Raw genomic sequence first — 57,671 nt, 5'->3', positions numbered from 1 at the left:
GGCGGTTCTTTTGGCCTATTTCAAGAACAACTTTCTGTTCAGCGAAAAGTCAATGACAAATACTCTTTTTCAGTTGATCAATCATTTATGCGTTCCGATGGTTATCGCGATCAATCGGCATTGAATAAATTCACTTTTCAAACAGCTCATAAATGGCAATATTCCAAAAAGAATGAACTACGTGTTTTGGCTTTATTTTCTGATTTAAATTATGAAACGCCAGGCGGATTAACCGAATTTCAATTTATAGAAAACCCGACTATGTCTCGTCCAGCGGGAGGACCAAATCCATCAGCTTCCGAACAACAAGCAGGAATTTACAATCAAACATTTTTTGGTGGAATTGCACACGATGCCCAAATCACTCAGAATTTATCGCATACCATTAGCATTTTTGGTTCCCACACCGATTTCGAAAACCCCTTCATTACCAATTATGAATTTAGAAAAGAACAAAATATCGGATTGCGGACTTTTCTTTCTTACAAAGACACCATCAATTCAAATATAAAATGGCAAATGCAATTAGGATTTGAAGGTCAAAAAGGATGGAATGAAATTGATAATTTCGACAACAATCAAGGAACGCCAGGGGATCCACAAGCGAAAGATGAATTGGATAATCTGCAAGGCAGTTACTTTTATCGGACAAATGCGAATCTATTTAATCGTTGGACTATCGAAGCTTCTATTGGATTGAATCAAGCGAAAATCTATTATCAATCGATTTATCCAATCGTTCAAAATCCAACAGGTGAAATCAATTTCGGGAATATTTTAATACCAAGAGTGGCGACTTCTTATTTGATCACCAAAACTTTAGCCCTACGAGGAAGTATTTCCAAAGGTTATTCTCCACCTACCATAGCCGAAGTGCGTTCTTCCGATAACACGATTAACATTGAATTAAAACCAGAGACAGGAATCAATTATGAAGGTGGTTTGCGTTGGGAGTCAAAAAATAGAAGATTCATTACTGATCTTGGCTATTATTTCTACGACATGAACAACGGAATCGTAAGACAATTGAACCAAGACGGTGCAGAATATTTCGTCAATGCTGGAGAAATGAATCAACAAGGAATTGAAGCTTCGTTTTTGGGTCATATACTTGTCCCCAACAAAAAACGATTCATCAGCAATCTAAATTTTCAAACGGCATTTACCTACAATCATTATCGTTTTGGAGATTATCAAGTGAAATACAATGATTATTCACAAAACAAAGTCACCGCAGTTCCCGATTATACTTGGTCGAATACCTTGACGTTTAAATTTCCTAAAAACTTCGGTTTAAACATTTCGCATTATTACACTTCATCAATGCCCTTGAATGATGCTAACACTGTTTATTCAGATGAATTTCATTTGGTGCAACTCAAAGCCACATGGAAATGGCAACTTTCAACAGCTTTCCAATTGGAATTTTTCGCAGGAATTGATAATCTACTCAATGAAAAATACAGTTTAGGAAATGATATTAATGCTTATGGAAGTCGGTATTTTAATCCTGCAGCGAAACGGAATTATTATGGTGGGGTGAAGGTTGAGTTTTAAATCAATTACGAATGGTCAATTACGAATGGTTCAATTACGAATGGTTCAATTACGAATGGTTCAATTACGAATGGTTCAATTACGAATTACGAATTAAACACACATTTTCTAACTTTACTCAAAGAATTATTTGCATGTTTTCATTTCTTTTTCAAATTCTTCTTGTCCGATCCGCTTTTCATGTGCATTACAATTAATTTTATTTCGTAGTTCAACAGCAAACTCTTTATCTACTCCTTCGGCAATCAATATATTCCCTTGATACAATGAGTTTTGTATAAATTTTGAGACAACCACCTTATTATATGAAACACCAGTGATGAATTGTCTGTAATTATGTAATGAGAATACTTTTAACTCATGTATACCAAGACTATTTGTTATTCCAATCACATTGTTTTTTTTACTAATAGAATCATTTGTTACTATTGCAGCATCAATATTTTTACTTGACAAATATTTTTTTGGTTCTTTAGTTCTATTTACGGCATATAGTTTATAAAACTTTTTATCCCCAAAACCAATAAGACTGTACCATTGTTTACTCCAAATAAGGCGAACATCTTTGATTAACGTATCATTACTGTCAAATTCCTTTTGATATAGGCTGGCAATCGCTGCGGTATCTTTTTCTTGAGCAAAACCAATACCAGGTAGAGGGTCAAAGCGTATAACATCAGAAAGTTGAACAATATAAAGGATCCGTGAGTAATCAGCTTTATGTTTCGACTGAGTGACATTTGGTGTTTCCAATACAGATAACGTAACTTCTTTCAATTCATCCGCTAAAATAGCACGATAAAATTCCAATAAGGAAGAAGTTTTCAACCTTGATTGTTTATAGTAATCTAAACAAGGACATTTTATTTCGGATTGACTATAAATTTGAAAGTGAAACAAAAGCAAGAATAAAAATAAGTAGATTTTCATAAAAATTCTATGAGGGACAAAATTAACCCGGATTATTCATGCATTTAATTTTAAATCTATTCTAGGCACAAGACCTAAAGTAATATATGTATATTTCGCGGGGCTTGTAACGACGAATAGATCAAAATTAAATCAAAATCTTACAAATACACAAATACCCAAAAATGGGTTTCTCAAATTTTACAGGAAATACAGTTAAAATACTGACTTACAGATGTTAACATTCTTAAACTTTAAGATTGGTGAATAATTCGGGTTAAGAAATAAAACCTTACCATTTCTATACCTGAAAATTCAAGTAAATAACCTACAGGTGATACTGAAGTATATTGGACTGATTAAAATACATTTTTCAATTGTCCATTATCAATTATCCTCTATCTTTACCTTTTCCAAATATTTTTTACAATATGTCCAGACAATCCATTTTCCTAAACATAAAAATCATCGATTTATCCACTGTTCTAGCAGGACCATCTGTGGGTTCTTTTTTTGCTGAACTCGGTGCGGAAGTCATTAAAATTGAACATCCTGAACATCCTGATGTGACGCGCTTGTGGAAAATGCCGAATGAAGACAAAGACAGTTCCGTTTCGGCTTATTTTTCGAGTATTAATTATAAAAAAGTGTATCGTCAGTTAAATCTTAGAATGGAGAATCACCGTGAACAGTTATTTGAAGAATTAAAGTCGGCAGATATCATTTTGATGAACTTTAAATTAGGCGATCAAGAGAAATTGCAGATAACAGATGAAAAACTTCATGAGATTAATCCACAAATCATCATCGGGAAAATCAATGGATTTGGAGCAAAAAGTGACCGCGTAGCTTATGATTTGATATTGCAAGCAGAAACGGGAATAATGTCCATGAATGGAACGCCTAAAAGCGGCCCCGTTAAAATGCCAATCGCTTTTATTGATGTCTTGGCTGCGCATCATTTAAAGGAAGGATTACTCATTGAATTGTTTGCCAAAAAAGGAAATGAGCACTATCAAGGGAAAAGCTTAAGCGTTTCATTGTACGACGCTGCGGTAAGTTCTTTGGTGAATCAAGCTTCCAATTACTTGATGAATAATCATGTTCCACAGCGCATTGGCTCTTTACACCCGAATATTGCTCCTTATGGTGAGTTATTTGAAACAACAGACCATAAAACCATTACTTTTGCCATTGGTAGCAATCGCCATTTTAAGCAACTTTGTTCATTTTTAGATATAGAAAACCTTGCCAAGGACGAACGATTTAAAAATGTGCAACAACGCGTAAAAAACAGAACACTTCTTTTTGAATTATTGAATGAAAAGATAAAACAATTTTCAGCGGATGAAATACTGACTTACATGCACCAAAACTTTGTGCCTTGTGGTGAAGTGAAAGATTTAGAAGCCGTATTTGAAACTAAAGCCGCTAAAGATTTGGTAAGGACAGAAGTGATAGACGGAAAAGAAACAAAGCGGGTAAGTGGAATTGCTTTTCAGATAAAAGATCTATAATTAGAAATCATAAAAAAAAAGCCGAATTAAATTCGACTCTTTTTAATCTAAAAATAAATTATTTGGAATGCTATGATTTTATTTTACAAAATCTTTTACTTCCGTTAGTAATTGTGTATCTCTAACTGCACCCAAAATTCTTTTTTCAACTTTTCCATCTCCATTAATTAACATCATTGTTGGATATGCACGGACTTGGTATCTTCTAGCCAAAGCAGGTCCTTCACCTTTTTCCATATCAATTTTCACATTAATAAAGTTTTCATTAAAAACCTTTCCCACTTCTTCGTCTTTAAAAGTAGTTCTATCCATCATTTTACAGGGACCACACCAAACGGCGTAAGCATCCAAAAAGATTAACTTATCTTCTTTTTTTGCCTTTTCTATGGCTTCTTTAAAACTTATAGATTCAAACTGAATCCCTTTTTCATTATCACTTGCTGGTGACCAAATAAAAGCAGTCGTTACGAAAGCAATTAAAACTGTGGCGATACTTAAATATTTCATGTTCTTTAATTTATTATGCTAAAGTTACAAAACTCAATTTAAATTCAGCATATTTGATTTAATATTACCAAGGCACAAATCAAAATTCATGCCTTTAAAATTAATTAGATGGATGTAATAAGTTTAGACGCTTCGAAAGAAACATTAGAGCCTGTTTTTTCTTTTATAGACCTCTGGAACAGTGACAATGAAGTAATTTCTCAATTGACTTCAGGTTCAACAGGAAATCCAAAAGAGATTAAGATTGAAAAATGGAAAATGGAAGTTTCTGCGAAAATGACAGGAAAATTTCTCAACCTAAATAATTGCAAATCAGCTCTTTTATGCATGTCAACGCAATATATCGGAGGAAAAATGATGGTTGTTCGTGCACTTCAATTTAACCTCCAGCTCTACGTAACAAATGTTACACGAAATCCCTTAGAGAAAATAACGAAACCAATTGATTTTGCTGCGATGGTTCCATTGCAAGTTGAGCATATTTTAAGAGAAAATCCAGAAAAGTTAAATTTAATTAAATATTTAATTATCGGTGGCGCTCCTGTTTCAAACCAATTAATAGAACAACTAAAACAATTCAATTGTAATGCGTATTCAACATTTGGTATGACAGAAACAGTATCACACATTGCTTTAAAAGAATTAAAACACACCAGCGCACCATTTCGTGCAATAGGACACACAAAACTAACTACAAAAGAAGGTAGATTGGTAATTACAAACGATGAATTAGGTCTCAATAATTTGGAAACAAATGATATTGTGGAGTTAATAAATGAAACTTCATTTCATTGGCTTGGAAGGTCTGATTTTGTTATAAATTCTGGTGGTGTAAAGATACATCCAGAAAAAATTGAAGAGAAAATTGCAGAAACAATCTGTTCTAGCAACTTTATTATCAGCTCTATTCCTGATGACAAATTAGGTAACAAGGTAGTTTTTATTGGAGGAGATGAATTAAAAAGCGCTGATCTTAAAGAAAAAATAAACAACTTAATAACGCCTTATGCGCGTCCGAAGGAATATTTCTTTTTATCTTCGCTACATAAAACCCCATCAGGAAAAATAGATAGAATTAAAACTACTGCAGCAATTCAATGAGTACCCGCCGATATTTTCAAATCTTAGGAATAACACCCACAAAAAACTTAAAGGTGATTAAAAGAGCTTATCGAAAGATGGCTATGAAATATCATCCAGATAGAAACCCATCGGCGGCTGCCAAAGATAAATTCATTGCGGTAAATGAGGCTTATGAGCGTATTTTACTTGCGATCGAACGCGGAGAGCAACCACAAAGAAGAACTAAACAATCAACCCGAAGTCGAACAACACAACAACAAACAACACAAAGAAGACATACACAAAGAACTACGACAAAATCCTCACGAACTGCCGAGGAGGTACGAGAGGAAAAAATGAAACAAGCTCGTAAACGTTACGAACAACGAAAGCGTTATGAAGCAGCCGAAAATGAGCGATATTATAAAAGCCTAACAACAGGAAAATTATGGAGACGTTTCAAAATAATCATGTTTACCTGCACATTTCTTTCGTTACTTATTTCTATGGATTTATATCTTTTCCCTTCACATTTAATGATGAATCAGATCTCAAAGCAAAATACACAAATTGGGTATTCTGGTGCTGGAAATTTACCTACTTCACCTGTTCAGTTTGAAAATGGGCAGAAAGCATGGATAACAATAGATTTTATTGATTTGAGTCAGAAAAATTATTTGTACTTAGAACGTTCTTTGTTTTTTAAAGAAATAAAATCTGTCAAAATTTGGCGAAACTTTGAATGGCGAAGTTACGTTCCTGACTATAGTTTAGTGAGTACCTACCCATTAATTCCAGCCATCCTGATGTTTCCTTTAATAACTTTTTTAATCAAGGGAAGAACTTTTACTTTTAGTATCTTTTTTCAAATTAGTTATAAATTCATGCCTTTCTTCTTGTTGGGTTTTCTTATATCCAATGACAGATGGGCACATGTAATCAGTTTAGGAATACTGTAGGTTTATGTAGAACACATTTTTCACATTACACTTATGAGGAAAATTCATTATTTAAAACCTCCCATAACTTTTGCATAGGCAGTCCCATAACATTATAAAAACAACCTTCAATTTTTGTTACACCAATCATCCCTATCCACTCCTGGATGCCGTATGCACCAGCTTTATCATACGGTTGATACTTTTTAATATAATAATCTATCTCTGCTTCCGTCAACCGATTAAAAAAGACTTTTGTTTTGACAGAAAATGATGATTGATGATTTTGACTCTGCAAACAAACACCTGTAATGACCTCATTCACACTATTTGACAATTCTTTCAACATAGCTTTCGCCTCATGTTCATTCTTTGGTTTTTCCAATATATGTCCTTCATGAATAACAACAGTATCGGAGGTAAGTAAAACTTCATCCATACCAATATTAGACTTCAATGGCTCTGCTTTTAATTGTGATAAAAACACAGGAACCTCTTCAATAGGAAGCGTCTCAGGATAAACCTCTTCAACTTCTTTTTTACGAATTTCACATTGAACACCTAGATCTTCTATGAGTTGTTTCCTTCTTGGTGATGATGAACCTAAAATAATTTTTTTGAAAACATAGAACCAAAATGTTATATGATGAGTAAAAGCCAATAGATAGGGAGAAACATTCCAAAAACCATTGTTAATTTTAGGCTATAATTAATTTTCCTTAATCGATTTGGAGTTACTTTCTGCAATAAAAGCACTAAAGAAATTGTAGCAGAAACTGCACTAAAAAGTAATGGAAGTAGCGCTACTCCATCGATGAAACCATTTTGCCAAAATAATAATATAGGAATTGATAAAGCCATGGATATTATGACAAAAATAATCGCTACAAGGCGCGCTTTACTTAATCCGTAAACAATAGGAATTGTTCGTGCTTTCAATACTAAATCTCCCTTCACATCTTCCATGTCTTTAACAATTTCTCGTACCCAATTAAGAACAAACGCAAAGACTCCTAGACCAAAACCTAAATAAATGGGGAAGAGAGTATATGCGTCTAAATGAAATGGAAATACCTGATCTAACAAGATTGTTCGAAAAATATCTTGGTAATATATCCCAACTAAAATTGGCACCAAAGCTGTTAAAAGTGCAATAACAACATTTCCAATTACAAGTGTTCTTTTAAGCTGCATTGAGTAAAACCAAAGAAAATTAATTGACAAAAGATGGATAAAAACATACCAAAATGTATCATTAATTAATCCTAGGTAAATTGCGATTCCAAAGGCAATAAAGTTAAGAATCCAATGAAACACAATAGCCCAACGACGTTTTATAAATTTTGAAATAATTGTTTTATCCGGACGGTTTATGCGATCCGCTCGTACGTCAAAATAATCATTAATGATATTTCCTGCTGCAGCAATCATAACTGTTGAAATGACCAATAAGAAAAAGTCAAAGGTTTTAACTAGGAGTTTATCTTCGTGAAAAGGAGCATAAACTACATCTAAATACCCACCGATACTATACATTGTTGCTGCAATAATCAGCAAATTAACAGGACGAATTAATTTAAAAAAATGGATCATTTTATAATTCTATATTCGGTACGTCTATTTTCTTGATGTGCTTTTTCTTTTGCTTCAACAGATTCCATTTCATTAATTTCCTCATCACTATTTATAGGACGCTCCTCACCATATCCTTTGTATGTTAGTCTTTCTTGAGCTATTCCTTTGTTAACGATATAATCAAATACAGCTTTTGCCCTATCTTCAGAAAGCTTTTGATTGGCTTTATCGTCTCCACGTGTATCAGTGTGACCACCAATTTCAATTTTTATTTCGGTATTTTCTGTTAAGAAATTGTAGAGTTTATTCAATTCCACATGAGAAGTTGGACGTAAAGTAGACTTCCCTAAATCAAAAAATACATTTGCCAACAAAACAGGTTGTTCATCAGTTAGAGGGATCATAGGAACATCCATTTGAATAGCTTCGTCACTTTCTTTCATATTAAAGTTTTTTGAAAAGAACGTGTAGCCAGGAAAAGTTACATTCAACGCATATTCCTTTTGCGTAGGCAATGCAACTAAAAACTCACCCGTTAATGGATCTGCTTCTGAAGCAATTACAGTTTCCCCATTAGATAAATCAATTAACTCAAATTTTCCTTTTAACGGTTTGCTCGTAATGGCATCATACACTAAACCTTCAAAATATGTGGTCTTTATTGGACGTAATTCTTCTGGTAGCTCAAAGTAGTAAATATCTAACTTCCCTTCACCCCCTTCTCTGTCAGATGCAAAAAACGCAATCTCTCCATCAGGTCCAACAAGCAAAGAATTTTCGTTGCTTTCTGTATTTATTGGATACCCAAGATTAACTGGATCTCCCCAATTCCCAAGTGGATCTTTACGTGACATGTAGATATCTGTACCACCTAAACCAATATGTCCATCTGATGCAAAATACAACGTTTGTCCATCTGGGTGAATCATTACAGATGATTCCATTCTTTTGGTATTTATATTCATGGGCAATGGTTTTGGCTTTCCCCATGTTCCATCTGCCTGTTTTTCACTCACATGAATATCACTTCTTTGATTTCGTTGTTGTCCAACTCTTCGAATAAAATATAAAGTTTTACCGTCAGCGGATAAAGATGGTTGCGATTCCCACGTAAATGAATTCACTTTTCCTGGCAGATTAACCGGCAAGGTCCACTCATTTCCAATTCTTTCCGTAACAAATAAGTCACAACTTCCTTTTCCTTCTCTGTTAGGTCCATAGTTTCTTCCTGTAGCATCTGCACAAGCAACAAAGATAAGGGTTCTACCATCAGCTGAAATAGTTGGAGCACCTTCATTTTGAGGTGTATTTATATGCCTTGGCATCGGAACTGATTTTGTCCAAACATTCTCTTTGTTTAATCGAGATACAAAAAAGTCCTCTTGCCCTCTCGGAGATCCATCATTGTTGGGAACTTCTCTTGTAAACAATAAAGTTTTTCCATCGACAGTTATTGTAGGAAAATACTCTGGATGCTTCGTGTTAATTCCTTTTCCTACATTGACAGGATGAATGCTTAATGGATTTTTACGGGCTTCTAAAGAAAATTCAGCACTTGTTTTTAAATATTCTGCAGCATGCAACATTTTATTGGACATGTTTCTATTATCTCCTGCTAATATTTTATCAAAATATCGTATTGCATCCTTAAATTCTGAATTTCTCATTTGCAATTCACCAATATCTAGGTACAGTTGACCGTTGAGATTTGCAGAAGGACGAATTTCCAATGATTTTTTATAGTGATGAACTGCCTTTTTATTTTTACCCGAAAGTCTGTAAAACTCACCAATCATTTGATGGGCTTCAAGAAAGTTCTCATCTTTTTTTAATGCTTTTTGTAACAGTTCAATCCCAGCTTCAAAATCTGGCCGACCTGTTCGCACATCAATGTTTTTTTGCGGTGCTGCGCGTCCCTCTTCGTAAAGTTTAATAGCTCTCTTGCTTTTTGTACTGTATCCCATTTGGGCAGTCGCACAACTACTGATTAATAAAGCAAATAGTGTAAAAAGTAAAACAAAGTTTTTTATCATAATTCTAAGGTATATTCATGTATTTATGTGTCTGCAAAGAAATCTTCCATTGTGGATGATTCTTTACATAATCGATAATTAGGGGCAACATTTGTGCCTCTTTTGACCATTCTGGTTGGAGATATAGTAAACAATCATCGTTTACTTTTTCAGCGTGTTCTTCGGCCCATTTAAAATCGTTTTTATTGAAAATAACCACTTTGAGTTCATTTGCTTTTTCATAAGCCTCTTCAACCGGTTTTTTAAATTTCTTTGGAGAAAAACAATACCAATCTACTTTTGCATCTAAAGGATAGCACCCCGAAGTTTCAATAGCTACTTCTTTCCCTTCGTTTTGCAATGCAGAAACTAAGTTTTCGATTTTATACATGGCAGGTTCGCCGCCCGTAACAACCACAAAATTTGTATTTGTTGTATTGACCTCCTCTAGCAATGTTTCCAAAGTAGTATCAGGGTGATTTTCTGCCTCCCAGCTTTCCTTTACATCACACCAAACACAACCAACATCACAACCACCTGTTCGAATAAAGTAAGCCGCTCTTCCAGAATAATGTCCTTCGCCTTGAATGGTATAAAAAGATTCCATCACAGGCCAAGATGTCCGTTTTTTTGCAATTGTTTCTTCCATCACTTCAAAAGTAATGAAAACCTTTTAAATAATTAGAAACGACCTTAATGATGAGTTATGAATTATGAACGATGAATGGGCTTATTTGTCAGAGATGAATGTTTTTACCATTTATAATTCATCGCATTTCATTCATAATTACCAAATAATATTCTTATCTTAATTGGAATAACCATCTTAAAATCATCGTATCATGAAAAAATCCATTGAAAATGTTTTGCTTTCAAAATCTTTATTATTTGCAATTAGAATCGTCAAACTATACAAGTATTTATCTACTGATAAACGGGAGTACGTTTTGAGTAAACAGCTTTTACGAAGTGGAACGGCCGTAGGAACTTTGATAAGAGAGGCTCAAAATGCAGAAAGCAAAAAGGACTTTATCCATAAATTAGCGATTGCTCAAAAAGAATGCGATGAAACAAGTTATTGGTTTGAGTTATTAAAAGAAACTGAATACATAAATCAAAATCAATTTGAAAGTGTAAATCAAAATGCTGTGGAGTTATTAAAAATGATTAAAAGCTCTATTTTAACAATTAAGCAGAAGCTTTGATATAACGATAATAACAGAGAACCTTGGTTTGTTGCGAATGATGAATTGTACAATATTCATAATTCATCGTTCATAATTCATCATTATTTTCAGTTCATCAACGTCATATACCAATCTTGTTTGAGTTTTGCATACTCTTCATAAAATGCTTCGAGTTGCTCTTGTGCTCTTTTTTCGGTTTTGCTTGATCGATTCCTTAATGTTTCATAAGTCTCCTTAATTAAGGAAACAATGTTTGAACCCAATAAAAACTGACTTGTTTTGGGATTTACATTATAAGCTTCGTAAATCACATCAATTTTCTTTTTTTCAAATTCTGAATCTACACTATGTGGTTCGCTGCGTGTTAACTTTTCATAGATTGGTAATAATTTGGCGCTCAATTCTACAAAATGGCGCATTACATAAACTGCACTGTTTAATGACTTAATGTTTTTTGCTTCCATAATGATTGCTTTCCTAAAAGACGTGAATTTCCTTGTTTAGGTTGGTTTTTAAACATGATTTAAAGGAGAATAATATCATTAATGGACTGAAAGTGTTTGAAATGAAAGGCCAGAAACAGAACGCAATTATCAAAATTACTATTTGAAATTTCTTAAGTTAATTAAACTTTCAGAACCTCAAAAAAGTCAATAAAACTGTCCATTTCCGACCCATCAAAATTTAAAACAATCTAATAATGATTGAGGTGGAATTAAGGTTGGGTTAATTATAGTTCGACGTTTTTTACAAATTAAACTTTCCAACCCAGTCATTTGCCAGTTGGATTTCTCCACCTAAAGCCTCGTCGTTGTCTTCGTTGTAAAGTGAAAATCTTGTGATTTCTTCTTGTTGATGTTGCGGATAAAACTCTAAAGACAAACTATGTGTTACTTTATCCCTTTTGCCGTGCGTTACAACTTCTCTTACCTGACGGTTTACTTTACACAATTTTATATTTTCTAAATTAACATGTCGGAATATTTCCTCTGTTTTTTCCTTATTTGCCTAAAAATGCAACTGTATTTTGTTTATCAATCCCTAAAATTACATTTCCAGCAACTTCAGTTTGATCAATTTTGAAGTCTTTTGAAGCAGCGTAGGACCTTAATCCTTTCGTTAATTGACGTTCTAATTGTTTACTTTTTCTATACATATATACGAATGGCAAAATGATGGCTGCTGCGGAGATTCCTCCGATAATTAAATTTCCTGTTTCCATTTTTATTTGAATTTCTGATTTTGTGTCAATGACACATATTTTTAATTGTTAAAACAAAGCTATAAACGGTGATTAAACACCATTAAAATCACGTTTGAATAATCGTTTTATAGACTTTTTAATCGTTTTTCTAGAATGATCAAAAATGGATTACCAGAAATTATGGAAAGGGAAAATGATGTCGATGGCTGGAAATTGAATTTCCAGATGATGCTTAGATTTTAAATAATCTGTATCAATTTGAAAAAGCCGATCACCTAAAATTTGAACGATAATCTGAGCATCAACAAATGGTGTTTCTCCCTCTTGTGGCAAGGGAACTATGTTTACTCCATTTCCATCAACTTGAATAGCTTGTGGAAAAACAATTTTAGATAGTTCAGCAAAATGAGTCGCTTCACCTGATTCGATGTTTGTGGATTCATCACTTTGGGGCAAAGTTAAATTCAAGCCAAATACAGAAAAACTGTAAATCGCTAAAAAGAAAGCCAAGGTGATATTTCTCCATTTTGTTTCCACGAGGCAAATGTAGATTAAAATGTTTTATAATCCGATTTTGATTTCTCTAAAAAATGCAGCTTATGAAATGTTCGACGAGGACATCAAAGGAACGTTAGAAGCAGGAAAATACGCTGATTTTGTAATTTTGGATAAGAATCCGTTAAAAACTGAGGCCGAAAGCATTAAGGATATTGAAGTTTTAGAGACGGTGAAGGAAGGAGAAACTGTTTTTCAGAAATAATTCGATAAAATTAAAATGTAAAGAACATTAAAAAGGATTGAAAAAGTAATCTTACAAAAAAGCTACCTCAAGAAATTATCTCGAGGTAGCTTTTTTTATTTTTTTATAAAAAAGTAAACTTACGCTACAACCTCATCAGCTGAAAAATGAAAGTCACCTTCTATTTTTGCATTTTCGTCAGAATCTGAACCGTGAACTGCATTTTCACCCACTGAACTTGCGTATTTCTTACGAATTGTTCCTTCATCTGCCTCTGCTGGATTAGTTGCACCAATTAAAGAACGGAAATCAGCAACAGCGTTATCTTTCTCTAAAATTGCAGCAACGATAGGTCCTGAAGTCATGAACTCAACCAATTCACCATAAAAAGGACGTTCACTGTGAACAGCATAAAATTCTTTTGCTTGCTCTTCAGTTAACTGCGTATATTTCATCGCTTTAATCTCAAATCCTCCATCAGTAATCATTTGAAGAATGTTTCCGATGTTACCAGCCTTAACTGCATCTGGTTTAATCATTGTAAAAGTTCTATTTCCCGCCATTTTATTTTATTTTTTTTATGTGGCGCAAAAATAGTGATTTTGAATTGAATAAGTAGATTCCTAAAGATATATTTTACTGTTATACAAATCGGAAAGTTTTCACGACTTTTATTATTCAATTTTTATAACTGCTTTGAAGAGTTCGTTTGATCAAAGGCCAACCAAAGGAAAAAGTTATTTCTTTTTTATTGGTCTGATAATCATTAATAAAGTAACTTACGTTCATTAATGGATCCTTTCCATAAGTGAGACTGCTCATATAAACACAATCCCAAGTATTCCTAGGTCTCCTTGTCTAAAAGAAAACTCAGTGTTATCCATAGGCGTTTCACAATTATACATTACACGCCCCTCAACTGTATATTCTTCACCTTTGTTGATGGTCTTGTTACAACCCAAAGATAGAATTGCAACAAAAGTTAATGTGGTGATGTATTTTATAGTTTTCATAATTTCTCGGTTTTAAAAACCATTGTGTATTAATCAATTTTTATTACAGCATCGTAAAGTTCGCCTTTACAATGATTTGAAATTTCCAATTCAGTTTCTACCCAATTCGAATTATTATTAATTCTATATTTTACATAAAAGGTAGATGCTGAGTTATACCATATACTACTCATGTCTGGATAATTTAAAACAGTATCTATTACTCCATTTTCAAAAGGACCAGAAATATATATTCTATTATTATTTTCATTGAAAATATCATTATAATTTGGTATTTCCAATGTATCATTTGATGTGTAAGGATTGACAACATCAAGTGATATTTTAAAGCTAAATGTTGGATTATAATAAATATTTCCTAAATCAATATTTTCAAAAACGGGGATATTATTCATAATGGTTCCACCGTCCCTTATTTTAAAATCTGAAACATTAGCCTCTTTTCCATTATAAACGATTTTAAAATAACCCTCCGCATTAGTTTTAACTGTTAGTGATAAAGGCTTCTTAAGCCCAAGTATTCCTGGGTCTCCTTGTCTAAAAGAAAACTCCGTGTTAACTATAGGCGTTTCACAATTATACATTAAACGCCCTTCAACTGTATATTCTTTGCCTTTGTTGATGGCCTTGTTGCAACCCAAAGATAGGAATGTAACAAGAGTTAATGTAATTAAGTATTTTATTGTTTTCATAAATCACAGTGTATTACTCTATTTTCAATACACCTTCGTAGAGCTTATTAATATTGGCGCAATAGTCAGGAATTTCAATATAAACATTTTTGAAATCTGATGGTGTTTGAGAGAGGCAATGAATAATGCGAAGTTCCATTATCTCTTTATAAGTAGGGTGTTTAAGCAAACTCCAGTTCCAAACAGTATCAATCACTCCATTTTCAAAAGGACCTGGGATACGTAATAATGCATAAGGGTTATTGATAGCATTATAATCAGGCATAATTAAAGTATCATTTTCTGTATATGCCTCAACTACTTCAAGGCGGCGCACAAAACTTATAATTCTGGCCCCGATAACAACCTCGCCCAATTTTACATTTTCATGGACTGGTATTCCATCCAACAATGTTCCACCATCCCTAATTGTAAAATTTGAACCATTAGCCTCTTTGCCATTATAAACGACTTTGAAATAACCTTCTGCATCTGTTTTTACAGTTAATGATAAAGGATCTTTAATCGAGATTAATGCTGGGTCTCCTTGTCTAAAAGAAAACTCAGTGTTATCCATAGGCGTTTCACAATTATACATTAAACGCCCCTCAACTGTATATTCTTTGCCTTTGTTGATGGCCTTGTTGCAACCCAAAGATAGGAATGTAACAAGAGTAAGTGTGATTATATTTTTCATTTTTGTTTTCATAATTTCTAGAATTTATTTTATTATTAACCTTCTTACTTCCTGATTTTCATAGCCTTTAATGCGAACCATATACATTCCACTTTGAATACTCTTTAAAAGGTGAAGCCAAAAAAATGTTAGATTTTTTATAAGGACTTCCTATTGGACTTGGATGATCGAATAAATAATTATTTATAGTGTCAAAAAGAAAGTAGTCTCCAGTAGAAAATGCTTCCTCTTTTAGATAAAAATATTCATAATCCATTAATCCAATTGGAATTGTGTCTCCATAGAATTGTGAGGCATTGAACTCAAGAGTATTAATTTTTGATAATGGAAGAGTATCATGAGCAGCATAATACATTTCATCATAGACTTGTCTCCATACTTTGAAATCTGCAGTATCCACACTATTATTGGAGTAAAATGAAGAATCACTCATCTTGGCTGAACGTTCATATAAAAACAACACGTCATTATTAGGATATGTTATCTGACTAAAGATATGTCTTAATTGCTCATTAGCATCGTTAAGATATGGATTTTGAGCTCCTAAGAATAAAGAAGAGCATAGAATTGCAAAAAGTAGAAACAATCTTTTTTGTTGCTTGTTGCTTGTTGCTTGTTGCTGAAAATGGTTGTTTCCTTCATAATAGTAATGTATTGATTGATACATAAATTTATATGCTATTTATAACAAAACCAAATATTTAACCTATTAAGTTTGATTTTATTCTTTCTTTTAACACCTTCATTTACTGACGCTTCCTTCATTTCATAATGAACACCTCTTTAAATTGTGTTGAAACCGAGAAATGTTTATCTTCAAAAAGGAAAATAATTTAATTCAATTCCGAATGAAAGAAGTTTACGTTACAAAAGTAACTGACTAGTGAATCTTTATTTCAGACTTTTGCATCAATTAATCACAGAGAGAAAAAAGAGAAAATGCAATTACTTAAAAAGTTCATGCCAATTTTTGATTGGCTTCCCAATTACAAAAAGAAAAATTTACAAGGAGATTTATCTGCTGGTTTAACCGTAGGTATTATGTTGATCCCACAAGGAATGGCTTATGCGATGTTGGCAGGCTTAGATCCTATTCATGGACTTTATGCAGTAACCGTTCCTATTTTACTATACGCGCTTTTTGGAACTTCTCGGCAACTAGCCGTTGGTCCAGTTGCAATGGTATCTTTACTTACGGCTGCAGGAATTGGAACTCTAAACCCAGATTCTCCTGAACAATATTTACTGTATGCCTTAACTTTAGCTTTTCTAATAGGTTTGATTCAATTTGGAATGGGAATTTTGCGTTTCGGATTCTTCGTTAACTTCCTTTCACATCCAGTAATTAACGGTTTCACATCAGCTGCTGCAATTATTATTGGACTCAGTCAAATCAAACATTTATTTGGAATTGAGCTCCCTAGAAGTGAATATTTACAAGACATCATGGTAAATATTTATCATAACATTAGCGGCATCAACTGGACAGCCTTCGGTATTGGAATTGCAGGAATCATCATCATTAAATTTGGAAAAAAGATTCACAAAAGTTTACCTACACCTCTATTAGCAGTAGTTTTTGGAATCCTTATCGTTTGGGGCTTTAACCTCACCGATCAAGGCGTTGCTATTTTAGGAGATGTTCCTTCCGGACTACCTGGACTTTCTTCTCCTTCGTTTTCGATGGAAACCTGGAGTGTTTTACTTCCTATTGCCATTACCATTTCCTTGGTGAGTTTTGCTGAAAGTTTTGCCGTTTCAAAGGTGATTCAAAACAAGCACAAAAATTATAAATTAGATGCTAACCAAGAATTGATAGGTTTAGGAATGGCTAATTTCGGTGCTGCATTTTTTATGGGATACCCTGTAACAGGTGGATTCTCAAGAACTGCTGTTAACGATCAGTCAGGTGCAAAAACAGCATTAGCTTCCATCATTAGTGTGGCTTTAATTGTCATTACTTTATTGTTCTTAACGGAACTTTTCTTCTACTTACCAAAGTCTATTTTAGCAGCAGTTGTAATTGTAGCCGTAATGGGATTAATTGACATAAAAACACCAAAAACATTATGGAAGGCAGATAAAACTGATTTTATTTTGTTGATGACTACCTTTGTTTCGACTCTAACTTTAGGAATAGTTGTTGGAATTATCATCGGAATGGTACTTTCACTAATTGCTGTTTTATACAAAGCTTCTCGTCCGCACATGGCGAAACTAGCGAAAGTTCCAGATGCTAACATTTACAGAAATACGAGCCGTTTTGAAGGACTGAAGGAAAACAATGACGAGTTATTTATTCGAATTGATGGACAGATCTACTTTGCCAACATCAGTTTTATTCAAAAACGAATAGAAGCTTGGGAAAAAGAGAAAGGCAATAACTTGAAAAAAGTGATCCTCAATTTTGAAAGTGTAATTTCCATTGATAGTTCGGGAGCGCATGAAATTGAAGAATGGATTCGCAATTGGCATAAAAAAGGAATTCAAGTTGCCATTGCCGGAGCACGTGGACCAGTTAGAGATATCCTTAAAAAATGGAACATGATTGAAAGTTTAGGCAAGGAAAATATTTTTGTAAACATGCATGATGCGGTCTTGTTTTTAAATGAAGATGGAAAAGGAAATAGTTTAGATAAAAAGTATGCACTGCAGAGTAATGTGTGATTGAACCCACAAGTAATTGATTTAAAAGCGGCACTGTAAGGGTGTCGCTTTTTTGTTTTTCAGTTCTTTACCCTCCATTTTATATCTCTTCAATTATTCTTATCTTTCGATTTATATAAAAACGACAAAACACAATGGAATTATCGATAGTTGATTTAGCAACCGTTTTACCTGGGGAAACTCGTCATGATGCGTTAATGCACAGTATTGAAGTTGCTCAGCATGTGGAACGCTTGGGCTTTAAACGAATATGGTTTGCGGAACATCATGGAAGCGCCTCAATTGCTGGTCGAGTACCAGAAGTATTGATTGCAGCAGTAGCGGCCAAAACGTCTACAATAAGAGTTGGTTCAGGTTCCGTGTTATTGAATCATTACAGTCCATTTAAAGTAGCGGAAACATTTTGCACTTTAAATGAATTACACCCTGGACGAATTGATTTAGGAGCTGGAAGAGCAACCACAGGACCTGTAAATGATTTCGCATTACAACAAGATAGGAGTAAACAATTTCGTGCTGATTCAGATCAACAGGTTTTAGAATTGACCGCTTGGCTAGATAATAGCTTTCCTGATGAACACCCATTTTCAAAGTCGCCTGTGCATACAGATGATAGTATACCAGAGCTACATATTTTAGGCTCTAGCCCGTGGAGTGCTTCCGCAGCTGCTCACTTGGGATTGCGCTATGTTTTCGCAGGGTTTATCAATCAAAAAGGGACAAAAGACATACTTAAATCTTACCGTGAAAAGTTTAAACCTTCTAAAGGTCAAAGTGGAATAAAATCCCCGCAGGTAACTTTAGCAGTTCATGTTGTTTGTGCGGACACCGAAGACGAAGCACGTAAACAAATTGGTCCGGTAAACATCATGTACAATAATCTTTCGAAAGGAATTTTAGACGCCAAGCTCCCAAGTCCAGACGAGGCTATTAAAGAACTTGGAGGATTACCAAAAGTTGAAAAATATGTTGCCGGAACTGGAATTCCGCCAAAATTTATTGCCGGAACACCTAAGCAAGTGCACGAGCAATTAACGCAATTAGAGAAAGACCTTGGAGTTGATGAGATTATTATTCAAGACATGATGACCGATCATAAAGCACGAATGAGATCCTATGAATTGATGGCTAAGACTTTTGGATTGAAATATACATTTAACCAATAGGAATCGTGAAGAAAAAACAAACATTAGAAAATTTAGACCAAGAATTTTGGAATTCAAAATATGAGAATAATCTCACAGGCTGGGATTTGGGAATGGTCTCCCCTCCTATTAAGGGTTATGTCGATCAACTTGAAGATAAGAATTTACGCATTTTAATTCCCGGAGCGGGAAATGCTTATGAAGCCGAATATTTAATCGAAAATGGGTTTAAAGATATTACGGTAATTGACATTGCGCCCCGATTAATTCAAAACTTAAAGAAAAAGTTTGAAGGTGATTCTGCCATTCAATTGATACATGGAGACTTTTTTGAACACGAAGGAGAATATGATTTAATCATAGAACAAACCTTCTTTTGTGCGATACATCCATTATTGCGACCAAAATATGTTGAAAAAATGAAAACTTTACTTTCTGAAGATGGAAAACTGTGTGGTTTATTATTCAACAGAAAATTTGAAGGCGGACCACCATTCGAAGGAAACAAACAAGAATATGAAGAATTAATGAAAGACGATCTTCATATTAAAATCATAGAAAAATGTTATAATTCGCATCCCGCAAGAAAAGACACAGAATTATGGATTCAACTTCAAAAATATTAAATTTGAAATTGAACATAAAAGATGATTTTTTAAAGAGAATAATAAGACTTAAAAAAAGATCAAAGGCAAGGCATGTGTAGATTGAATTATTAGGAGTTTATTTTTATAAATGACAGATAATTAAAGCAAGCATAACGCAGAATTTGCGTAATAATAAAAAGGATAAGAGGTCTTTGATCAGAATTGCGCAAAGGCAAGGCTTGTGCAGATGGAATTATTAGGAGTTTATTTTTATAAATGACAGATAATTAAAGCAAGCATAACGCAGAATTTGCGCAATTCTTGCAAAGAACCAAGGTCTGTAACAATTGATACGATAAAATCACAAATGATTCCCGACCTTTGTACCAGTCAAAAGAAAATAATTAAAAAACAATAAAAAAAAGAGAGATATGAATATTGAACAAATTTATACTGGATGTTTAGCACAAGGTGCGTATTACATTACAAGTAATGGAGAAGCGGCAATTATTGACCCTTTAAGAGAGATACAACCGTACTTAGACAGGTTAGAAAAAGACGGTGTTAAGCTAAAGTACATTTTTGAAACGCATTTCCATGCAGATTTCGTTTCAGGACACTTAGATTTAGCTAAAGCTACTGGAGCAGACATCGTTTTTGGTCCTACGGCAGCGCCAGAATTTGATTGTATTGTTGCAGAAGACGAACAAATCTTTGAAATTGGAGACGTAAAAATTAAAGTGCTTCATACGCCAGGTCATACAATGGAAAGTTCAACTTTCTTATTAATTGACAAAGATGGAAAAGAGGAAGCAATTTTCTCAGGAGATACATTATTCTTGGGAGATGTTGGTCGTCCTGATTTAGCTCAAAAAGCAGCAAGCATGACACAAGAAGAATTGGCTGGTCACTTATATGACTCGTTAATGACGAAAATCATGCCTTTATCCGATGACATTACGGTTTATCCAGCTCACGGAGCAGGTTCAGCATGTGGAAAAAACATGATGAAAGAAACTGTTGATACATTAGGGAACCAAAAGAAAGTAAACTATGCTTTGAATCAGCCAAACAAAGAGGCTTTTATAGAAGCAGTTACAGATGGATTGCTCCCACCTCCAGCTTATTTCGGTGCTAACGTAGCAATGAATAAGAAAGGATATAAAAACGTTGACGAAGTTATTAAAACTGGATTAACTGCACTTTCTCCAAAAGAATTTGAAGCAGCTGCAGAAGGAACAGGAGCATTAATCCTAGACACACGAAATAACGGAGAATTCGCTCAAGGATTTATTCCAAATTCAATCAGCATTGGAATCAATGGAGACTTTGCTCCTTGGGTTGGAGCAATGATAGGAGACGTTCAACAACCTTTACTTTTAGTTACTGATGATGGCATGGAAGAAGAAGTTGTGATTCGTTTGAGTCGTGTAGGATTCGACAATGTGGTAGGATTCTTGAAAGGAGGATTTGAGGCTTGGAAAAAAGAAGACCGCGAAATTGACAAGGTAGATCGCATTACACCGGCAGAGTTTGAGACACGTTTTGATGTTGAGAAAAGCAAAGTATTTGATGTACGTAAAGCAACAGAATACGAAGCAGAACACGTTGAGGAAGCATTTTCTCGTCCATTGGCTAGCCTAAACGATTGGATAAAAGATATCAATCCAGATGAACATTTCTTCATGCACTGTGCAGGTGGATACAGAAGTATGATTGCTGCAAGTATTCTACAATCTAGAGGCTACAGAAACTTCACAGAAATAGAAGGCGGAATGGGTAAGATTGCAGAAACAAAAGTTCCTAAAACAGATTACGTTTGTACTTCAAAAACAATGTAATTCGTTAGTATAAATTCAGCGCAGTGATTCATCAGAGTCACTGTGCTATTTTCAAATAATGGATTGTTTAAACGATGATTAAAGCAGATTTAAAACGCGTTTAAATGATCTTAAAAAAAACTAAATATAACCAATGAGTTATTTAAAGAAAATAGGATTAGGCGCAATGATTTTTGGATCAATAGCAATGTCAAGTTGTTCCAATTCACAAACTTCAGAAGCTAGCAATTCTGGTCAGGAAACAGCACAACAAAAGGATAAACAAATTGATTTTGAAAACGCTTACATTGTTGATGTTCGAACACCACAAGAATTTGCATCGGGGCATTACGAAGGAGCAATTAACATTCCGCTCAACACCGTAGAAGCACATCTTGATGAATTTGAAGGTAAGGAACAAATTGTTGTTTATTGCAGAAGTGGTGCACGTTCTGGAAACGCAAAAATGATTTTGGAAAATGCAGGTTATTCAAACGTAATCAATGGCATTAATCAATCAAATCTTGAAAAACTCGAGGATAAACAAAAATAAACATGGAAAAAGGCGATAAAATAAAGGTCTTAATCCCCACAGATTTTTCGATCGAGGCGGAATATGCGTTCAAAATGGTAGAAAATCTTTCTTCCACAGCGAACATGGAAATCACTTTCTTGCATATTTTAAATGTTCCCGATACTGTAACTTTGGGCATTGACAATACCATTAGCACATGTGGAGAAATTGATGTACACTTTGTGGAAGTACAAAGAAATATGGCCGTGGAAAAACTGGAGGAGCTCAAGAAAAAACATCCTGCTGTAAAAACAGACTTAATTTTCGGTCATACAACAACGGGAATTATCAAATATGCTGAAGAAAACAAGTATGATCTTATTGCACTTGGAACAAAAGGAACATCAGGATTTGCAGAACGATTTATTGGCAGTAACGCGCAATTGATTGCTCGAAAGTCTGACATTCCTGTTTTAACCTTAATGTGTGATCGTTCTGAATTAGAATTAAAAGACATTCTTTTTGTTCACGACTTTGAAGAAAATGACAATCAGAACTTAAAATTGATGAAGCAGTTTATTAAAATCTTTGATACTAAACTTCATCTTTTACAAATTCTTACCCACAAGGAAGACGAAAACACAGTGAAAGAAAACATGGCAGTTTTTGCGCAAAAAAATGGCTTAAACAAATATGAAATGCACATTATCCACGATAGTAATATCGAGGAAGGCATAAACCATTTCACCGCAGAAAACAACATGGATTTGATCTGTATGGGAACACATGGAAAAGGTGGAATATTCCATAAAAGTGCAACTGAAACCTTAATCAACCATCTTTACAAACCAATTATTTCTTACAAAATTAAATAGATAAAAAAATGATAGACTTTATAATGCAACCTTGGCCATGGTGGTTCTCAGGGCTGGTCATCTCATCCGTAATGTTTCTGCTTTTATTCTTCGGAAACTCCTTTGGATTCTCTGCAAACCTACGCACAATTTGTTCAATAGGCGGTGCAGGAAAAAGAGTAAAATTCTTCGATTTCGATTGGAAAAAGCAAATCTGGAACTTGGTGTTTCTAGTCGGTGCCATTCTGGGTGGATATATCACCAGTGAGTTTTTAACTTATCCAGACCAAGTCGTAGACATTTCAGAAAACACCATTAAGGATCTAGAAGCGCTCGGCTTTTCAGCGCCAACATCAATGCAACCCGCAGAACTGTTCAGCTTAGAAAATGCTTTTACGCTTAAAGGATTCTTGATTTTAGCCATTGGAGGTTTGATGGTAGGATTCGGAGCAAGATATGCTGGTGGATGTACATCAGGTCACGCCATTAGTGGTATAGCAGATTTACAAATTCCTTCCATGATTGCCGTTGCTGGATTCTTCATTGGCGGATTAATCATGACTTTCGGAATTTTTCCATTGATATTTTAATTAAAACTTAGAGAGAGATGAAATTTATTAAATACTTAATAGTGGGAGCACTATTTGGAATTGTGATGGCTAAATCTGAAGCAATTTCGTGGTATAGAATCCAAGAAATGTTTAGGTTCCAAGCTTTTCACATGTACGGAATTATTGGTGTAGCTGCTGTTCTTGGAATCATCGGGGTAGCCTTAATCAAGAAATTTAAAGCAAGAGACGTACAAGGGAATCCAATTCTATTTTTCCCGAAAAACAAATCAGTCGCAAGATACCTCATAGGAGGAACAATCTTTGGATTAGGCTGGGCTTTAAGTGGAGCGTGTCCAGGTCCTATGGTGGTTAACATTGGATACGGATTTATTTCCTTCGGAATTGTACTCGTATTTGCAACCTTGGGAACCTACCTATACGGAGCGATAAAAGATAAATTGCCACATTAATTAACGATAAAAAATATAAAAAGTGAACATTAAAATGAAAACAAAAAACCTTAGACATCAACATTTTATCTTAAGTTTTCTGCTTTTGTTCACTTTTTTATTGCCTCAGTTGGCAGGAGCACAAACAACATCAACTGATTCTATTCCTACTTTAGCCAAATTCTTAAAAAAAGGAAAGCTCAACTTTCACTCGAGAACCTATTTTATGGGCACCCTAAACGAAGGCAGTTCAACAGATTTTTTTACCATTGCACAAAGTCTTGGGGTCAAATATAAAACCCCAGCATTTTACGGATTTCAAATTCAGGCTGGCGGATATTTATCAATGCGCTTAGCAGAACACAATTTGATTGACGAGAACACGGGAGAATGGAATAAAGCGAGGTACGAAAAACCTCTGTACGACATCAATAATCCCAATAATCATTATAATCTTGGAATTTTAGATGAAGTTTATTTGTCTTACAAGCATAAAAATCTAAGTTTTAAACTAGGAAGACAAAGCTACGAAACACCTTTAATGAACAAAAACTACAATCGTTTGCGTCCAAACATGTTTCAAGGTTTATCTGCAAAGTATAAACTCAATGACTTTACAGTTTCTGGCGCCTGGTTTATTTCAGAGGCTGTGAGAGGAACAATGAGAACCTACTCAATGGCCAATTCTTTTGGCGTTTATGGTCAAGGTAAAAATCGCAATGGCGAAAAACACGATTACCACAACCACATCAGTTCACTTGGTGTAGGGGTATTTGGTGTTCAACATGAACTTAAAAACTTAAAAACACAAGTATGGAATTACACAGCAGAAAATGTATTCAATATGAGTTTTTTGCAATCGGATTATCGTTTAGAAAAAGATGATTTGACATATATAATTGGAGGACAAGGGTTTTATGAATACGCTTTAAATCATGGTGGAAATAAAGATCAAACAAGGACTTATATTTGTGCAGATGAACAAAGCTTTGGTTTTGGAGGACAATTAGGCATAAATGTAAAAGACCAACATCAATTTACAGCAAACTACCTTGCCATTTCTGATCAAGGCAGATTTCTTTTCCCAAGAGAATGGGGACGCGAACAGTTTTATGCGAGTCAAACCACTGAGCTCTTTGAAGGTTATGGTGGCTTAAATGCTTATGTGTTGCGTTATCGTTTCCAGTCAAAGAACAAACGACATGCGTCTATCGTGAGCGGTGGTTTTGTAGATCAGCCAGGTCTTGATGAAGTAGAATTGAATAAATATCAATTGGCAGATTATTACCATTTTTTAATTGAGCACAAGTATCACTTTCAAAAGCAACTTGAAGGGTTGAGTTTACGCTTTATTGCTACCTATAAAACTGATTTTTCTAAAAATGAAATGTCTGCAGCGCAAAAGCTTAATAAAGTAGATATGATTAATTTGAATCTGGTGTTAGATTATCATCTTTAAACAACCTTTCAAGGTGTAAAAAGCAACTTAAAAACAGTTCCTGTATCCGTTGTAACTTGCCTAATATCCCCATCAATTTGTTCAGTTAAGCTCTTGATTAACATCAACCCTAAACTTTCTACTTCTTGATTTAAAATATCCGTAAATGCTTTTTGACTTTGATCACCTATGGTTAATTGAAATTCTTTATTCGGCAAACATTCTAAATTTACAAAAACGAAAGATTTTCCTTGTTCGTCTGCTCCATGTTTAATAGCATTAGTAACAATTTCATTAATAATTAATCCTAAAGGAATCGCCTTATTTAAAGAAACAAAAACAGTCTCGGTTTTTAAGTCAATTTCTACTTTTTTATTTTTTGATTCAAAAGTTCTTATTAAATCATCAGTTAATTTAGCTAAATACTTTCCAAACTCTATTTTATCAAGGTTTTCAGATTGGTAAAACATTTCATGAATAGCAGCCATCGATTTAATTCTATTTTGACTTGCTTCATAGAGAATGGATAAATCATCATGGTTTGAATTCAATCCAGCTTGTAAAGACAATAAACTAGATATAATTTGCAAATTATTTTTCACCCGATGATGAATTTCTTTCAAAAGTAAATCCTTCGCTGTTAGGTCGTTCATTAATTCATTTTGTGCTAACCTCAATTGGGTTACGTCACGAGCAGTGCAATACGCTAAATTGGTCTCAGGATCAAATTTTGAATTCCAACTTAAATAAACAACCTCTCCATTTTTTGTAACATACCTGTTTTCATCTACAATCGTTTTATTTTTAACATCAATTTGTGAAACAAGTGCATCTGCTCTTTCTCTATCATCAGGATGAATAAAATCCATATAACTTGTGGAAAGCAATTCTTTTTCAGAGTAGCCCAGCAACTTTGTCCATGCCGGACTAACTTTTACAAAATATTGATCAACGTGCACAATACAATGTAAATCGGAAGAAAGATTAAAAAAGTTATCCAATCCTTTTTCGCCAGTTATTTCAGGTGTTAAATCTTTTACTAACCCCTCCACTCCAACAATTTCTTTCTTTTCATTTAAAATTGGATTCGATGAAAATGAAACAATTTTATCGTTTCCTGAAGGTGTCCGAATACTTTGATTCATTATCATTTGATCATACGTAGTTTTCATTTTATCCAACTGCTCTGGGAAGCGAAGTGCAGAAGGTTCAGAAACACAGGTCATATAAAAGTCATTGAGTGTGCCTTCATAGTTTTCAGGGTATTCAAAAATTTCATAGGTTTTTTTAGACCAATCCATAATTCCTGTTTTAAAACAGTATGACCACTGACCAACATTTGAAAAATTTTCAGATTCTTTGAATAACTTTTCTTTAGCATTTAATTCTGCTCTGATACTTTTAATTTCATCTTCGGTTAGCGCACCTAAACTAGAGAGCTCCTTTTTCAAGGCAGGCGAGTTAAATTTATCGGCTAGCCTTTTAAGCTTTGTTAATTTATTTTCTGTTGATCTAATTTCCTGAATTAACTGTTTTATTTCCTCTTCCATTAAACATTGATTAGTAAACGAATAGTGAAAATTACAATAAAACTTTGTAAAAAATGTGTTTTTTACTTGATAGTATAACTCAGTTGCGATAAACTGTCATTTTTAAAGAATTCAGCAGCAACATTTTGAATGTCATTCGTAGTTATCCTGTCAATCTGCTCATAGATTTCGGCAATGGTATCAATTTCATTAAAAATCAATAAGCTTTTTCCAAAATTAAGCATCAATCCAGCATTATTGTCCATGCCTAATGCTAAATGTCCTTTCATTTGTTGCTTCGCTTTTTTAAGCTGACCATCAGTTAAGGGTTTTTCAATAAACTTTTGAATTTCTTTATATATCAAGTTAATCGTCTTTACTCTGTATTTGGGATCTGTTCCCGCATATACATTCCAATAACCAATCTCTTCAAATGGAGTATAGTTTGCCTCTATATTGTAGGTGTAGCCATATTTTTCACGAATCGATAAACCCAATCGCGAATTAAGCGCAGGACCACCTAATAAATTTATGATTAAATTAAACACCCTACGATCGGGATGATTATATCCTGGAGCAGCTCCTCCAATGAGAATATGAGATTGAAAATTGGCTTCTGATTTATTAACGAAAAACGGAATTATATGTGAAGCTTGAACAGCAGAAACAGGTTCTTTTTGATGTGAAAATTTACCAAAATCAGCGTTTAGCTTCTTTATCACTGTTTTGGATTCAATATTTCCAATAAAAGAAATAACCATATTTTCTGGATAAAAAAACTTGTCTACATAACGAATCAAATCTTCACGTTGAAAAGATTGAACTGATTCAACTGTTCCCAAGATATTATTACCCAAAGGATGATTAGGGAACAAATAAGATTCAAACTCATCAAATATTTTATCGGAAGGACTGTCTAAATAAGAGTTGATTTCATCCAAAACTACTTCCTTTTCTTTTTGAATTTCATTTTCAGGAAAAGTAGAATTAAGCATTATATCTGCCAAAAGATTAGAAGCACGTTTAAAATGTTCGGTTGTAAATGAACTGTACACACAAATCTCTTCTTTGGTTGTATAGGCATTCAATTCTCCACCTACTGAATCAAGACGTGACAACACATGAAAAGCTCTTCTATTTTTTGTCCCTTTAAAAATACAGTGTTCTAAAAAATGAGCCAATCCCTCCTCATTTTCTTGTTCATATCGGGAGCCAGCTTTCACCACAACACCTAAATGAGCAACAATAGAAGGGTCGTGTAAATAACTTACACGTAAACCATTATCTAAGGTGAAAACTGTTGGTTCAACATTATGCATAATTACATCAAGGATTACGTCTGCTCACTGTCCAAACTTCAGATTCAACATTATTTCTCTCAAAACAAATACGATCGTGAAGCCGATTGGGTCTTCCTTGCCAAAACTCTATATACGTTGGTCGTATTAAATATCCGCCCCAAAATTCCGGACGTGGAACTTCTTTATTTTTGAATTGTTTTTTTACGCGTTCTAATTCTTTTTCCAAGGAAACCCTATCTGAAATAACTTCACTTTGTTTTGAAGCCCAAGCTCCAAGCTGACTACCACGTGGTCGGGACGCAAAATATTCATCCGATATAAATTCGGGTGCCTTTTCAATCTTACCCTGAACACGAATCTGTCGCGATAATTCATCCCAGAAAAACAACGCTGAAACTTGAGGGTTTTCACCTATTTGTTTTCCCTTTTCACTTTCGTAATTGGTATAAAAAATCAACCCTTCCGCCAATAAATCCTTCAAATAAACCACACGAGAAGAAGGCATTAAATCAACACCAACAGTACTGACTGTCATTGAGTTTGGAGAAACACACTGTTTTTCAAAAGCTTCTTGATACCATTTTTTAAACAACAACATAGGATCAATTTTTTTCAACTCATCCGTTAACTTTCCCTTATCGAAATCTGTATGGTCATTTCTAAGGATATCAAGAAACTCCTTCATTTTATTTATTTTGTGTCATCTTCAAAACTTACATGATCTTCGTCTGAATTCTCTTCAGTCATTTCTTCTGTTGGTTCTTCATCAACATCATCTTGATCACCATAGTCCTCATCCTCTCCTGATTCTTCATTTTCAACTTGTGCAGGAGCAACTCCAGCTTCCTCTTCTTCTGTTAATGGTCTTCTACCGACTTCAACATCCAAATCTGGATTATAAGGTAATACCTCAACAATACTCGTTAAGGTAATTGCAGGCACTTCAAAAGTTACCGTCATATCACTTAAGCTTTCTTTAATACGTTCATAAGCTTGATGAACAGTTTCTGCAGTAACTAAAAAGTTACTTGTTATTTTCTTTTCCTTACCGGAGTCGGCATCTACAGAAACATAAGTTAACTTACACTTATACCAATCATCAGCATCTTCGTAATAAAAAATATCTGCATACTCTGTTTTTGCTATTCCTTTAATTTGGAATTCGCCTCTCACCCTTTCTCCTACTTCTTCATATATACGCGCTTCAGCCTCTGTAAAAGATGTTGCGTCAACTAAATATGGCTCAGTTACGCTTTTCAAACGTCCATCTTCTAGTTGTTTAATGTATTTAACTTTAACGGTAAACCAATTATTCATAATATTATTTTAATATAATTCTTTTCGTTTTCAAGACTTACAAAGTTAGCAGAATTTAAACCTTTAATCGAAAAAAAGAACGGCTTATTTTTAAGAAAAACCGCAAAAATCGATCAATAATTTAAAGGATATTTTCGAGACTAAGCATTTGGGGGTGCCCCATACATTTTCTTCGCTTCGCTACAAAAATAATGGGTCGGGTCATCCACTATATCTCTGCCCATAAATTGCCAGAGGATGCCGTTACTCCCCCTCACCCGCAAAGCAGGGACAAACTGTACTTCCAATACAAAACTTAAAAAGGATATCCAATAGCAATATGCAACTGTGGTCTGAATGGATTAGGCATCAAATCCTTGTAATAGTATTCTCCTGTATCAGGATTCTTTCCCCAGCGATCAATTCCTTCTTGAATATAAGGTTGTTTATCTTGAAAAATCCACTTGGCGTTATCTGGCAACGCAGGATTTCTCAGTGGAATCCCTAAATCAAGACGGACAATTAAAAAAGTAAAATCCAATCGAACACCAATACCACTCGAAACACTTAATTGCTTATAAAAATCTTTACTTATTTGACCACCTGGTCGGTTGGGATCTTCATTATACGTCCAGACATTTCCTACATCCGTGAAGAACGCGCCTTCAAATAGTTTGGATATTTTAAAACGATACTCAAAGGAAGCCCCCAGTCTCATATCTCCCAATTGTGTAACAGTGCGGTTTGAATCAAGATAATATTTGTAAGCGCCTGGACCCAAAGAACGCGCTCTAAACCCACGATTATCAATAGATCCTCCACCAAAAAAACTATAATCAAAGGGTAAGTTTAAACCATTGTTTTCCAAAGGGACTCCGGCGCCAAGTTGCAAACGATAATGCAGAGATTGATTGTTTAAATATTGATGTAGCGTAAACTGATTGTCTAAGCGAATAAACTGAGAGTATCGTTGACCCAAAAATGTTTTAAATCCATTTGAATTTTCTGCTTTATCTTTAGTAATTAACCCCACAATCATTCCTGCCATGTCAAAATTAAAACCATAATTAAAAGTAATGGTTCCTTGTTTCAAATCCGGATTAGTGAAACTATACGTAACGGCAGCATCTTTATAAATCGCTTGATTACTATATGCATTGATTAGAAACAAATCGTTTTGTTGTTGCAACTGACTTTCAAACGCTTCTGTTTTATCAATACGTACAAATTGTATCCCACCAATCAATGGAATACCTACCGTAAACACTTGGGTCCTAAAAATGTCATAAAACTTCCATAAATAATTCAATTGTACGGTTTGACGTTTAAAATAAGGTTGTTGCTGAAAGTTATACGCTGCAGAGAATGTAGTTGTTGGGTTTTGATTTTTTGATAATCGATTCATCGAAATCGGAAAAAGACCAGGCACATCCAATTCAAAAGAAGGTCCAAACTCTAGGGTATTAAAACTTCTCGTTCCATCTTGAAGCACATTCTCCTCTGCACTTGAAGCAAAAATTTCAGGTTGAGATTCAAAACCACCACTAAAACTTATTTTTAACCTTTGACCTTTTCTAAAAAGATTTCGGTTCTGATAATTAAAAGAAGTGGAGACCCCTAAATAACTATTTGCATGTGTTCCTTTAGGCTCAAAACTAAAAGATTGCTGCTTTTGAGGAGTAAGATAATAATGAACATCAATGGTATTGTCCTCATTCTCCTGAATCTCGGGTTTTACGGTTTTAAATACTCCCATATTTAATAAACGACTGTATGATTCTGGTAAAAACTTTCCTTTGTAATAATTGGTTTCTTCGAGATAATTCTGAAACTCTATCAACTCTGCTTTAGTTGTTAATTCCCCATTGTAAACAAAAGTGGCTGTTCGCAGCTGTGCATTTCTTCCATCGTACCAATCATATCTTAGGGTATCAAAGGTTGGAACCTGATCATAAGGACCTAAAACAATACCCCTAGGATCGAGTTCCTTAATTTTAAAATTCCCATCGTAAGTTATTGTATCTAATAAATGAAACGTGACATTCCTAACAATGGTGGAAGCAAAAGGCTTTAGTACCTGATTTTCATCATTTCCCACATATCTCTTTGCGATATCAACCGCTACTTTTATATTTTTATCATGCGATAAAGTATCAATTTCATAAGAAATATAACTTTCCTTAAACCCATATATCGCATTATTCTTCATGTATTCAGAAAGATCTTTTCTCATCTTTCCAAGCGCATCAGCATCAAATCGAAATGGAGGAATTAATGCCTGCTCACTTTCATTCATGAACTTATTGTAAATGCCGATAATCGTTGCGTTTTCGTTTCTTAGAAAAATAGAGTCAACGAAATACAAATCACCAGGAACGATATGATAGTCAACTTTAGCCCTTTTCTTTTTATCTTTTAAATCGGGATCGGTACGAACAGAAGCATTGAAATAACCTTTCTTTTGCATAAAAAGTTCTATTTGCTCTTTGGAAGTTTGTGTTAATGAAGGGTTGTAAATAACAGGAGCTTCACCATACCCATATTTGATTCTTCCTCTTATAGGTAATTTGGGATCTATTGTATCTTTAAGCTCTATTACCTTTGGTGTGTAAAAATCCTCACCATGCTTTAATGCCCTCTTAATGCGTCTTTCATTAATTCTTTTCTGTCGTTTTAATCGGCGTTTATTTTTCCTTTTATACCTTGAAAGCAATCTTTTCTTATCCTTCTCCACTTTTGCAGAATCAATAGCGTTGTAGGCACGTAGCTTTAGACGAAAACCAAGTGTTCGATGATTAGGTCTTTGTCGAATCACGCTTTCTACCTTACTTTTATCAACTTGCGTTTCTTTTGGTAAATGCACATTATTCTTCACTAAAAGATAACTGTTAGAAGGAACATGCCTTTTTATATTGCATGCTCCAAGCAAACAAATAATGAATAAAATCAGACTATAAAAACGAATTTGCTTCACAACCAACAAAAATAAGAATCAAAGAGGTATAAATCACTTTTTGAAACATCTTTTGTGTGTTTCAAGGTTTTTAAAGAATAAATAATGATATGTTTCTTACAATTACGTATTTTCAAACTGAATTAAAAGAGAGGATATTTGTTAAAATACCTACCAAAATCTAGTTTTAAATAAGGAAGACAGAAATAGTATATGTACAAAGAAAAAATCCAGTAAGAATATGGGGAAAGATTGCCAAAATATATTTAAATCTTAAAATTTATTCAGCAAAATTCTGAATCATAAGGCTTCTATGTGGAGCTACGCGGAATCGAACCGCGGACCTTTTGCATGCCATGCAAACGCTCTGCCAACTGAGCTACAGCCCCATATTATAACTCCTCAGAAAAGAAGTGCTTATATTTTTCTCGAAGATAATAAAATTACTGAAAAGTATATGTTGAATATTTCAACTAATAAATCCCTAAACATTTTCTATTTTTATCGTCAAGAAATAAAAAGATGATTTCAAAACAACAAATCAAATACATTCGTTCCCTTCACAAAAAAAAGTTCCGTGATCAAAATCGGCAATTTATTATTGAGGGGCCTAAAATGATTAAAGAGGCAATGGAGTATGCTCCGCATAGCATTTCACATGTTTTTGGTTTATCAGAAATGGAACATTTATTTGCTGAACAAGTCGCTTTCGAATCCATCAGCCAAAAAGAGTTAAACCAGATTTCTGTTTTGAGACAGCCTCAAAAAATACTTGCAATCTGCAATTATTTGCCTCCTAAAAGTTTGGATCCTGAATTTTATATTGCGTTAGACACCATTCAAGATCCAGGGAATTTAGGAACAATTTTACGTTTAGCCTCATGGTTTGGTGTCCAACAAATTATTGCCTCAAAAGAGACAGTAGATTGTTACAACACTAAAGTTGTACAAGCTTCCATGGGAGCAATTTTTAATGTACAAATAGAATATGTAGACTTAAAAGAGGCACTTCAAAATGTAAACCTTCCCATTTACGGTTCGTTATTAAATGGTGAAAACATCTATCAAAGCCAAAAAGCAAAAAAAGGAATACTTCTGATGGGAAATGAAGGAAAAGGTATTCATTCTGATCTACTTCCGCTAATAACCCATCCAGTTACGATACCAAAGTTCGGGTATGGCGAATCGTTAAATGTAGCAATGGCGACCTCTATTTTCCTTTCTGAATTTTCTAGGTCTTCTTAGATTTACATTTTTTTCTTACCTACAAATCGAACAACATCACCTTTTCCTACGTGAAATTTCCCTTCATCAAAAATGGTTTCTAATTGATATAATTCTTTTATTTCTAATGGTGAAAACTCTGATCTAATTTCATCAATTGAGGTTAAAAACTCAATCTTTTTGGTCCTCCAACTTTTGGATTTTTACTATTTAATGCCAAATGTTTTTTACTGAAAGACTCAGAAATAATCAATCCTCCAGGTTTTAAAAGTCGAATAAATTCTTTTCTGTATTGTGCTCTTATTTTCGGATCAAAATGAGTAAAAATCAAAGCGATTACATCAAATGTATTTGGTGGATATGTTAAATCTTCTAATGCTCCAACTTGATAGTTAATCGATAATTTATGTTTTTCTGCCAACTGATCTGCTTTTTTCTTTCCTTCTCTACTAATATCAAAAGCATCAACTTCCCATCCGCTTCTAGCAGCACAAACACTATTTCTTCCCTCTCCGTCTCCGGGAAGTAAAATTTTTCCGGGTGTTAGTTTAAACAATTGTTCTTTAAAATACTCATTCGGTGCTTCCCCGTAGGCGAAGTCAACATCTGCATAGCGATTATCCCAAAATTCTCTCATCTCATTCTTTATTTGTATACAAAAGTATGTGCTTTAAAGCTTATTTTCTGTAACATTAGTTATTTACATTCACCAAATGCCAAAAAGAAAAAAGAAAAAGTAAAATTAAAAGCAGACTTTAGGTTTCAATCTTCGGGTGTTTAAATCGAACTGTTCACTTTCTTTGCGATTGCTTGAACACAATTAAGACCATCAACGGCAGCAGAAGCAATCCCACCAGCATATCCAGCACCTTCTCCACATGGATATAGGCCTGAAACTTCGACATGTTCTAATGATTTTGGGTCTCTAGGAATAGCAACTGGGGAAGAAGTTCTAGATTCTGGTGCCATTAACACTGCTTCATTGGTTAAGTACCCATTCATTTTTCGACCAAAATCTTTAAATGCCTTTCTGAGTGCATCTGCCAAAAAATGAGGTAAAACTTGGTTTAAATCTACGCTTACCATTCCAGGTTGATGACTACTTTTAGGCAGATCTTTAGATTTCTTTCTGTTCACAAAATCAAGCATGCGTTGGGCTGGAACTGCTTGCGTTTTACCAGCGGCAATCCAACAATCTTGCTCTACTTTCGCTTGAAAATCTAAACCAACAAAAGGATTGTTTTTCGTGTAATTGGGTAGTCGTTTGGGATCAATTTCTACAACAATTCCAGAATTTGAATAGGGATTATTTCGTTTGGAAGGAGACCATCCGTTGGTCACTACTTCTCCAGGAGCAGTGGCGCAAGGTGCTACAATACCACCTGGACACATACAAAAAGAGTAAACGCCTGTTTTTCTAACCTGAGTAACCAAACTATAAGTTGCGGGTGGCAAAAACTCATCATTCAAACGTCCGTGATATTGTATTTGGTCAATTAACGCCTGTGGATGTTCGATTCGTACACCAAGCGCAAAACCCTTAGCCTCCATTTTTACGCCTCGTTGATGCAGAAGTTTGAAAATATCTCTTGCAGAATGGCCAGTGGCTAAAACAACATGATTTGTTTTTATTTTCTTATGACCATTCAATTCAAGTCCATCAATTTTATTTGCTTTGATAATAAAATCTGTAACTTTTGTATTAAAATGTACTTCGCCACCTGCTGCAATGATTTGTTCTCGCATTGCAGTAATAATTTTCGGTAATTTATTCGTACCAATATGCGGATGTGCGTCTACTAAAATATCATAAGGAGCTCCAAATTGAACAAATAAGGATAAGACTTTCATCACATTTCCACGTTTTTTTGAACGTGTATATAATTTTCCATCCGAATACGTTCCTGCTCCTCCTTCTCCAAAACAATAATTAGATTCTGGATTAACCACGTGTTCTTTATTGATTTTCGCCAAGTCTCTTCTGCGTTCCCGAACATCTTTTCCACGTTCAAAAACTATGGGTTTAAATCCAAGCTCTATGGCTTCAAGAGCTGCAAAAAGTCCTGCTGGACCTGCTCCAACAATAAAAATAGGTTCTTTTTTGGAAACATTTTTATAAAAAACTTCTGGAAGTTTAGGCGTTTCATTTTCAATACATAAAACCACTTGCAGATTGTATTTCACAGGTTTTTTACGTGCATCAATAGAACGTTTACGGATGTAGAAATAAGGGAAATTAGAATTTTTATTTTTTCTGTTGGCCTGCTTTAAGATAAACTCCTCATCACTTAACTGCTCTGGCAAGACCTGAATCTGAACCGTATTTTCCATTACCCCTCAAATGTTAATGAAATCCACCACACGCGATTGTACAAAGCATTAATTGGCCTTGACAATGGTGTATTGTCTTGAATTAGCGCGTTTTTAAAGCCATGTGATAACTTTAATTCAATTCCAAACTTGAAGAATGGTAAGAAAAAATCAGCGCCTGCCCCAATTTGAGCCTGAAAATCGTCTCGAAATATTTTAATGAAAGGATCACTAAACTTTTGAGCGGTTTCCTCTTGTGACTGTAAGTCAAGTGTATATTGTGCTCCAGCAATAATATACGCCGCAAAATTGTTATATCGAGCTGTTCTAAACTTGAACAACAAAGGGAAATCTAAATTGGTTGAACCTACTATTTGCTTTTCAGTTTCTAATTTCATTTCCTCATTATCATCTGCGATGTAGGTATAAATCAAATTTCTTTCTGTAAATGATAAAGAGGGGATAAAACGCAAACGAATTAAAGGAGTTCCTAACTTTAACGAGCTAATGATCCCTAATTGAAAACCGGGCTGACTTTTATTGGCAATATCATACGTATTATAATCGGCTAGCATATTCGGTTTGTACCTAGTTGAAAAATCAGCAGTATTAACGCCCAACATAAAACCAAAATGGATGAGCTTTCGATCAAACTTACGATAATTTTGGGTAAGCGGATTACGTTGTGAAAAAGCCACACCTATGGTTAATGTAATAAAAGCAATACTAAATATGATTTGTTTCAACATACTGATCAATAAAAACGTTTAATCCTGTTTTTTATTTTGTACCGGTATAAATAGTTGCTATTCCACCAGACACTAATTTTGCTGATGTATTTTTATATCCTAATTTATCTAAGATAGATAAAAAATCTTGACCTTCTGGAAATGCAGCAACAGACTCAGGTAAATACTCATAGGCAGAGCTATCCTTTGAAATCGATTTTCCCATAGCAGGAATTACATATTTAGAATAAAAACCAAACAATTGTTTAATCGGAAACTTTTTAGGTTTTGAGAACTCCAAAATTACAGCTTTTCCCCCTGGAGCAATAACACGGAGCATTTCAGCGAGTCCTTTTTCAAGGTTTTCATAGTTTCTCACACCAAAACCAACTGTCAAGGCATCAAATTCATTATCTTCAAAGGGTAAATCTTCAGAATCACCATTGACCATAGAAATGATATTCTCCTTGCCTTTCTTTTTTATTTTTTCACGTCCTTTTTCTAACATTCCATTAGAAATATCAACACCTACAACCTTTTCTGGATTTAATTTTAGGGCCGCTAAAGCGAAATCACCCGTTCCTGTTGCTAAATCAATCACCTTCTTTGGTTTGACTTCTCGCAACATTTTAATGGCCTTTTTTCTCCAGAGATGATCTATACCTAAGGATAAAAAGTGATTAAGAAAATCATACTTTGCAGAAATATTGTCAAACATTTCTGCAACTTCTTCTTTTTTTGACTTGTCTGTTTTATTGTATGGCTTTACTACTTTTTCTTTTGTCATAACTAACCAATCATTGTGTGTCCCTTAGGATATTTATATCTTCTACTCATTACTTGTTTACCGAACAAATAAGCTACCGTTAATGTTCCAACACGCCCAATAAACATAGCAATCACTATTATTATTTTGCCTGGTTCACTTAAAGCGGGAGTTATTCCTGTCGATAATCCGACCGTACTCATAGCAGAAACATGTTCAAATATAACGTCTATTAATTTAAATTGTCCTGCTTCCACAGCCTGATATTCGGTAACCAAAAGTGCAAAAATACCAATTAAGTTTCCAGCAATAAAGAATATGAAGATAGAATATGCTTTTAAAACCAAATCATTGTCAACAGTGCGTTTAAATAACTCAACATGCGGCTTTCTTTTAATGGTTGAAATTACTGAACTCATCATAATCGCAAATGTAGAAACACGAATACCACCACCGGCAGATCCCGAACTAGCACCTACAAACATTAAGAAGAGAAAGAACACCATAACAGGAAGACTCAAGGTTGATATGTCGACTGTACTAAACCCGGCGTTTCTCGTTGTCATAGAACTGAACAAAGTGGTGACCAAAGATCCAAAGCCAGACTTGCCATCCAAACTTCTGTTGTATTCGAAAGTAAAAAACACAATTGCACCAATAACTAAAAGAATCAAGGTTGTGTACAAAGTAATTTTCGTATCAAACCGGAGAGTTTTCCATGGAAATTTCATGCGGTGTCTTAAGCTTTTAATTCCGAAAATATCAAATAGATAAATCATACCAAATCCACCTAAGAAAAACAATCCCAACGTAACGGTATGCAACAGGTAATTGTCGGCTGTTAGCACATTCATTAAGCCATTAGGAATTGTTGAAATACCGGCATTACAAAAACTAGAAACTGCATGAAATAGGGAATGATAGAGTCGTGCAGATAAATCTTCAAACATCCCCTTTGGTTCGAGCAAAATAAAAACACACAAAAAGCCAATAAACTCAATTATTAGCGTCCATTTCACTATACGAAAGAACATTTTTTCTGTATCTAAAAACGAGGACTCATTTACGAAGTCTTCTATAACTTCATGTTGCTTTAGCCCAATTCCAAACTTTGCAATTAACAAATATAAGGCAGCAAAAGCGATAGTGTTCAAGGCTCCTAATTGAATTAAAAATAAAACAACAACCTGTCCTTTTAAAGTTAAGATTGTACTGACATCAATTGTTGTTAATCCGGTTACACTTGTAGACGAGGTAGCAAGAAACAAACTATCGACAAAAGAGAGATTGTAATTGGATTGCGTCATTTCTGGTAAAAGAAGCAGTCCTGTTCCTATTAAAATTATTCCCAAAATAGAAAGTGTAAAAAGTAAACCGGGGTGAATTTTAAAATATTGTCTGAAATTTCTTTTTTTGAAGATTTCCATAAAGATATAGGCTACAAAGAAAAGCTGAATGGTTAAATTCGAAAACTCTGCTAAACTTTCAAAACCAATATATTCAAAAAATCTAGAAGCCAATATAACATCGAAAAAGTTATATGAAATACCTTCTAATATTAAAAGAAAAACAATCACCGTTTCAGCCCAATGTTTTTTCATGTATTGATATGGACTGTAATCATAAATGATTTTGACGAAAAAACGAATGATATAAAATAAGAAACTAAACTCTATAAGCCGTGTTAAAAACTCTTTTCGCTCTGTTGTGTGCGGAAAACCATAATAATAAATTAAGACACCTATCATCGAAAGTGCCACAACGATATGAACCCACCTAAACAATGCGAGAACAAATTTTTTAGAACTGTAAAGATTAAGATTAATCTTTTCTCTGAGATTGTCTAACCACATCAGACATTGAGTTTTTTAGCTTCTTTAAACAACTCATCAGCTTTAATTGCTACAACTCCCCGATATTCACAAACAATTCCTCCTGCAAGATTTGCCATGGAAGCTAATCGAGACACCTTCATTCCTGCAACCAAACAAAGGGTCGCTACACTTATAACGGTATCACCTGCACCAGATACATCAGAAATTGTTCGGGCATGAGCTTCAATATGCTGTGATTCTTTATTATCTTCTATATAAACACCGTGCTCACTTAATGTCACAAAAATTATAGCTGGATTTAAAGTTTTCTTGAGCTTTTTTATGGCTTGATTAAATTGCGGTCGATCTTTTTCAAAATCAATTTTCATTTGAACACCTTCAGCTAACTCTTTTAAATTAGGCTTAAATAGCGTTACACCTTCGTAAGCTAAAAAGTTCTTCAGTTTTGGATCAACTGTAGTGATGACATCATATTTTTCTGTTAATTCAATCACTTGCTTGATCAGTGATTCTGTCAACACACCTTTATTATAGTCTTGAAAAATCAATGCGTCATATCCTTGTTTTAGTAGCGACTCAATTTGATTTAACAACTGCTTTTCTTGCTCTAGATTAATATCATCTGTTTGTTCCTGATCAATTCTCAGTAGTTGTTGATAATTTCCAAGAACTCGTGTTTTCACAGTTGTCTCTCTATCATCTGAACGTATTAAGCCGGTGGTGTTTATTGACTTCTCCTCAAACAGTTGGATTAAAGCATTTGCATTCTTATCATTTCCGATCACGCTTGCCATGGCAACTTGCGCGCCTAAACTAATCAAATTCAAAGCTACATTAGCTGCTCCTCCTAATCGCTCTTCATGTTTGGAAAAGTTAATGATAGGAACAGGAGCTTCAGGACTAACGCGATCAACCTTTCCTGATAAATAAGCGTCAATCATAACATCACCAAGTACTATGATTTTTTTTTGCTTAAACGCCTCAAAAAGTGTTTCAAGTGTCATTATTTTAAATTTTGTAATGCTTTATCAATCCGCTTCATTGCTTCAGTAAGTGTAGCCTCATCGGTGGCGTAGGAAATACGCATACAATTAGGATTACCAAAAGCATCTCCTGTTACTACGGCAACAAGAGCTTCTTCTAATAAATACATCGCTAGATCATTTGCGTCATTAATATTTTTACCGTCAAAAGATTTCCCAAAAAAGGCAGATACATTTGGAAAAAAGTAAAACGCTCCCTCTGGTTCATTGACTTCTACCCCATCCATTCCTCTTAGTGCGGACAAAACCAATGCCCTCCTATTTTTAAAAGCATTAAGCATATCCTCCAAATAAGCGGGGTCTTTCTCTAAAGCAGCAATAGTAGCGCGTTGTGCTATCGCATTGGCTCCACTAGTGGATTGTCCTTGCATTTTCCCACAAGCGGCAGCAATTTTTTTAGGCGCTCCAATATATCCAATTCTCCACCCTGTCATTGCCCAAGCTTTAGACACACCATTTACAGTAACTGTTTGATCGTAAACAGCATCGAATTGAGCAATGCTTTCATGTTTTCCTTTAAAATTAATATGTTCGTATATTTCATCAGAAATAATTACAATATCCTTGTAGTCCGCAAAAGCATTGGCGATGTCTTTTAACTCTTCTTTAGCATAAACAGACCCTGTAGGATTACACGGAGACGAGAAAATCATTGCTTTTGTTTTAGGTGTTATTTTCTCTTTTATATCTGCTCCAGTAACTTTAAAATCATTTTCTAATGTAGCGTCTACAATAACTGGAACACCTCCTGCTACTTTTACAATTTCAATATAGGAAACCCAATACGGTGCTGGTATTAAAACTTCATCACCTGGATTAACAAGGCTCATCATTAAATTGGCAATAGATTGTTTAGCCCCTGTTGAAACTACAATCTGATCTGCACTATAGTCTAAACCATTGTCTCTTTTAAACTTTTTAACAATTGCCTCTCTTAATTCTAAATATCCTGGAACGGGCGTATATGAAGTATAATTTTGATTCATTGCTTCTACAGCAGCTTCTTTTATAAAGTCAGGTGTATTAAAATCGGGCTCTCCTAAACTTAGCGAGATTACATCCAAACCTTTTTGCTTTAATTCTCGACTTTTTCGAGACATAGCCAAAGTAGCTGATTCTTCCATTGACAATAAACGATCTGATAATTGTAGCATTTACTTCATTTTAATTTATTCATTACAAATTTAAAACTTTTTTATGCTTTTCTTGAGCTTTAATTAAAGATTGCAAAAAAGACCTCTGTTATAATGGTAACTTATGTTACTTTAATTTTCAACGCCCCCCTAAAACATAGTCAATTAAAAGACAATCCTTATATTTGTTGAATGGATAAAAAGAAGACTTTAGTAATTGGAGCAAGCGAAAAAACAAACAGATATGCAAACAAGGCCGTACGAATGTTACAAGAGCATCAAGTCCCTGTAGTGGCATTTGGAAATCGCAAAGGAAACATCAACGGTACTGAAATAACAACAACCTTCCCACATGAAAGCGATATACATACGGTTACCTTATATTTATCAGCGAAGAACCAAAATGATTTTTATGATAAAATCTTAAGCCTAGAACCAAAACGTGTGATATTTAATCCCGGAACAGAAAATCCTAGTTTTGAACATCAACTTGAAGAAAATGGTATTCAAGCAGAAATTGCCTGCACGCTCGTTTTATTAAGCACAAATACGTATTGATATGAACTTCAAAGCATGGGTAAGAAAAAGGAAATGGGACATTCTATTTGCTATTTTTATTGGATTGATGCTCATTCCAAGTGTTCGTATGCCTGTTATGGCTTTCGTACAAAGAGTTTTCGCAGGTTCTCCTTCAACATTAGCCGTTAAAGACCAAAAGGAAATAAGCTCATCAGATTGGGTTTTAATTGATTTAGAAGGAAACCAAACAAATCTATCTGCTGCTAGTGGAAAAGTTACTATTGTAAACTCATGGGCAACCTGGTGTCCACCCTGTGTCGCTGAGATGCCTTCTCTTCAAAAGCTCTATGACAAATACCAAAATCAAGTCGCATTTTATTTTGTTAGTAATGAAAGTCCAGAAACATTAAAACGCTTTTTAAAAAGTAAAAATTACAATCTACCTGTATATATGCCCGCCAGTAATTACCCAAAAGAATTTGATTCCAATAGCTTACCAACCACTTATGTTTTAGATCAAAACGGGACAATTATTATGGAGGAGGTTGGAGCGCACAATTGGTTTAGCGATAGTTTCCAGGAGAAGATAGAACAATTGCTCGTTTCCCCACAAAAAGAATAAAATTATTTGTACAAAATTAAACAACTCACCATCCGAAAAAGTAAAACATTCTCCACCTCAAGGTCTCTTACGTTTTATATTTAATTTATTCAACGACTTCAATTCATACCGATACGTTAGAGTGACTCCCCCACCTGAGCCTTAAATTTTCAAAAGAAAGTCCTTGTTTTACCATCAAATTTGAAACCTATATTTTTATGCAGGATTCCAGACAAGCGGTTTAACGCTTATCGTGCAGTAGTGACTTTACTCTTCAGACTATTGCTATAAAAACACATATTCCATGCTTCATTTGCACATTTCCTTTTTAAAGACTATATTTGATTTTAAGTTATAAAAATTAACACTTTTTAATATTTCAAACTATGAAACTAAGAAATCTAATTTGGGGTATCCCTTGCGGACTTTCCCTATTGTTTTCAGGCAATTTAATTGCTCAACAAGACACTGTAATCATAACAAACGGTAGTTCTTGGACAGTACCATCAACTGCAAATCCATCATCAATCTCAGTAGAGTGTTGGGGAGCTGGCGGCGCAGGTGCATATACTTCTACAGAAGAAGCTGTTGGAGGCGCTGGTGGAGGTGGTGCATACGCAAAAACCATATTTACAAACTTCACTGTTGGACAAACCATAAGCTATGAAATTGGAACTGGTGGTTCTGGTACATCTGGAGCTAACGCAGGCGGTGACACCTGGTTTTATGTCAATGGCATCAATGGCGTAAAAGCCGAAGGTGGTAAAGGAGCAGCTAACAATTCTAGCGTAGGTGCGAATGGTGGTTCTGCAAGTAACTCCTTTGGAGATATTACTTTAGATGGCGGTAAAGGTGGAAACGGATCATTCGATTCCGGTGCTATTTGTGGAGATGAAGCCGCATCAGGAGGTGGTGGAGCAGCAGCAACGCCATTAAGCGCAGGTGCAATTGGTGGAAATGCAAGTACTTCGACTGGTGGTGTATTCTGCGCAGGTAATCATTCTGACGGTGGTATTGGTGCGTCTAATTTGCTATTTCAAAACATAAATAGTGAAGGTGGAGACGGAGTAACATATAGCGGAAACGGTGTAAATGGCTTGTATGGTGCTGGCGGAAGCGGTGCAGTATCAAACACCTACAATGGTGGTGACGGAGGTGATGGTTTAATTCGAATTATCTATTCTAGCGCTTGTAATGAAACGGCCACCCAAACCATCAATAGATGCGGTCCTTTTACATGGATAAATGGAGTGCAATACATAACAAGTAATAACACTGCAACACATATTGTAGCGGGAGCAGCGACTAATGGTTGCGATTCAGTTTATACTTTAAATTTAACTATCACCGTTCCCGATGTAACAACAACCCAAGTTGGAGGTGGGTTTCTTTCAGCTAATGCTACTGGGGCAGATTATCAATGGATAGATTGTTCGGACAATAGCCCAATTACTGGAGCTACTAATCAAGACTTTACACCAAGTGTTAATGGATCCTATGCGGTAATTGTAACGGAAAATGGTTGCTCAGCAACTTCTGACTGTATGGTTGTAAATAATGCAAGCCTTGAAGAGGAAAAAAACAATACGTTGATTAATGTTTTTCCAAATCCTGCACAGAATTTTATTCATGTATCAGTAAGTGGTTCACAAAACAGCCCTACTCAATTGAAAGTAATAGATGCTGCTGGAAGAGTTTTAAAAACCCAAAACATAGTTAAATCAAATACTAAAATTGATATATCAAGATTTAATAAAGGAGTATATTTTGTAAAGATTATTTCGAGAAATACACAAAGTATGCACAGGTTCATTAAGAATTAACCCGAATTATTCAACAATCCTAATCTTTATAATTGTTAATATTTTTAAATCAAGTCTTTAAGTGGTTCTTTGGGAAGTTTTAAGAACCCCATTTTTGAGTACTTTGGTTTTTGAAAGATTTTGATTTAATTTTAAATCTATTCGTCGTTACAAGCCCCTCGAAATATGCATATATTACTTTAGGTCTTGTGTCTAGAATAGATTTAAAATTAAATTAGCTTCGCTGAGACTTCGTGTTCATGAATAATACGGGTTAAGTTTTAACAACTTACCATTTTATAAATTTATGAGGGATAAATGTTTTATTTGTCCCTCTTTTTATTTCTTAACTTAAATTCATTGTATTTTTGGCAAACGTAGTTCAGCACATAACTCACTCCCAACAACTGTTCTATTTCTGTGACATTCTATTTCTATGACATATAAATTGCCCACCTCAATTTTCAATCATTTAGTACTAATCGGATGATGAGTACAAATACTAAGTATCAATAAACAATCAAATGGAATGTATATAAAATGATTAGAAAAGCTACACATACCCAGTTTTGACGTGGTGGTGATATTCCAGCAAACAATCTACATTTTAATTTAACGCACAATAAAAGCTTATATATACAGGCCAATCTCCAACAGTTACGTTTGCACCCTAATTTCTATACATAAATCCTTAACTTCCATTTTGAGGGATCAAGACTAATTATTGGGGATTAAGCATAAATATTTGTCAATCTGAATAAAACATATCCAAAATTTTATATTCTCCTACTGGGCTACCAAGCTAGGTCGTTAATCCTAGTTATAAGGTTGTGTTTTTTCAATAATTACAGCCGAGAACTGTATCAATTAATTTTATCTAGTGTTAAACTTTATCAAAAAAAGGAAGAAGAGATTCCTCAGTTGTTAAAATCTAATATTTTAACAACTGAGGAATGACAGCTCATAAGGAGGTCTTCGGGGTAAAGCCAACAAACACCTGTCATTCCGATGGAGTCCCGAGAACTCGGGGCGACTAGGAATCTCTTTTTCAATAATTACGACTTATCTTGGTATCCCAATGCTTCTATATCTTATCCTGAAAGTTTTTTATAATTTAGAATAAAATATATCGTTAAAACTTTAAGCATAAAAGTGGTTAAAACCTCTCCCTCCCCAACTTTTGAGACTGATCCATTTTGAGGGATAGCTAGAGCAAAAAAAGAACATAAAAAAAAGGAAAGCGTTAACTTTCCTTCTTCAAATATTGTGATGCTGTCACTTATTTTTTCATGTGACGTGCATATCTGTTCTTAAACTTATCTATACGACCAGCAGTATCAACATACTGTTCTTTACCTGTAAAGAATGGATGAGACATGTGAGAGATATCCAATTTCACTAATGGATATTCGTTTCCATCTTCATGCTTAATTGTTTCTGTTGATTCAGCACACGATCTTGTAACAAATGTATAGTCATTTGTCATATCTTTAAATACTACTAAACGATAGTTTTCTGGATGTATATCTTTTTTCATTTCAAATAAATTTCTAGTTTGCCATAAATGGGAAGGCAAATTTAGTAATTAAATTTCGATTCTCACAATCGATGTGTAAAATAATTTTTAATAGCAGAAAAAATTGTCTATTTCCATCTTCCAAATATACAAATGTTAATGATTAACGTTAAAAAAACAATTGTAAGGATACTCAAAATGTAAAAACACTTAATTTTAAGGAGATAAAGACTCAAGAAATAAAAATCATTATTTATCGTTAATTTAGCAGCATCAAAATTAAAATATTGAAAAATCTTATTTACATAATTACATTTCTAATGGCTGGGTTGTTTACCCTGCACCTTTCGAGCTGTAAGAAAGAACTTCTTTTTTCAAAAAATCACCTAACTTTTTCTGTAGATACTGTTCTTTTTGATACTGTTTTTACAACTATTGGAACAACTACAAAGCGATTTAAAATTTATAATAACGCGAATCGGCCCGTCAAAATAGATGAGATTGTACTTGCGGGAGGCAAAACATCGGCATATCGCGTAAATTTAGATGGAGAATCTGGAACTGACTTTAAAAACATTGTACTTCCTGCCGAAGATAGTTTATTTATGTTTGTGGAGGCTACATTGGGAGAAACGAGTGCTTCAACGCCTTTTATTATTACTGACAGTGTTTTATTTAAGTCAAATGGTAAAACACAATCCGTTAAGCTTGCGGCATGGGGTAGGAACGCACATTTTTATAATGACACAATAGTTAGTGGAGTTTGGACAAATGACAAACCACACGTAATATATAATTTAGCTTTAGTTGATTCTCTTAGCTCTTTAACCATACAAGAAGGTACAGAAATATACATGCACAAAGGTGCCATGTTGTACGTGAAGTCAGCACAATTAATAATTGACGGTTCATACAACAATAAAGTAACGATACAAGGAGATCGACTTGAGCCTTTTTATGCAGATGTAAAAGGTCAATATTATGGAATATATCTTGACCATGCTTTGGAATCAACTATTGATAATGCGGTTATCAAAAACGGAACAGTAGGTGTGCATATTTATGATGATCACCCCACAAACACGAATCGAACGCTTACCATAACGAATACAGAAATTTCAAATCATTCAAGCTATGGAATATTCAATTACTCAGGTGGAAGTATTATGGGAGAAAATTTAAATATCCACAATAATTCTATCTACGCTTATATATTATTGGAGGGAGGAAGTCATAACTTCAGACATTCTCAATTTTTAAGTTATGGCTCAGAAGGAAACCAACCTGCGGTCGCTATAAAAAATTATTTCACAAGAAGCGATGGCGTGACTTATATTGGTGATGTGGGTGAAGGAGCATTTTACAATTCAATAATTGACGGACCTGGAGAATTTCAAGTTGGTTATGATACACTTACCAACAACGGAACTGTTAGCATTTCGATGGAATACAACACCAACCTAATTCGTCAAAAAACACCCTTCAATGGCTCATCTTTCGTTACTAACCTATGGAATAAAAACATCCAATATGAAAATGTGTCTGAAAACAAATTTATCATCAAACCTAATACTCCAGGACATGAACAAGGGAACGCAAGTTTAACGCTAACACCTGCATTACTTTCAAGAGACATTGACGGGAAAAACCGTTCTTCAGTGCCCGATATTGGAGCTTTTTCAGTTGACTAACATGAAAATACGATATCTACTTACCTTAGGATTAGTGTTTTATGCAACCACTTCATCAGCACAGAAATGGACAAATGAAAGTTGGGGGGTACAAGTTGGATTATCTGCAAATCTAGGGACTCATATAACACATGTTGGCTTAAAAATTCAAGGTTACTACAGTTATGACTTTATTCAATTCAATTTAGGGAATCACATACGATTTAACAACACCCATCTTGGCAAACGCAAGAACTTTGTGACTCAACGAATTAATACAGGCGTTGTGTTAAAAGCAGGGAAGAAATCAATTGCACCCCAACTAATATTCGATGGATTAAACCATCAGAGTAAAAGTTCATTAGCGATTGCATATAATTATTTATGGTATTTCGACAATATTGGCACTTCACAGCGTTCAGGAGGTTGGGGCATTCACATCCAACAATTTAGTTTTTTAATTGAAAATGACATTTTCGCTGGATCTGGAAGAGATAGATATAGGACAAGCTATGCAGGCATTGCGTATCATGACGACCTATACAACATTAGTTTAAACACACAATTATGGACTGGAGATACCAGAGGAACACCCTTACTAAATACACCTGACAGTATTTATCAAAAAGGATATAAAGACTTAAGCTCCACACATTATGGAAAAACCAGTCACGGCATTTTAAGTATTGGAATTGATTATGAAATCATATATGGCAACCATGCTTCTTTGGTGGTTGGTATAGACGGCGAAAAAATAAGAAATGGACTGCAAAACAAGTTTATGCATGACAAAAAGTTTATACCTAAAAAATGGCGTAAACCGAACGTTAACTATCCTATGCTCAACATCTATGGTATGCCGGTACACCGCAAGGAAGAAGCTTCTCCTCTGCGATTTTTTATGCAGACAGGACTGAATAGAAGTTTTAGTTATTAACTAGGTTTAATATACATCGCTAAACAGTTAACTTCCATTATTAACTGCCTTGCGATGAATTGAGCTTGCCAAAATGAGCTCGCAAGCCTGGTTCAGCGGACTTTTTATACTCATCCATTAAAACTCTAAATTTCAAAAGATTAAACTATTTCTACAAGATTTAGATCTACCTTACAATTACGTGTCCTTTCTTAATATTTTGTGATAAAAACAACAAAAGATACACAAAAAAATGGTGGCTCCGTATTACGAAACCACCATTTGAAAGAATATACTTTAGTATTAATGGCTTACCACTACTCGCATAGTGTGCGTCATGTTGTTATCAAGACGAACATTAACCAAATAAACACCATTTTCAACACCAGTCAAATCTAATGTTGTTTTCTTAGTATTTTTATTTACGTTTTGAGAAACAACAACTTTTCCTGTCATATCAACTAACTGAACTTGATTCGCTATGTGATTGTTAAAATCAACATTTAACACTTCAGCAGCAGGCGATGGATAAGCATTCATTGCAATTCCAAGATCTTCTTTATCTAGACCTACCTGAGCAGCTGGAATAAAGTTCACCATTAAACTAGGTACTGTTGAAGCCCCAAATCCTCTTGGATCAAATGTTCCTGCAGGAGCTTGAATAGGAAATAAGGGTTGTTTAAACTCTCCCTCATTAATTGTATAATCACGATCTGAGTTTGATCCAAGGTACACCTCCTCTACATAAGTTGAAGCACAGAATATATATCTTTGATTATCTTCTAATGCAAAAATATCTTCATTTGCAAACTCAGCTGTGATTGTTTTACCACTTGAATCTGTAGGATAAATAAATTCAGAACTCATTAATAAAACTTGTTGAGAAATAGGAATTTCATATCCAGGATCCTCAATATCAGTGAAGACATCGTTGTATTCATATACACCAATTTCAATTGTCTCACCTTCCATTGATGGGATTTCAGCATCTGACCCCTTCAAAGCTGAAAACGTGATAGAACGAGGTGCTAACTTACTCGCGTTAGCATTTCTAAAATGTATACATGAAGAATAAAATGGAATCGGGTTACCATTTCCATCAATTGGATGGTTTCCTCCCGTTGAGTTTGGTAACATGGTAGACTCGTCAATTGATGCGTAGGAAAGACTATTTGGACTAATAACGAAATCAGACTCTACCTGATTATCGAATTCACTATCATCAATTGAATCAGCTAATGCGAAATAGTTCAATTCATAATATCCTTCATCCCACGATGCAGGTGCATAAGTTGGCAAAGTAAAATGGAATGTATCTCCTGATGGAATATCTACCGCATTTGAAGTGTCATTATATAACTCTGTTCCATTTAAAGAGATAATAGCATTAAGTCTTACATTTTTTGCCTCATTTACTCCAGAGTTAGAAATAGTTGCAGCTAACTGAACAGGAAACTCTGAACCATCAGCAGCCAATGCACTAGGAATATTCGAATATTCAGGTCTCAATACTCTATTTTCATGTAAAGAAATATCGTTTTCAAAGAACCCCAATTTATTTCCAATAAAGACTACAACTGCTCCATTTGCCATTTCGTTTACTAATGCTGCGCCATCAACATCTGAAATCATGGCTACAGGAATACCAACAGTAGGTCCGCTGGTTCCACCATCCATTCCTACTGGTGCTCCAGGAATATTATTTATAATTACACATGCAATTGCTCCTGCAGCTTCAGCAGCTTCCGCTTTTTCACCAAATTGACAATCCGCTCGATAAACAACGGCTATCTGACCTGCAAGATCGCCTGCGTTTGTAGCTGCGGTACATGCTGTTGAATCACTTTCAAACATTACTAGCGTGTCACGAACAGAATTAGCAGGATCTTCTAAATCTGGACTACCCCAATTTGAGCTTGGTTCGCTCCAAGTTAAATCATACGCTCCTTCAATTGCTAAAGGTGATTCTCCAAAGAAAATAACTTGAGCTGATATAGAACTAGCAAAAGCTAATACTAATACCAAAAGTAAACTTTTTTTCATATCATTAATTTTTATAGTTTGTAGAACAAAAATAGCAATAAATTACATAAAAGTAAGAAAATGAGTTAAACAATGTAGCGTGTTCAAAAATAGAATATTAACATTTATTACCTTATGATTTACTTTTTTCATAAAAAAGATAAAACCACCTAAACTTTATCGTCCCTTGGACACCATCGACATTTTAATTCCCAAATATTGTGTTGTAATTTAGCGAAATATTTTTTATTGTTACAAATGAAGAGTCGTTCATTAAATTGGACAGTTTTAATCAAAAAAATAACAATTGAAAAGCAGAAGACAAAATTAATTCGTAATAATTTTTAATAAAAATCTATTTAACATCAAATATATTTTCAACACCAATTATTCGTTCACCAATAAATCCCTCACCATATTGCACACCAATATCTCTTCCGTTTTGAATAAGTCGAGCCTCTAGGGAATCTAAAAAATCTTGCCCTGAAATAGGAGTCTTAGGTCCTTGTGCATCGGGTTGATAAAATTGGGTTTTATACGCCAAGATTGCATCAAATTTTATAGACTTTTGTTGTGATACGTCAACAATAAAATCTGGCTTAATATAGCGATCTTGCACATAGTAATAAAGTACTTTAGGTCTCCACTTCTCTTGGGGTTTTCCATCGAATTCGGTTTCAATCTTTAACAAACCCGAGAGGAAACAAGCACGTGTTATTAACTCACTGCCTCTCCCATGGTCAGGATGTCGGTCTGAAGGTGCATTTCCTAGTACAATCTCTGGCTGGTATTTTCTTATGGCTACAATTAGTTTTCTCAGGTTTTCATCAGTGTTCTCAAAAAATCCATCCGCCATTTTTAAATTTTCACGGTATTCAACCCCCATTATTTCAGCTGCGTTTTTAGCTTCGTCATAACGCGTTTCTATTGTACCACGAGAACCAAGTTCACCTTGGGTTAGATCAACAACAGCCACTTTTTTGCCTTGTTGAACACTTTTTATGATTGTTCCACCAGCAGCAAGCTCAACATCATCGGGATGAGCCCCTATTGCTAAAATATCAACTTTATTTACCATTGATCCAATTCGTTATTTCATCTGCGTTTGGAAGTGTTTTTGGATGTACATCTTTTACAAAATCTCCACTTTCGTCAATTAAGAATTTATGAAAGTTCCAAGCTACTTCCTCTGCTCCATTGTTCTTTTTACTTTCTTCAATTAACCATGAATACAATGGATGCTGTTCTTCGCCTTTTACAGCAATTTTAGACATCATTGGAAATGAAACACCGTAATTCTTTTCACAAAAAGTAGCCACCTCATCATTTGTTCCTGGCTCTTGTCCACCAAAATCATTAGATGGAAAACCAATAATTGTAAACTCATCTCTTGATGTGTTCTCAAAAAGGGATTGCAACTGTTCGTATTGTGGAGTCAGTCCACATTCGGATGCCGTATTTACAACCATCACTTTCTTATCTTTCAATTCATCCGTATTAAAAGAAGTACCATCTATTTTCTTAAAATCAAAATCGTACAAATTCATAATCTATCTTTTTGTTTTATTCGATGTGTCCATTAAATACTTAGCAACAGTTACTATTGTAAAGGCTCCGAACAAACCAATTGCAACGAAAACAGATGTTGGCCATTCTGCAACTCCGTCTCCTTGAGCGTAAGAATGCAGTCCTACAAGAATAAAGTTTACTCCGAAGAATGTAAATAAAATAGCTGAATACCCCCACAAACTCAATATATTAAACAAAAGTCTGTTGCTCAATGCCGGAATAAACCTCAAGTGAATAATTACCGCATAAACAAGCATTGAAACTAATGCCCATGTTTCTTTTGGGTCCCATCCCCAATATCTACCCCATGATTCATTAGCCCAGACTCCTCCCAGAAAAGTACCGATGGTTAGCATAAACAAACCTATAATCAACACCATTTCTGAAACAGAAGTAAGTTCTACGATATTCATTTGTAAACGCTTTTTATTCTTCTTCGTTTTCAATAGATAAAGAATCATATTCACCAATCCTAGGATTCCAGAAATACCTAAGAATCCATAAGAAGAAGTAATAATTGCCACGTGAATCATTAACCAATACGACTTCAAAACAGGTTGTAAAGGTGTAATTTCAGGATCCAATAAGTTTAACTCTGTTACGAAAAGCATCATTGCTGCCAAGAGTGTCGTTGCGGCAATAACAGCTGGATTTTTCTTCACAAAGAATAGTCCCGCAAGAATAGTTGACCAAGCAATAAACACAACAGCTTCATAACCGTTACTCCATGGTGCGTGACCAGAAATATACCAACGCATTCCTAAACCGACCCCATGACCAACAAAAACAATAATCACCCCAGCTAGAAGAAAGTAACTTATCTTCTTTATGATTGATTCACTATTGTGGGTTGGCGTTACTAGAGTTCTAAAAAAGAACAAGATTAACATTAAGAAGCCGAATAAAAAGTATAGCGATTGAATTTTATCGAAAACTTTAAACTTATTATAGGCGATTTCTACATTTACATGCCTATGTGTCAATTTATTCAGGTGCGGATTTTCCGCTTCATATTTCTTCAGTTCCTCCCATTGGTATTCCTTCAAGGGAACTAGGTATTGTTGTGCATCCGAAAACTTTGCCTCTCCTTGAGCCACAGAAAATAAAGAACGCAGAAGATTAGTTGCTAAAGCATTTGCTTTTTGGTCTTTATCTCTTAGCTCACGTGCAAATGGCCATACCCATGTCCCATTATCATCTCCAGGAATAGGAACAATGCGCAAGTGTTGAAATTGAAAAATCTCTTTTAACAACCTATAACGTTCACCTAATTTGATTAATTTCTTATCAAACTCATTTTTCTGTCCGTCTGATTTACCATGTGCAACTTCGTACTCATCCATCCACTTGAATGTACCATGTTCATCTTCCATATCAGCAACAGAAACATATTTACCCGTTCCTAGTTCCTCTCGAATTTTATTCGAAACATAAGCAATATCTATTTCTTTCCATCCACTAGGTCCATATAAATGCATAGATACTAAAGTCTGAACAGCATTATACTCTCCAAACTTATCATCATGATGAATTTTCCTTAATAGCTTATCTGCCATGGTATGAAAAGGAATAATTCTACCATCGTAGTCTTGTACTAATAAATCGTCTATTTTTTGAGCATCTTCAACACTTAAATAATTTACTTCAATTGCACGTGGTACAGCTTCTTCTTGGGCATCTTTAGCATGACTGTGATCATGTTCGTGATTATGCTCCTCATGATTGTGATTGTGCACTGTTCCATCTGCGTGAACATGAGTAGAATCATTACCATGTGCAAATACATTTCCTCCAAAACTAAATCCAAGGATAAGCACCAAAACTTTAAGCATTTTGGAACGATTAGCTCTTGACTTCTTAATTAAAGTATTCAATTCTTTCATTCTTCCCACTCTATTAAATAAGGACATTATCATACCAATTGACATTATCAAATAAGCAATGTAAGTTACTGTTGTCCCCCACCAATCGTAGTTTACACTAAGCACTGTTCCCGACTCATCCGGAAAGTAACTCGATTGGAAAAATCTATAACCATGGTAATCCATTACATTATTCATAAAAATACGTTGGTCATGGGTATGATTTCTAGAAGAATCAATAACAGTTACTTCAGAAGCAAAAGAACTTGCCATAGAAGACCCTGGATATTTATGTAATTGGAATTCGTTACATCTAACGTAAAACGGAATAAGAATTGGTTTTGCTCCATAGCCGATTTCAAAATTTAATCCGCCAAATTTAAAGTAGGATTCATCAAGGATGTGATTTGAACTACCTTCTATTTCGACTAATTTTGATTCTGAACCATTAGATAATTTTAAAGTTAAAAAGTCATTACCGCCATCCTTATCTGGAGACTTCATTTTTTTAATGACCATTTTTTTCTTAAAATCCTTAAAAACAAGACTCTCATCTCCTATCATATATAATTGATTGGGATAAAATGGCAGTAAAGTATCCGCCGGTATATTAGTTATTGCGCTAGGATCAATTGCGTTTGACATCCTATCCTCTTTACTTAAAGAGGTCATATCAACACGTTTATACGGCATCATTGATTGAATATAAAGCATACCTTCATCTTCAGTAATCGAAACGCCTGGCAATGATGGTTCTTTATTTTCAAAAGCAAAATTAACTCCTCCTATCATTTGTTGGCCACCTTCAAAAACATATCTACTTTGTCCTTTGATGACTAATTCAATGGCATTTTTTCCATTTTCCTCATCTTTAATTAAAGAATCAACCATACCTTCTTTATAAGATACATATTCAACGGAAAACTCCTCTTGATTAGGCAATTGAAAATCAAAGGAAAATGGATTCTCTACACCTTCGGAAAGCCAACGTTTCTCTTCGTGGGTATATTGATTAACTAAATCATTTGCCTTCAGCGTGAAATATGGAGTAGAACTATAAATGACGTTCGTTGTTTCATTTTCTGCTACACGCATTTGACCTTCGAAACCGACATAACGCGTTAAAGCAGCTCCAACAATAATCAAAAGAAAAGACAAGTGAAAAGCAAAGGTTGCCCATTTCCCTTTTTGATACATTTTATACTTTACAATATTAACGATTAACGTTATAGAAAGATGAAGTAATAATATTTCGAACCAAAGCGCATTATATATTGCTATTTTTGAGGCAGGAGTTCCATAATCCGACTCGATAAAAGTTGCCCATGCTATAGCCACTGCAAAAATGACCATACTTACTGCCATCATTTTCATCGAGAAAAGCCCTCTTATAATTTTATCTAACATTACTCAATAATTTTTACTTGACAAAAGTACGAAAGCTTTGCTAATTTAGAATGATTTTAATGTTAATTTTGGCTGAAAATAGAGGCTATTTTTATAACATGATAAATAAAGATTCAGATATCACAATTTTTGGCACAGGAAAGGTTGCCCACCAACTTGGAAGTGAACTAAAAAGAAAGGGAAATCACATAAATGCGGTTTACGGTAGAAATGAACAAAAAGCAAAAAAACTCTCTAAAAAGCTAAAAACCAAACACATAACAAGCGCAACTAAAATCCCTTCCAATAGTTTAGTTATTATTTGCATCAGTGATAGCGCTATACCTAAAGTAGTTGCGTCATTAGATAAAAACTTAAAAGTAGCTTACACCTCTGGCAGCATTCGATTGGAAGATTTACCAGACAGGCCTTATTTAGGAGTCTTTTATCCGCTTCAGACTTTTAGCATAAATAAATTGGTGGATTTTTCTAGTATTCCATTTTTGATTGAATCCCGCTCAGAATTGTTTGAAAAAGAATTAAAATCTTTAGCCAGCAGCGTTAGTAATTATGTAAAATGTGCTAATTCAGAAGACCGATATAATTTACATATTGGCGCAGTAATGGTAAACAATTTTTCAAATTACCTGTATCATCTTGCCCAAAAGCATTTGGATGAACATGACCTAGACTTCAAGCTACTGCTACCTTTAATCAAAGAAACTACCGAGAAACTAGAGATACTATCGCCTATTGAAGCACAGACAGGACCAGCTGCACGAGGAGACAAAAAAATAATACAAAAGCATTTAAATTCAATCAGTGACCCAAAAACTAAAGCGCTCTATGCTTTGTTTAGTGAATTAATACCAAAAGAAATTAAAAAACATGAGTTATAAAATAAGTTTATCTAACATCACTACATTCATTTTTGACATTGACGGTGTTTTGACAGATGGAAACGTAAATATCTTTACAAATGAAGCTGTTCGGGCTTTAAATTCAAGGGATGGTTATGCCTTGCAATATGCTGTAAAGATGGGGTATAAAATTTTCATCATTTCAGGCGGAAATTCACAAGCCACTAAAGAACGTTTATTAAGTGCAGGTGTTAATGAGGTTATTTTAAAAGCCTCTAACAAGATTGAGATTTACGAAGATTTAAAAGTGAAATACAAATTCAAAGACAAAGAAGCTTTATACATGGGCGATGACATTCCAGATTATAATGTTATGCAGAAAGTTGGCGTAGCTGCTTGTCCACAAGACGCTGCCATTGAAATTAAAAACATCGCACACTATCAATCCCCATACAACGGCGGAAAACATTGCGTTCGTGACGTTATTGAACAAACACTAAGGGTACAAGATAAATGGTTCAAGGCAGAAGCCCACGAATGGTAGATTATTGCTTGATTATTTTTGCCGAATAAATTTGTTGATCCGATTGAATCGTAAGAAAATACATACCCGGTCGGAGGTTATTCAAATCTATTTTAGCCTCCACAAGCCCTTTACTCATCAACCTACCATTTAAAGCTGTTATTTGATATTCTAATCCATGAACACGATTGGGTAAATTGATGAAATCATTTGTAGGATTTGGAAAAATCACTAAAGACTTTAGCATTTCTTTTTTAACAGAAACAAAATCAAGACCTGTATTGGCTCCTGGAACAAAAGAATCATCTGGTGCAATTCTTGCCACCATAACATCAGTACCGGACGAAATTTCTAATTCCTTGTCTCCGACCGTACCCACAATCACAATTCCACCATCGCTTGCAACAATCATTTGATTAATCCTATCATCGTTATATGCAGAAAAACCCTCTCCCGAACCAATAAAAAACAAATCTGTGTTTAGTTTCATTGTAAACATGTCCTCACCCCCAGGAAAAGGATTTAAATCAATAGCCTGTGATTGAATAGCCATATACAACCCCTCAAATTCTCGAATAGTTATAGCGGTAATTCTAGCATCTCCATCATAACTAAAGTCAATATATTTATCAAAAACGCCTAGTAAATCAAATTTTCCTAACCAATAATCATCTTGATTTTCTACTGTATTTTT

56 protein-coding genes and 1 tRNA gene (2 of these 57 cut by a window edge) are annotated in these 57,671 nt (G+C 34.5%); 23 read left to right on the top strand and 34 right to left on the bottom strand.

Annotated features, from left to right (window positions below; translation table 11 throughout):
• Window positions 1–1,557 carry the 3' portion of a TonB-dependent receptor gene (locus CW751_RS07180; protein WP_101334325.1) on the top strand. It extends 525 nt beyond the left edge of the window, so 1,557 of the gene's 2,082 nt are visible here — the last part of the coding sequence; the start codon falls outside the window, past its left edge; the stop codon is at window positions 1,555–1,557.
• 126 nt (window positions 1,558–1,683) lie between these two features.
• On the opposite strand, the gene CW751_RS07175 is transcribed toward CW751_RS07180, so the two are convergent.
• Window positions 1,684–2,385: a hypothetical protein gene (locus tag CW751_RS07175; protein WP_133122151.1), complete on the bottom strand. Its 702-nt coding sequence runs from the start codon at window positions 2,383–2,385 to the stop codon at window positions 1,684–1,686.
• 512 nt (window positions 2,386–2,897) lie between these two features.
• Between CW751_RS07175 and CW751_RS07170 the strand changes: the two genes are divergently transcribed.
• Window positions 2,898–3,983, top strand: coding sequence for a CaiB/BaiF CoA transferase family protein (locus CW751_RS07170; RefSeq protein ID WP_240612544.1), 1,086 nt, complete (start codon window positions 2,898–2,900; stop codon window positions 3,981–3,983).
• 78 nt (window positions 3,984–4,061) lie between these two features.
• On the opposite strand, the gene CW751_RS07165 is transcribed toward CW751_RS07170, so the two are convergent.
• A complete protein-coding gene (locus CW751_RS07165; protein ID WP_101334323.1) occupies window positions 4,062–4,490 on the bottom strand; it encodes a thioredoxin family protein in 429 nt (142 codons plus the stop codon).
• Window positions 4,491–4,598: 108 nt separating this feature from the next.
• Here CW751_RS07165 and CW751_RS07160 point away from each other — a divergent pair, with 108 nt between their 5' ends.
• Window positions 4,599–5,591, top strand: a complete 993-nt coding sequence (locus CW751_RS07160) for an AMP-binding protein (protein ID WP_101334322.1) — start codon at window positions 4,599–4,601, stop codon at window positions 5,589–5,591.
• On the top strand, window positions 5,588–6,511 hold the full coding sequence (locus CW751_RS07155) for a J domain-containing protein (RefSeq protein WP_101334321.1): 924 nt from the start codon (window positions 5,588–5,590) through the stop codon (window positions 6,509–6,511). Before CW751_RS07160 ends, CW751_RS07155 begins: the two co-directional genes overlap by 4 nt.
• A 31-nt stretch (window positions 6,512–6,542) precedes the next feature.
• On the opposite strand, the gene CW751_RS07150 is transcribed toward CW751_RS07155, so the two are convergent.
• The 4 genes from CW751_RS07150 to CW751_RS07135 are packed head-to-tail and all read right to left on the bottom strand — an operon-like array spanning window position 6,543 to window position 10,726.
• Complete coding sequence (locus CW751_RS07150; RefSeq protein WP_240612543.1) at window positions 6,543–7,151, bottom strand: Maf family nucleotide pyrophosphatase; 609 nt, start codon at window positions 7,149–7,151, stop codon at window positions 6,543–6,545.
• Window positions 7,130–8,083 (bottom strand): geranylgeranylglycerol-phosphate geranylgeranyltransferase, encoded by a 954-nt coding sequence (locus CW751_RS07145; RefSeq protein WP_101334320.1) that lies wholly within the window; start codon window positions 8,081–8,083, stop codon window positions 7,130–7,132. Before CW751_RS07145 ends, CW751_RS07150 begins: the two co-directional genes overlap by 22 nt.
• On the bottom strand, window positions 8,080–10,098 hold the full coding sequence (locus CW751_RS07140; protein WP_101334319.1) for an OmpA family protein: 2,019 nt from the start codon (window positions 10,096–10,098) through the stop codon (window positions 8,080–8,082). Before CW751_RS07140 ends, CW751_RS07145 begins: the two co-directional genes overlap by 4 nt.
• 4 nt (window positions 10,099–10,102) lie before the next feature.
• Window positions 10,103–10,726, bottom strand: coding sequence for a 7-carboxy-7-deazaguanine synthase QueE (locus CW751_RS07135; protein ID WP_205677799.1), 624 nt, complete (start codon window positions 10,724–10,726; stop codon window positions 10,103–10,105).
• Between the two features lie 193 nt (window positions 10,727–10,919).
• On the opposite strand from CW751_RS07135, the gene CW751_RS07130 reads away from it, so the two are divergent.
• The gene (locus CW751_RS07130; protein WP_101334318.1) at window positions 10,920–11,282 is read left to right on the top strand and encodes a four helix bundle protein; all 363 of its coding nucleotides are present in this window, start codon (window positions 10,920–10,922) and stop codon (window positions 11,280–11,282) included.
• 89 nt (window positions 11,283–11,371) lie between these two features.
• Here CW751_RS07130 and CW751_RS07125 read toward each other — a convergent pair whose 3' ends face one another.
• From CW751_RS07125 to CW751_RS07110, 4 genes are all read right to left on the bottom strand, one after another.
• Entirely contained in the window at window positions 11,372–11,728 is a 357-nt protein-coding gene (locus tag CW751_RS07125) for a hypothetical protein (RefSeq protein WP_101334317.1), read from the bottom strand.
• A gap of 283 nt (window positions 11,729–12,011) precedes the next feature.
• Window positions 12,012–12,215, bottom strand: coding sequence for a hypothetical protein (locus CW751_RS07120; protein WP_101334316.1), 204 nt, complete (start codon window positions 12,213–12,215; stop codon window positions 12,012–12,014).
• Between the two features lie 49 nt (window positions 12,216–12,264).
• Window positions 12,265–12,486 carry a hypothetical protein gene (locus tag CW751_RS07115; protein ID WP_101334315.1) on the bottom strand — a complete coding sequence of 74 codons (222 nt, stop codon included), beginning with the start codon at window positions 12,484–12,486 and terminating at the stop codon, window positions 12,265–12,267.
• 150 nt (window positions 12,487–12,636) lie between these two features.
• Window positions 12,637–13,005, bottom strand: a complete 369-nt coding sequence (locus CW751_RS07110; RefSeq protein WP_101334314.1) for a hypothetical protein — start codon at window positions 13,003–13,005, stop codon at window positions 12,637–12,639.
• Window positions 13,006–13,024: 19 nt separating this feature from the next.
• On the opposite strand from CW751_RS07110, the gene CW751_RS07105 reads away from it, so the two are divergent.
• Entirely contained in the window at window positions 13,025–13,228 is a 204-nt protein-coding gene (locus CW751_RS07105; protein ID WP_101334313.1) for an amidohydrolase family protein, read from the top strand.
• A gap of 119 nt (window positions 13,229–13,347) precedes the next feature.
• Here the strand turns inward: CW751_RS07105 and CW751_RS07100 are convergent, their stop codons facing one another.
• The 5 genes from CW751_RS07100 to CW751_RS07080 all read right to left on the bottom strand — a co-directional run bounded on the left by CW751_RS07100 (window position 13,348) and on the right by CW751_RS07080 (window position 16,255).
• Window positions 13,348–13,770, bottom strand: coding sequence for a nucleoside-diphosphate kinase (locus tag CW751_RS07100; protein WP_101334312.1), 423 nt, complete (start codon window positions 13,768–13,770; stop codon window positions 13,348–13,350).
• 255 nt (window positions 13,771–14,025) lie between these two features.
• Window positions 14,026–14,220: a hypothetical protein gene (locus CW751_RS07095; protein ID WP_101334311.1), complete on the bottom strand. Its 195-nt coding sequence runs from the start codon at window positions 14,218–14,220 to the stop codon at window positions 14,026–14,028.
• A 29-nt stretch (window positions 14,221–14,249) separates the two neighbouring features.
• Window positions 14,250–14,912, bottom strand: a complete 663-nt coding sequence (locus CW751_RS07090) for a hypothetical protein (protein ID WP_101334310.1) — start codon at window positions 14,910–14,912, stop codon at window positions 14,250–14,252.
• Window positions 14,913–14,925: 13 nt separating this feature from the next.
• Window positions 14,926–15,600 carry a hypothetical protein gene (locus CW751_RS07085; RefSeq protein WP_101334309.1) on the bottom strand — a complete coding sequence of 225 codons (675 nt, stop codon included), beginning with the start codon at window positions 15,598–15,600 and terminating at the stop codon, window positions 14,926–14,928.
• A gap of 55 nt (window positions 15,601–15,655) precedes the next feature.
• On the bottom strand, window positions 15,656–16,255 hold the full coding sequence (locus CW751_RS07080; RefSeq protein ID WP_101334308.1) for a hypothetical protein: 600 nt from the start codon (window positions 16,253–16,255) through the stop codon (window positions 15,656–15,658).
• Window positions 16,256–16,527: 272 nt separating this feature from the next.
• Between CW751_RS07080 and CW751_RS07075 the strand changes: the two genes are divergently transcribed.
• From CW751_RS07075 to CW751_RS07035, 9 genes are all read left to right on the top strand, one after another.
• The gene (locus tag CW751_RS07075) at window positions 16,528–18,255 is read left to right on the top strand and encodes a SulP family inorganic anion transporter (RefSeq protein ID WP_101334307.1); all 1,728 of its coding nucleotides are present in this window, start codon (window positions 16,528–16,530) and stop codon (window positions 18,253–18,255) included.
• 134 nt (window positions 18,256–18,389) lie between these two features.
• Window positions 18,390–19,421 carry an MsnO8 family LLM class oxidoreductase gene (locus CW751_RS07070; RefSeq protein ID WP_101334306.1) on the top strand — a complete coding sequence of 344 codons (1,032 nt, stop codon included), beginning with the start codon at window positions 18,390–18,392 and terminating at the stop codon, window positions 19,419–19,421.
• A 5-nt stretch (window positions 19,422–19,426) separates the two neighbouring features.
• Window positions 19,427–20,026 (top strand): methyltransferase domain-containing protein, encoded by a 600-nt coding sequence (locus tag CW751_RS07065; RefSeq protein WP_101334305.1) that lies wholly within the window; start codon window positions 19,427–19,429, stop codon window positions 20,024–20,026.
• A gap of 392 nt (window positions 20,027–20,418) precedes the next feature.
• Window positions 20,419–21,828, top strand: a complete 1,410-nt coding sequence (locus CW751_RS07060; RefSeq protein WP_101334304.1) for an MBL fold metallo-hydrolase — start codon at window positions 20,419–20,421, stop codon at window positions 21,826–21,828.
• Window positions 21,829–21,961: 133 nt separating this feature from the next.
• Window positions 21,962–22,360: a rhodanese-like domain-containing protein gene (locus CW751_RS07055; protein ID WP_240612542.1), complete on the top strand. Its 399-nt coding sequence runs from the start codon at window positions 21,962–21,964 to the stop codon at window positions 22,358–22,360.
• Between the two features lie 2 nt (window positions 22,361–22,362).
• The gene (locus CW751_RS07050) at window positions 22,363–23,196 is read left to right on the top strand and encodes a universal stress protein (protein WP_101334303.1); all 834 of its coding nucleotides are present in this window, start codon (window positions 22,363–22,365) and stop codon (window positions 23,194–23,196) included.
• A gap of 8 nt (window positions 23,197–23,204) precedes the next feature.
• The gene (locus CW751_RS07045; RefSeq protein WP_165779240.1) at window positions 23,205–23,765 is read left to right on the top strand and encodes a YeeE/YedE family protein; all 561 of its coding nucleotides are present in this window, start codon (window positions 23,205–23,207) and stop codon (window positions 23,763–23,765) included.
• Window positions 23,766–23,782: 17 nt separating this feature from the next.
• Window positions 23,783–24,196, top strand: a complete 414-nt coding sequence (locus CW751_RS07040; protein ID WP_101334301.1) for a DUF6691 family protein — start codon at window positions 23,783–23,785, stop codon at window positions 24,194–24,196.
• Window positions 24,197–24,230: 34 nt separating this feature from the next.
• Window positions 24,231–25,634 carry an OprD family outer membrane porin gene (locus CW751_RS07035; RefSeq protein WP_119782959.1) on the top strand — a complete coding sequence of 468 codons (1,404 nt, stop codon included), beginning with the start codon at window positions 24,231–24,233 and terminating at the stop codon, window positions 25,632–25,634.
• 8 nt (window positions 25,635–25,642) lie between these two features.
• On the opposite strand, the gene CW751_RS07030 is transcribed toward CW751_RS07035, so the two are convergent.
• The 6 genes from CW751_RS07030 to CW751_RS07005 form a co-directional block, all read right to left on the bottom strand.
• Window positions 25,643–27,163 (bottom strand): PAS domain-containing sensor histidine kinase, encoded by a 1,521-nt coding sequence (locus CW751_RS07030; protein WP_101334299.1) that lies wholly within the window; start codon window positions 27,161–27,163, stop codon window positions 25,643–25,645.
• 62 nt (window positions 27,164–27,225) lie between these two features.
• The gene (locus CW751_RS07025) at window positions 27,226–28,461 is read right to left on the bottom strand and encodes a M16 family metallopeptidase (protein ID WP_101334298.1); all 1,236 of its coding nucleotides are present in this window, start codon (window positions 28,459–28,461) and stop codon (window positions 27,226–27,228) included.
• Between the two features lie 7 nt (window positions 28,462–28,468).
• On the bottom strand, window positions 28,469–29,128 hold the full coding sequence (gene pdxH, locus CW751_RS07020) for a pyridoxamine 5'-phosphate oxidase (RefSeq protein WP_101334297.1): 660 nt from the start codon (window positions 29,126–29,128) through the stop codon (window positions 28,469–28,471).
• A gap of 5 nt (window positions 29,129–29,133) precedes the next feature.
• Window positions 29,134–29,760 carry a DUF4494 domain-containing protein gene (locus tag CW751_RS07015; RefSeq protein WP_101334296.1) on the bottom strand — a complete coding sequence of 209 codons (627 nt, stop codon included), beginning with the start codon at window positions 29,758–29,760 and terminating at the stop codon, window positions 29,134–29,136.
• 295 nt (window positions 29,761–30,055) lie between these two features.
• Entirely contained in the window at window positions 30,056–32,713 is a 2,658-nt protein-coding gene (gene tamL, locus CW751_RS07010) for a translocation and assembly module lipoprotein TamL (protein WP_449495002.1), read from the bottom strand.
• A 295-nt stretch (window positions 32,714–33,008) separates the two neighbouring features.
• Window positions 33,009–33,081 (bottom strand) — tRNA-Ala (locus CW751_RS07005).
• Window positions 33,082–33,214: 133 nt separating this feature from the next.
• Between CW751_RS07005 and CW751_RS07000 the strand changes: the two genes are divergently transcribed.
• Complete coding sequence (locus CW751_RS07000; protein WP_101334294.1) at window positions 33,215–33,937, top strand: TrmH family RNA methyltransferase; 723 nt, start codon at window positions 33,215–33,217, stop codon at window positions 33,935–33,937.
• A gap of 142 nt (window positions 33,938–34,079) precedes the next feature.
• Here the strand turns inward: CW751_RS07000 and CW751_RS06995 are convergent, their stop codons facing one another.
• The 7 genes from CW751_RS06995 to CW751_RS06965 all read right to left on the bottom strand — a co-directional run bounded on the left by CW751_RS06995 (window position 34,080) and on the right by CW751_RS06965 (window position 41,752).
• Window positions 34,080–34,553 carry a class I SAM-dependent methyltransferase gene (locus CW751_RS06995; protein WP_317045797.1) on the bottom strand — a complete coding sequence of 158 codons (474 nt, stop codon included), beginning with the start codon at window positions 34,551–34,553 and terminating at the stop codon, window positions 34,080–34,082.
• 140 nt (window positions 34,554–34,693) lie between these two features.
• On the bottom strand, window positions 34,694–36,247 hold the full coding sequence (locus CW751_RS06990) for an NAD(P)/FAD-dependent oxidoreductase (protein ID WP_101334293.1): 1,554 nt from the start codon (window positions 36,245–36,247) through the stop codon (window positions 34,694–34,696).
• The gene (gene porT / locus CW751_RS06985; RefSeq protein WP_101334292.1) at window positions 36,247–36,975 is read right to left on the bottom strand and encodes a type IX secretion/gliding motility protein PorT/SprT; all 729 of its coding nucleotides are present in this window, start codon (window positions 36,973–36,975) and stop codon (window positions 36,247–36,249) included. Before porT ends, CW751_RS06990 begins: the two co-directional genes overlap by 1 nt.
• 31 nt (window positions 36,976–37,006) lie before the next feature.
• Entirely contained in the window at window positions 37,007–37,741 is a 735-nt protein-coding gene (gene ubiE, locus CW751_RS06980; protein ID WP_101334291.1) for a bifunctional demethylmenaquinone methyltransferase/2-methoxy-6-polyprenyl-1,4-benzoquinol methylase UbiE, read from the bottom strand.
• Between the two features lie 2 nt (window positions 37,742–37,743).
• Window positions 37,744–39,573, bottom strand: a complete 1,830-nt coding sequence (locus CW751_RS06975) for a TrkH family potassium uptake protein (protein ID WP_101334290.1) — start codon at window positions 39,571–39,573, stop codon at window positions 37,744–37,746.
• Window positions 39,573–40,559, bottom strand: a complete 987-nt coding sequence (locus CW751_RS06970; RefSeq protein WP_101334289.1) for a bifunctional heptose 7-phosphate kinase/heptose 1-phosphate adenyltransferase — start codon at window positions 40,557–40,559, stop codon at window positions 39,573–39,575. Before CW751_RS06970 ends, CW751_RS06975 begins: the two co-directional genes overlap by 1 nt.
• Window positions 40,559–41,752 carry a pyridoxal phosphate-dependent aminotransferase gene (locus tag CW751_RS06965; RefSeq protein WP_101334288.1) on the bottom strand — a complete coding sequence of 398 codons (1,194 nt, stop codon included), beginning with the start codon at window positions 41,750–41,752 and terminating at the stop codon, window positions 40,559–40,561. The genes CW751_RS06970 and CW751_RS06965 overlap by 1 nt, the downstream gene beginning before the upstream one ends.
• Before the next feature lie 171 nt (window positions 41,753–41,923).
• On the opposite strand from CW751_RS06965, the gene CW751_RS06960 reads away from it, so the two are divergent.
• From CW751_RS06960 to CW751_RS06950, 3 genes are all read left to right on the top strand, one after another.
• Complete coding sequence (locus tag CW751_RS06960; protein WP_101334287.1) at window positions 41,924–42,289, top strand: CoA-binding protein; 366 nt, start codon at window positions 41,924–41,926, stop codon at window positions 42,287–42,289.
• A 1-nt stretch (window position 42,290) separates the two neighbouring features.
• Window positions 42,291–42,872, top strand: a complete 582-nt coding sequence (locus CW751_RS06955) for a TlpA family protein disulfide reductase (protein ID WP_101334286.1) — start codon at window positions 42,291–42,293, stop codon at window positions 42,870–42,872.
• 365 nt (window positions 42,873–43,237) lie between these two features.
• Window positions 43,238–44,674, top strand: a complete 1,437-nt coding sequence (locus tag CW751_RS06950; RefSeq protein ID WP_101334285.1) for a T9SS type A sorting domain-containing protein — start codon at window positions 43,238–43,240, stop codon at window positions 44,672–44,674.
• A 1,258-nt stretch (window positions 44,675–45,932) separates the two neighbouring features.
• Here the strand turns inward: CW751_RS06950 and CW751_RS06945 are convergent.
• Window positions 45,933–46,190, bottom strand: coding sequence for a type B 50S ribosomal protein L31 (locus tag CW751_RS06945; protein ID WP_101334284.1), 258 nt, complete (start codon window positions 46,188–46,190; stop codon window positions 45,933–45,935).
• A gap of 299 nt (window positions 46,191–46,489) precedes the next feature.
• Between CW751_RS06945 and CW751_RS06940 the strand changes: the two genes are divergently transcribed.
• Both CW751_RS06940 and CW751_RS06935 read left to right on the top strand, forming a co-directional pair.
• Window positions 46,490–47,860: a right-handed parallel beta-helix repeat-containing protein gene (locus tag CW751_RS06940; protein ID WP_101334283.1), complete on the top strand. Its 1,371-nt coding sequence runs from the start codon at window positions 46,490–46,492 to the stop codon at window positions 47,858–47,860.
• A gap of 1 nt (window position 47,861) precedes the next feature.
• Window positions 47,862–48,776, top strand: a complete 915-nt coding sequence (locus CW751_RS06935; protein ID WP_101334282.1) for a polymorphic toxin type 23 domain-containing protein — start codon at window positions 47,862–47,864, stop codon at window positions 48,774–48,776.
• A gap of 282 nt (window positions 48,777–49,058) precedes the next feature.
• Here CW751_RS06935 and CW751_RS15365 read toward each other — a convergent pair whose 3' ends face one another.
• From CW751_RS15365 to ccsA, 4 genes are all read right to left on the bottom strand, one after another.
• On the bottom strand, window positions 49,059–50,798 hold the full coding sequence (locus CW751_RS15365) for a T9SS type A sorting domain-containing protein (RefSeq protein ID WP_165779238.1): 1,740 nt from the start codon (window positions 50,796–50,798) through the stop codon (window positions 49,059–49,061).
• Between the two features lie 334 nt (window positions 50,799–51,132).
• Window positions 51,133–51,855, bottom strand: a complete 723-nt coding sequence (gene bshB1, locus CW751_RS06925; protein ID WP_101334281.1) for a bacillithiol biosynthesis deacetylase BshB1 — start codon at window positions 51,853–51,855, stop codon at window positions 51,133–51,135.
• Window positions 51,845–52,324: a glutathione peroxidase gene (locus CW751_RS06920; protein WP_101334280.1), complete on the bottom strand. Its 480-nt coding sequence runs from the start codon at window positions 52,322–52,324 to the stop codon at window positions 51,845–51,847. The genes bshB1 and CW751_RS06920 overlap by 11 nt, the downstream gene beginning before the upstream one ends.
• A gap of 3 nt (window positions 52,325–52,327) precedes the next feature.
• Window positions 52,328–55,615: a cytochrome c biogenesis protein gene (ccsA, locus tag CW751_RS06915; RefSeq protein ID WP_101334279.1), complete on the bottom strand. Its 3,288-nt coding sequence runs from the start codon at window positions 55,613–55,615 to the stop codon at window positions 52,328–52,330.
• A 98-nt stretch (window positions 55,616–55,713) separates the two neighbouring features.
• Between ccsA and CW751_RS06910 the strand changes: the two genes are divergently transcribed.
• Window positions 55,714–56,493 carry a Rossmann-like and DUF2520 domain-containing protein gene (locus CW751_RS06910; RefSeq protein WP_165779237.1) on the top strand — a complete coding sequence of 260 codons (780 nt, stop codon included), beginning with the start codon at window positions 55,714–55,716 and terminating at the stop codon, window positions 56,491–56,493.
• Window positions 56,483–56,998, top strand: coding sequence for a KdsC family phosphatase (locus CW751_RS06905; protein ID WP_101334277.1), 516 nt, complete (start codon window positions 56,483–56,485; stop codon window positions 56,996–56,998). Before CW751_RS06910 ends, CW751_RS06905 begins: the two co-directional genes overlap by 11 nt.
• Before the next feature lies 1 nt (window position 56,999).
• Here CW751_RS06905 and CW751_RS06900 read toward each other — a convergent pair whose 3' ends face one another.
• Window positions 57,000–57,671, bottom strand: the 3' end of a protein-coding gene (locus CW751_RS06900; RefSeq protein WP_101334276.1) for a T9SS type A sorting domain-containing protein. It continues 777 nt past the right edge of the window; 672 of the gene's 1,449 nt are visible here — the last part of the coding sequence; its start codon lies beyond the right edge, outside the window — the gene reads right to left on this strand; the stop codon is at window positions 57,000–57,002.

The organism is Brumimicrobium salinarum (assembly GCF_002844555.1).
GTDB lineage: Bacteria > Bacteroidota > Bacteroidia > Flavobacteriales_D > Crocinitomicaceae > Brumimicrobium > Brumimicrobium salinarum.
Note: the sequence above shows the minus strand (reverse complement) of the source record. Positions and strands in the feature narration are given on the sequence as shown.

Bases quoted from the DNA above. Each gene is read 5' to 3' on its own strand.
- CW751_RS07170 (WP_240612544.1), top strand. From the start codon at position 2,898: ATGTCCAGACAATCCATTTTCCTAAACATAAAAATCATCGATTTATCC.
- CW751_RS07165 (WP_101334323.1), bottom strand. From the start codon at position 4,490: ATGAAATATTTAAGTATCGCCACAGTTTTAATTGCTTTCGTAACGACT.
- CW751_RS07160 (WP_101334322.1), top strand. From the start codon at position 4,599: ATGGATGTAATAAGTTTAGACGCTTCGAAAGAAACATTAGAGCCTGTT.
- CW751_RS07155 (WP_101334321.1), top strand. From the start codon at position 5,588: ATGAGTACCCGCCGATATTTTCAAATCTTAGGAATAACACCCACAAAA.
- CW751_RS07145 (WP_101334320.1), bottom strand. From the start codon at position 8,083: ATGATCCATTTTTTTAAATTAATTCGTCCTGTTAATTTGCTGATTATT.
- CW751_RS07140 (WP_101334319.1), bottom strand. From the start codon at position 10,098: ATGATAAAAAACTTTGTTTTACTTTTTACACTATTTGCTTTATTAATC.
- CW751_RS07135 (WP_205677799.1), bottom strand. From the start codon at position 10,726: ATGGAAGAAACAATTGCAAAAAAACGGACATCTTGGCCTGTGATGGAA.
- CW751_RS07130 (WP_101334318.1), top strand. From the start codon at position 10,920: ATGAAAAAATCCATTGAAAATGTTTTGCTTTCAAAATCTTTATTATTT.
- CW751_RS07125 (WP_101334317.1), bottom strand. From the start codon at position 11,728: ATGGAAGCAAAAAACATTAAGTCATTAAACAGTGCAGTTTATGTAATG.
- CW751_RS07115 (WP_101334315.1), bottom strand. From the start codon at position 12,486: ATGGAAACAGGAAATTTAATTATCGGAGGAATCTCCGCAGCAGCCATC.
- CW751_RS07105 (WP_101334313.1), top strand. From the start codon at position 13,025: ATGTTTTATAATCCGATTTTGATTTCTCTAAAAAATGCAGCTTATGAA.
- CW751_RS07100 (WP_101334312.1), bottom strand. From the start codon at position 13,770: ATGGCGGGAAATAGAACTTTTACAATGATTAAACCAGATGCAGTTAAG.
- CW751_RS07095 (WP_101334311.1), bottom strand. From the start codon at position 14,220: ATGAAAACTATAAAATACATCACCACATTAACTTTTGTTGCAATTCTA.
- CW751_RS07090 (WP_101334310.1), bottom strand. From the start codon at position 14,912: ATGAAAACAATAAAATACTTAATTACATTAACTCTTGTTACATTCCTA.
- CW751_RS07085 (WP_101334309.1), bottom strand. From the start codon at position 15,600: ATGAAAACAAAAATGAAAAATATAATCACACTTACTCTTGTTACATTC.
- CW751_RS07080 (WP_101334308.1), bottom strand. From the start codon at position 16,255: ATGTATCAATCAATACATTACTATTATGAAGGAAACAACCATTTTCAG.
- CW751_RS07075 (WP_101334307.1), top strand. From the start codon at position 16,528: ATGCAATTACTTAAAAAGTTCATGCCAATTTTTGATTGGCTTCCCAAT.
- CW751_RS07070 (WP_101334306.1), top strand. From the start codon at position 18,390: ATGGAATTATCGATAGTTGATTTAGCAACCGTTTTACCTGGGGAAACT.
- CW751_RS07060 (WP_101334304.1), top strand. From the start codon at position 20,419: ATGAATATTGAACAAATTTATACTGGATGTTTAGCACAAGGTGCGTAT.
- CW751_RS07055 (WP_240612542.1), top strand. From the start codon at position 21,962: ATGAGTTATTTAAAGAAAATAGGATTAGGCGCAATGATTTTTGGATCA.
- CW751_RS07050 (WP_101334303.1), top strand. From the start codon at position 22,363: ATGGAAAAAGGCGATAAAATAAAGGTCTTAATCCCCACAGATTTTTCG.
- CW751_RS07045 (WP_165779240.1), top strand. From the start codon at position 23,205: ATGATAGACTTTATAATGCAACCTTGGCCATGGTGGTTCTCAGGGCTG.
- CW751_RS07040 (WP_101334301.1), top strand. From the start codon at position 23,783: ATGAAATTTATTAAATACTTAATAGTGGGAGCACTATTTGGAATTGTG.
- CW751_RS07035 (WP_119782959.1), top strand. From the start codon at position 24,231: ATGAAAACAAAAAACCTTAGACATCAACATTTTATCTTAAGTTTTCTG.
- CW751_RS07030 (WP_101334299.1), bottom strand. From the start codon at position 27,163: ATGGAAGAGGAAATAAAACAGTTAATTCAGGAAATTAGATCAACAGAA.
- CW751_RS07025 (WP_101334298.1), bottom strand. From the start codon at position 28,461: ATGCATAATGTTGAACCAACAGTTTTCACCTTAGATAATGGTTTACGT.
- pdxH (WP_101334297.1), bottom strand. From the start codon at position 29,128: ATGAAGGAGTTTCTTGATATCCTTAGAAATGACCATACAGATTTCGAT.
- CW751_RS07015 (WP_101334296.1), bottom strand. From the start codon at position 29,760: ATGAATAATTGGTTTACCGTTAAAGTTAAATACATTAAACAACTAGAA.
- CW751_RS07000 (WP_101334294.1), top strand. From the start codon at position 33,215: ATGATTTCAAAACAACAAATCAAATACATTCGTTCCCTTCACAAAAAA.
- CW751_RS06995 (WP_317045797.1), bottom strand. From the start codon at position 34,553: ATGAGAGAATTTTGGGATAATCGCTATGCAGATGTTGACTTCGCCTAC.
- CW751_RS06990 (WP_101334293.1), bottom strand. From the start codon at position 36,247: ATGGAAAATACGGTTCAGATTCAGGTCTTGCCAGAGCAGTTAAGTGAT.
- porT (WP_101334292.1), bottom strand. From the start codon at position 36,975: ATGTTGAAACAAATCATATTTAGTATTGCTTTTATTACATTAACCATA.
- ubiE (WP_101334291.1), bottom strand. From the start codon at position 37,741: ATGACAAAAGAAAAAGTAGTAAAGCCATACAATAAAACAGACAAGTCA.
- CW751_RS06975 (WP_101334290.1), bottom strand. From the start codon at position 39,573: ATGTGGTTAGACAATCTCAGAGAAAAGATTAATCTTAATCTTTACAGT.
- CW751_RS06970 (WP_101334289.1), bottom strand. From the start codon at position 40,559: ATGACACTTGAAACACTTTTTGAGGCGTTTAAGCAAAAAAAAATCATA.
- CW751_RS06965 (WP_101334288.1), bottom strand. From the start codon at position 41,752: ATGCTACAATTATCAGATCGTTTATTGTCAATGGAAGAATCAGCTACT.
- CW751_RS06960 (WP_101334287.1), top strand. From the start codon at position 41,924: ATGGATAAAAAGAAGACTTTAGTAATTGGAGCAAGCGAAAAAACAAAC.
- CW751_RS06955 (WP_101334286.1), top strand. From the start codon at position 42,291: ATGAACTTCAAAGCATGGGTAAGAAAAAGGAAATGGGACATTCTATTT.
- CW751_RS06950 (WP_101334285.1), top strand. From the start codon at position 43,238: ATGAAACTAAGAAATCTAATTTGGGGTATCCCTTGCGGACTTTCCCTA.
- CW751_RS06945 (WP_101334284.1), bottom strand. From the start codon at position 46,190: ATGAAAAAAGATATACATCCAGAAAACTATCGTTTAGTAGTATTTAAA.
- CW751_RS06940 (WP_101334283.1), top strand. From the start codon at position 46,490: ATGGCTGGGTTGTTTACCCTGCACCTTTCGAGCTGTAAGAAAGAACTT.
- CW751_RS06935 (WP_101334282.1), top strand. From the start codon at position 47,862: ATGAAAATACGATATCTACTTACCTTAGGATTAGTGTTTTATGCAACC.
- CW751_RS15365 (WP_165779238.1), bottom strand. From the start codon at position 50,798: ATGAAAAAAAGTTTACTTTTGGTATTAGTATTAGCTTTTGCTAGTTCT.
- bshB1 (WP_101334281.1), bottom strand. From the start codon at position 51,855: ATGGTAAATAAAGTTGATATTTTAGCAATAGGGGCTCATCCCGATGAT.
- CW751_RS06920 (WP_101334280.1), bottom strand. From the start codon at position 52,324: ATGAATTTGTACGATTTTGATTTTAAGAAAATAGATGGTACTTCTTTT.
- ccsA (WP_101334279.1), bottom strand. From the start codon at position 55,615: ATGTTAGATAAAATTATAAGAGGGCTTTTCTCGATGAAAATGATGGCA.
- CW751_RS06910 (WP_165779237.1), top strand. From the start codon at position 55,714: ATGATAAATAAAGATTCAGATATCACAATTTTTGGCACAGGAAAGGTT.
- CW751_RS06905 (WP_101334277.1), top strand. From the start codon at position 56,483: ATGAGTTATAAAATAAGTTTATCTAACATCACTACATTCATTTTTGAC.